This is a genomic window from Brevundimonas sp. TWP2-3-4b1 (assembly GCF_049897665.1).
Lineage (GTDB): Bacteria > Pseudomonadota > Alphaproteobacteria > Caulobacterales > Caulobacteraceae > Brevundimonas > Brevundimonas subvibrioides_B.
Map to the genome: position 1 here is coordinate 1 of NZ_JAFCWQ010000021.1, position 54,236 is coordinate 54,236.

57 protein-coding genes and 1 tRNA gene (1 of these 58 running past the window's edge) are annotated in these 54,236 nt (G+C 67.3%); 29 read left to right on the forward strand and 29 right to left on the reverse strand.

Annotated elements, in window-relative coordinates; genetic code table 11:
* Positions 1–331 precede the first annotated feature (331 nt).
* Together ACP7A5_RS14265 and ACP7A5_RS14270 are read left to right on the forward strand one after the other, a co-directional pair.
* Complete coding sequence (locus tag ACP7A5_RS14265) at positions 332–676, forward strand: glycine zipper 2TM domain-containing protein (protein ID WP_426042536.1); 345 nt, start codon at positions 332–334, stop codon at positions 674–676.
* A 14-nt stretch (positions 677–690) separates the two neighbouring features.
* On the forward strand, positions 691–2,346 hold the full coding sequence (locus tag ACP7A5_RS14270) for a carboxylesterase/lipase family protein (protein ID WP_426042537.1): 1,656 nt from the start codon (positions 691–693) through the stop codon (positions 2,344–2,346).
* Here ACP7A5_RS14270 and ACP7A5_RS14275 read toward each other — a convergent pair.
* Positions 2,339–3,430, reverse strand: coding sequence for a L,D-transpeptidase family protein (locus ACP7A5_RS14275; protein WP_426042538.1), 1,092 nt, complete (start codon positions 3,428–3,430; stop codon positions 2,339–2,341). The two genes, ACP7A5_RS14270 and ACP7A5_RS14275, sit on opposite strands and share 8 nt — an antisense overlap.
* Positions 3,431–3,571: 141 nt before the next feature.
* On the opposite strand from ACP7A5_RS14275, the gene ACP7A5_RS14280 reads away from it, so the two are divergent.
* The 10 genes from ACP7A5_RS14280 (at position 3,572) to ACP7A5_RS14325 (ending at position 10,017) form a co-directional block, all read left to right on the forward strand.
* Complete coding sequence (locus ACP7A5_RS14280; protein WP_271083693.1) at positions 3,572–3,694, forward strand: hypothetical protein; 123 nt, start codon at positions 3,572–3,574, stop codon at positions 3,692–3,694.
* Positions 3,695–3,793: 99 nt separating this feature from the next.
* Positions 3,794–5,128, forward strand: a complete 1,335-nt coding sequence (locus tag ACP7A5_RS14285; protein ID WP_426042539.1) for a hemolysin family protein — start codon at positions 3,794–3,796, stop codon at positions 5,126–5,128.
* Positions 5,129–5,356: 228 nt separating this feature from the next.
* A tRNA-Trp gene (locus ACP7A5_RS14290) sits at positions 5,357–5,432 on the forward strand.
* A 79-nt stretch (positions 5,433–5,511) separates the two neighbouring features.
* Entirely contained in the window at positions 5,512–5,829 is a 318-nt protein-coding gene (secE, locus tag ACP7A5_RS14295) for a preprotein translocase subunit SecE (protein WP_426042540.1), read from the forward strand.
* A 22-nt stretch (positions 5,830–5,851) separates the two neighbouring features.
* On the forward strand, positions 5,852–6,433 hold the full coding sequence (gene nusG, locus ACP7A5_RS14300) for a transcription termination/antitermination protein NusG (RefSeq protein WP_425989468.1): 582 nt from the start codon (positions 5,852–5,854) through the stop codon (positions 6,431–6,433).
* A 315-nt stretch (positions 6,434–6,748) separates the two neighbouring features.
* Positions 6,749–7,180 carry a 50S ribosomal protein L11 gene (rplK, locus tag ACP7A5_RS14305; RefSeq protein WP_298163331.1) on the forward strand — a complete coding sequence of 144 codons (432 nt, stop codon included), beginning with the start codon at positions 6,749–6,751 and terminating at the stop codon, positions 7,178–7,180.
* Between the two features lie 2 nt (positions 7,181–7,182).
* Positions 7,183–7,872 (forward strand): 50S ribosomal protein L1, encoded by a 690-nt coding sequence (gene rplA, locus ACP7A5_RS14310; RefSeq protein WP_426042541.1) that lies wholly within the window; start codon positions 7,183–7,185, stop codon positions 7,870–7,872.
* A 352-nt stretch (positions 7,873–8,224) separates the two neighbouring features.
* A complete protein-coding gene (gene rplJ, locus ACP7A5_RS14315) occupies positions 8,225–8,740 on the forward strand; it encodes a 50S ribosomal protein L10 (RefSeq protein WP_426042542.1) in 516 nt (171 codons plus the stop codon).
* 77 nt (positions 8,741–8,817) lie between these two features.
* Positions 8,818–9,201 carry a 50S ribosomal protein L7/L12 gene (gene rplL / locus ACP7A5_RS14320; protein ID WP_426042543.1) on the forward strand — a complete coding sequence of 128 codons (384 nt, stop codon included), beginning with the start codon at positions 8,818–8,820 and terminating at the stop codon, positions 9,199–9,201.
* A 132-nt stretch (positions 9,202–9,333) separates the two neighbouring features.
* Positions 9,334–10,017 carry a type 1 glutamine amidotransferase domain-containing protein gene (locus tag ACP7A5_RS14325; RefSeq protein WP_426042544.1) on the forward strand — a complete coding sequence of 228 codons (684 nt, stop codon included), beginning with the start codon at positions 9,334–9,336 and terminating at the stop codon, positions 10,015–10,017.
* A gap of 48 nt (positions 10,018–10,065) precedes the next feature.
* On the opposite strand, the gene ACP7A5_RS14330 is transcribed toward ACP7A5_RS14325, so the two are convergent.
* Together ACP7A5_RS14330 and queA are read right to left on the reverse strand one after the other, a co-directional pair.
* A complete protein-coding gene (locus tag ACP7A5_RS14330) occupies positions 10,066–12,027 on the reverse strand; it encodes a M61 family metallopeptidase (protein ID WP_426042545.1) in 1,962 nt (653 codons plus the stop codon).
* 75 nt (positions 12,028–12,102) lie between these two features.
* The gene (gene queA, locus ACP7A5_RS14335) at positions 12,103–13,206 is read right to left on the reverse strand and encodes a tRNA preQ1(34) S-adenosylmethionine ribosyltransferase-isomerase QueA (protein ID WP_426042546.1); all 1,104 of its coding nucleotides are present in this window, start codon (positions 13,204–13,206) and stop codon (positions 12,103–12,105) included.
* Between the two features lie 97 nt (positions 13,207–13,303).
* On the opposite strand from queA, the gene ACP7A5_RS14340 reads away from it, so the two are divergent.
* From ACP7A5_RS14340 to ACP7A5_RS14365, 6 genes are all read left to right on the forward strand, one after another.
* Complete coding sequence (locus tag ACP7A5_RS14340; protein ID WP_426042547.1) at positions 13,304–13,717, forward strand: hypothetical protein; 414 nt, start codon at positions 13,304–13,306, stop codon at positions 13,715–13,717.
* Positions 13,718–13,904: 187 nt separating this feature from the next.
* Complete coding sequence (locus ACP7A5_RS14345) at positions 13,905–15,035, forward strand: amidoligase family protein (RefSeq protein ID WP_426042587.1); 1,131 nt, start codon at positions 13,905–13,907, stop codon at positions 15,033–15,035.
* 18 nt (positions 15,036–15,053) lie between these two features.
* Positions 15,054–15,488 (forward strand): hypothetical protein, encoded by a 435-nt coding sequence (locus ACP7A5_RS14350; RefSeq protein WP_426042548.1) that lies wholly within the window; start codon positions 15,054–15,056, stop codon positions 15,486–15,488.
* 111 nt (positions 15,489–15,599) lie between these two features.
* Complete coding sequence (locus tag ACP7A5_RS14355) at positions 15,600–16,688, forward strand: sensor histidine kinase (protein WP_426042549.1); 1,089 nt, start codon at positions 15,600–15,602, stop codon at positions 16,686–16,688.
* Positions 16,689–16,759: 71 nt separating this feature from the next.
* Positions 16,760–18,430 carry a lysine--tRNA ligase gene (locus tag ACP7A5_RS14360; RefSeq protein WP_426042550.1) on the forward strand — a complete coding sequence of 557 codons (1,671 nt, stop codon included), beginning with the start codon at positions 16,760–16,762 and terminating at the stop codon, positions 18,428–18,430.
* A 116-nt stretch (positions 18,431–18,546) separates the two neighbouring features.
* Positions 18,547–19,026 (forward strand): SH3 domain-containing protein, encoded by a 480-nt coding sequence (locus ACP7A5_RS14365; RefSeq protein ID WP_426042551.1) that lies wholly within the window; start codon positions 18,547–18,549, stop codon positions 19,024–19,026.
* Between the two features lie 205 nt (positions 19,027–19,231).
* Here the strand turns inward: ACP7A5_RS14365 and ACP7A5_RS14370 are convergent, their stop codons facing one another.
* The 5 genes from ACP7A5_RS14370 to ACP7A5_RS14390 form a co-directional block, all read right to left on the reverse strand.
* A complete protein-coding gene (locus ACP7A5_RS14370; protein ID WP_426042552.1) occupies positions 19,232–19,867 on the reverse strand; it encodes a S24 family peptidase in 636 nt (211 codons plus the stop codon).
* A gap of 60 nt (positions 19,868–19,927) precedes the next feature.
* Positions 19,928–20,359: a hypothetical protein gene (locus tag ACP7A5_RS14375; RefSeq protein WP_426042553.1), complete on the reverse strand. Its 432-nt coding sequence runs from the start codon at positions 20,357–20,359 to the stop codon at positions 19,928–19,930.
* Between the two features lie 88 nt (positions 20,360–20,447).
* Entirely contained in the window at positions 20,448–20,828 is a 381-nt protein-coding gene (locus ACP7A5_RS14380; protein ID WP_426042554.1) for a hypothetical protein, read from the reverse strand.
* A 163-nt stretch (positions 20,829–20,991) separates the two neighbouring features.
* Positions 20,992–21,390 carry a PaaI family thioesterase gene (locus ACP7A5_RS14385; protein ID WP_426042555.1) on the reverse strand — a complete coding sequence of 133 codons (399 nt, stop codon included), beginning with the start codon at positions 21,388–21,390 and terminating at the stop codon, positions 20,992–20,994.
* Entirely contained in the window at positions 21,387–21,860 is a 474-nt protein-coding gene (locus tag ACP7A5_RS14390) for a PaaI family thioesterase (protein ID WP_426042556.1), read from the reverse strand. Before ACP7A5_RS14390 ends, ACP7A5_RS14385 begins: the two co-directional genes overlap by 4 nt.
* Before the next feature lie 62 nt (positions 21,861–21,922).
* Here ACP7A5_RS14390 and ACP7A5_RS14395 point away from each other — a divergent pair, with 62 nt between their 5' ends.
* Both ACP7A5_RS14395 and ACP7A5_RS14400 read left to right on the forward strand, forming a co-directional pair.
* Positions 21,923–22,948, forward strand: a complete 1,026-nt coding sequence (locus ACP7A5_RS14395; protein ID WP_426042557.1) for a ligase-associated DNA damage response exonuclease — start codon at positions 21,923–21,925, stop codon at positions 22,946–22,948.
* Between the two features lie 135 nt (positions 22,949–23,083).
* A complete protein-coding gene (locus tag ACP7A5_RS14400; protein WP_426042558.1) occupies positions 23,084–23,752 on the forward strand; it encodes a hypothetical protein in 669 nt (222 codons plus the stop codon).
* 1 nt (position 23,753) lies between these two features.
* On the opposite strand, the gene ACP7A5_RS14405 is transcribed toward ACP7A5_RS14400, so the two are convergent.
* Positions 23,754–25,379: a response regulator gene (locus tag ACP7A5_RS14405; protein WP_426042559.1), complete on the reverse strand. Its 1,626-nt coding sequence runs from the start codon at positions 25,377–25,379 to the stop codon at positions 23,754–23,756.
* A gap of 198 nt (positions 25,380–25,577) precedes the next feature.
* Between ACP7A5_RS14405 and queC the strand changes: the two genes are divergently transcribed.
* Positions 25,578–26,312, forward strand: a complete 735-nt coding sequence (queC, locus tag ACP7A5_RS14410; protein ID WP_426042560.1) for a 7-cyano-7-deazaguanine synthase QueC — start codon at positions 25,578–25,580, stop codon at positions 26,310–26,312.
* On the forward strand, positions 26,309–26,944 hold the full coding sequence (queE, locus tag ACP7A5_RS14415) for a 7-carboxy-7-deazaguanine synthase (RefSeq protein ID WP_426042588.1): 636 nt from the start codon (positions 26,309–26,311) through the stop codon (positions 26,942–26,944). The genes queC and queE overlap by 4 nt, the downstream gene beginning before the upstream one ends.
* On the opposite strand, the gene ACP7A5_RS14420 is transcribed toward queE, so the two are convergent.
* The 3 genes from ACP7A5_RS14420 to ACP7A5_RS14430 all read right to left on the reverse strand — a co-directional run bounded on the left by ACP7A5_RS14420 (position 26,945) and on the right by ACP7A5_RS14430 (position 29,230).
* Entirely contained in the window at positions 26,945–27,217 is a 273-nt protein-coding gene (locus tag ACP7A5_RS14420) for a hypothetical protein (protein ID WP_426039619.1), read from the reverse strand.
* 195 nt (positions 27,218–27,412) lie between these two features.
* Positions 27,413–28,498 (reverse strand): chorismate synthase, encoded by a 1,086-nt coding sequence (aroC, locus tag ACP7A5_RS14425; protein ID WP_426042561.1) that lies wholly within the window; start codon positions 28,496–28,498, stop codon positions 27,413–27,415.
* Positions 28,499–28,510: 12 nt separating this feature from the next.
* On the reverse strand, positions 28,511–29,230 hold the full coding sequence (locus tag ACP7A5_RS14430; RefSeq protein WP_426042562.1) for a DnaJ C-terminal domain-containing protein: 720 nt from the start codon (positions 29,228–29,230) through the stop codon (positions 28,511–28,513).
* A gap of 76 nt (positions 29,231–29,306) precedes the next feature.
* Between ACP7A5_RS14430 and pdxH the strand changes: the two genes are divergently transcribed.
* Positions 29,307–29,981 carry a pyridoxamine 5'-phosphate oxidase gene (gene pdxH, locus ACP7A5_RS14435; protein ID WP_426042563.1) on the forward strand — a complete coding sequence of 225 codons (675 nt, stop codon included), beginning with the start codon at positions 29,307–29,309 and terminating at the stop codon, positions 29,979–29,981.
* A gap of 3 nt (positions 29,982–29,984) precedes the next feature.
* On the opposite strand, the gene ACP7A5_RS14440 is transcribed toward pdxH, so the two are convergent.
* The 3 genes from ACP7A5_RS14440 to ACP7A5_RS14450 are packed head-to-tail and all read right to left on the reverse strand — an operon-like array spanning position 29,985 to position 31,959.
* Entirely contained in the window at positions 29,985–30,659 is a 675-nt protein-coding gene (locus ACP7A5_RS14440; RefSeq protein WP_426042564.1) for a TetR/AcrR family transcriptional regulator, read from the reverse strand.
* A 25-nt stretch (positions 30,660–30,684) separates the two neighbouring features.
* Positions 30,685–31,338 (reverse strand): uridine kinase, encoded by a 654-nt coding sequence (udk, locus tag ACP7A5_RS14445; RefSeq protein ID WP_426042565.1) that lies wholly within the window; start codon positions 31,336–31,338, stop codon positions 30,685–30,687.
* 27 nt (positions 31,339–31,365) lie between these two features.
* Positions 31,366–31,959, reverse strand: a complete 594-nt coding sequence (locus ACP7A5_RS14450; protein ID WP_426042566.1) for a hypothetical protein — start codon at positions 31,957–31,959, stop codon at positions 31,366–31,368.
* A 190-nt stretch (positions 31,960–32,149) separates the two neighbouring features.
* Here ACP7A5_RS14450 and ACP7A5_RS14455 point away from each other — a divergent pair, with 190 nt between their 5' ends.
* Positions 32,150–33,796, forward strand: coding sequence for a long-chain-fatty-acid--CoA ligase (locus ACP7A5_RS14455; RefSeq protein ID WP_426042567.1), 1,647 nt, complete (start codon positions 32,150–32,152; stop codon positions 33,794–33,796).
* Between the two features lie 3 nt (positions 33,797–33,799).
* Positions 33,800–34,471: a hypothetical protein gene (locus ACP7A5_RS14460; protein ID WP_426042568.1), complete on the forward strand. Its 672-nt coding sequence runs from the start codon at positions 33,800–33,802 to the stop codon at positions 34,469–34,471.
* On the opposite strand, the gene ACP7A5_RS14465 is transcribed toward ACP7A5_RS14460, so the two are convergent.
* Positions 34,456–35,358 carry an MBL fold metallo-hydrolase gene (locus ACP7A5_RS14465; protein WP_426042569.1) on the reverse strand — a complete coding sequence of 301 codons (903 nt, stop codon included), beginning with the start codon at positions 35,356–35,358 and terminating at the stop codon, positions 34,456–34,458. The genes ACP7A5_RS14460 and ACP7A5_RS14465 overlap by 16 nt on opposite strands.
* 69 nt (positions 35,359–35,427) lie before the next feature.
* Here ACP7A5_RS14465 and ACP7A5_RS14470 point away from each other — a divergent pair, with 69 nt between their 5' ends.
* Positions 35,428–35,577: a hypothetical protein gene (locus tag ACP7A5_RS14470; protein ID WP_303696988.1), complete on the forward strand. Its 150-nt coding sequence runs from the start codon at positions 35,428–35,430 to the stop codon at positions 35,575–35,577.
* Positions 35,578–35,604: 27 nt separating this feature from the next.
* Here the strand turns inward: ACP7A5_RS14470 and ACP7A5_RS14475 are convergent, their stop codons facing one another.
* Positions 35,605–36,009, reverse strand: coding sequence for a TIGR01244 family sulfur transferase (locus tag ACP7A5_RS14475; protein WP_426042570.1), 405 nt, complete (start codon positions 36,007–36,009; stop codon positions 35,605–35,607).
* Between the two features lie 220 nt (positions 36,010–36,229).
* On the opposite strand from ACP7A5_RS14475, the gene ACP7A5_RS14480 reads away from it, so the two are divergent.
* Both ACP7A5_RS14480 and ACP7A5_RS14485 read left to right on the forward strand, forming a co-directional pair.
* Positions 36,230–39,286, forward strand: a complete 3,057-nt coding sequence (locus ACP7A5_RS14480; RefSeq protein WP_426042571.1) for a TonB-dependent receptor — start codon at positions 36,230–36,232, stop codon at positions 39,284–39,286.
* Between the two features lie 200 nt (positions 39,287–39,486).
* Positions 39,487–40,077: a hypothetical protein gene (locus tag ACP7A5_RS14485; protein ID WP_426042572.1), complete on the forward strand. Its 591-nt coding sequence runs from the start codon at positions 39,487–39,489 to the stop codon at positions 40,075–40,077.
* 30 nt (positions 40,078–40,107) lie between these two features.
* Here the strand turns inward: ACP7A5_RS14485 and metH are convergent, their stop codons facing one another.
* The 6 genes from metH to ACP7A5_RS14515 form a co-directional block, all read right to left on the reverse strand.
* Positions 40,108–42,774, reverse strand: a complete 2,667-nt coding sequence (gene metH / locus ACP7A5_RS14490; protein ID WP_426042573.1) for a methionine synthase — start codon at positions 42,772–42,774, stop codon at positions 40,108–40,110.
* Complete coding sequence (locus ACP7A5_RS14495; RefSeq protein ID WP_426042574.1) at positions 42,774–43,856, reverse strand: homocysteine S-methyltransferase family protein; 1,083 nt, start codon at positions 43,854–43,856, stop codon at positions 42,774–42,776. The genes metH and ACP7A5_RS14495 overlap by 1 nt, the downstream gene beginning before the upstream one ends.
* Positions 43,853–44,821 (reverse strand): methylenetetrahydrofolate reductase [NAD(P)H], encoded by a 969-nt coding sequence (metF, locus tag ACP7A5_RS14500; RefSeq protein WP_426042575.1) that lies wholly within the window; start codon positions 44,819–44,821, stop codon positions 43,853–43,855. Before metF ends, ACP7A5_RS14495 begins: the two co-directional genes overlap by 4 nt.
* Positions 44,821–45,798 (reverse strand): ArsR/SmtB family transcription factor, encoded by a 978-nt coding sequence (locus ACP7A5_RS14505; RefSeq protein ID WP_426042576.1) that lies wholly within the window; start codon positions 45,796–45,798, stop codon positions 44,821–44,823. The genes metF and ACP7A5_RS14505 overlap by 1 nt, the downstream gene beginning before the upstream one ends.
* 52 nt (positions 45,799–45,850) lie before the next feature.
* Positions 45,851–46,663 carry a DUF6065 family protein gene (locus ACP7A5_RS14510; protein WP_426042589.1) on the reverse strand — a complete coding sequence of 271 codons (813 nt, stop codon included), beginning with the start codon at positions 46,661–46,663 and terminating at the stop codon, positions 45,851–45,853.
* A 223-nt stretch (positions 46,664–46,886) separates the two neighbouring features.
* Positions 46,887–47,819 carry a 2-hydroxyacid dehydrogenase gene (locus ACP7A5_RS14515; protein WP_426042577.1) on the reverse strand — a complete coding sequence of 311 codons (933 nt, stop codon included), beginning with the start codon at positions 47,817–47,819 and terminating at the stop codon, positions 46,887–46,889.
* 111 nt (positions 47,820–47,930) lie between these two features.
* Here ACP7A5_RS14515 and ACP7A5_RS14520 point away from each other — a divergent pair, with 111 nt between their 5' ends.
* A complete protein-coding gene (locus tag ACP7A5_RS14520; RefSeq protein ID WP_426042578.1) occupies positions 47,931–48,350 on the forward strand; it encodes a protease inhibitor I42 family protein in 420 nt (139 codons plus the stop codon).
* Between the two features lie 127 nt (positions 48,351–48,477).
* On the opposite strand, the gene ettA is transcribed toward ACP7A5_RS14520, so the two are convergent.
* The 6 genes from ettA to ACP7A5_RS14550 all read right to left on the reverse strand — a co-directional run.
* Complete coding sequence (gene ettA, locus ACP7A5_RS14525) at positions 48,478–50,145, reverse strand: energy-dependent translational throttle protein EttA (protein ID WP_426042579.1); 1,668 nt, start codon at positions 50,143–50,145, stop codon at positions 48,478–48,480.
* Between the two features lie 122 nt (positions 50,146–50,267).
* Complete coding sequence (locus ACP7A5_RS14530; RefSeq protein WP_426042580.1) at positions 50,268–50,912, reverse strand: NrsF family protein; 645 nt, start codon at positions 50,910–50,912, stop codon at positions 50,268–50,270.
* Positions 50,899–51,477: a sigma-70 family RNA polymerase sigma factor gene (locus tag ACP7A5_RS14535; protein WP_426042581.1), complete on the reverse strand. Its 579-nt coding sequence runs from the start codon at positions 51,475–51,477 to the stop codon at positions 50,899–50,901. The genes ACP7A5_RS14530 and ACP7A5_RS14535 overlap by 14 nt, the downstream gene beginning before the upstream one ends.
* Before the next feature lie 40 nt (positions 51,478–51,517).
* Positions 51,518–52,129 (reverse strand): TIGR02466 family protein, encoded by a 612-nt coding sequence (locus ACP7A5_RS14540; protein ID WP_426042582.1) that lies wholly within the window; start codon positions 52,127–52,129, stop codon positions 51,518–51,520.
* Positions 52,130–52,140: 11 nt separating this feature from the next.
* Positions 52,141–53,406 carry an amidohydrolase family protein gene (locus ACP7A5_RS14545; RefSeq protein ID WP_426042583.1) on the reverse strand — a complete coding sequence of 422 codons (1,266 nt, stop codon included), beginning with the start codon at positions 53,404–53,406 and terminating at the stop codon, positions 52,141–52,143.
* A 369-nt stretch (positions 53,407–53,775) separates the two neighbouring features.
* Positions 53,776–54,236: the 3' portion of a tRNA1(Val) (adenine(37)-N6)-methyltransferase gene (locus ACP7A5_RS14550; protein ID WP_426042590.1), read on the reverse strand. The gene runs 199 nt beyond the window's last position; only the last 461 of its 660 coding nucleotides appear in the window; its start codon lies off the right edge, out of view — the gene reads right to left on this strand; it ends in the stop codon at positions 53,776–53,778.

The following is a 54,236-nucleotide window of genomic DNA, read 5'->3' on the forward strand; positions in this document are numbered from 1 at the left end:
CGTCGTCGCCAAGATCGTCGAGTAGTCAACACGACGGCCCGAATGGGCTGACTGAACGAGGCCCCGGAGCAATCCGGGGCCTTTTTCTTTGCCCTTCTCCCCCTGCGGGAGAAGGTGGCAGCCCTCCGACTTGATCGGGGGGCTGACGGATGAGGGGTCACACCGGCGGCTGGAGTGGGCTGATCTAGCATTGAGCTCGAACGTCAGCGTGACCCCTCATCCGACCTCACTTCGCTCGGCCACCTTCTCCCGCAAGGGGAGAAGGAAGCAGCGACGGAACGCGCCTTCCTGCCCGGCGTTGGCGAACGAGTGTTTCCTCAAGGAGCCCTCGATGAAAACGATTTGGACCCTGGCCGCCGTGTCGGCCGTGACGATGTTGACCGGCGCCTGCGCCACAACCGACAACTACGCCTCACAGTGCGAACGCGACTATGCGGAGAACCAGAGGTATGCGACCGCCAGCGGCGCGGCTCTGGGCGCTCTGGCCGGGGCGGCCATCGCGGGCGAGCGGGACCGGGAGCGGGGCGCGGCGATCGGGGCGCTGGCGGGCGGTCTGCTCGCCAACCAGTTGTCGGAGCGGGACGATCCCTGCGGCTATGGCTTCGGCGGCTATAATCGCGACGGTCGCTATGGCTATGATCGCGTGCCGAGGCGCGGGAGCTACGGCTACTACTGAGGCCGCCTGGCTGAATGACGAGATTCGGGTTCTGGCAGGCGGCGATCGCCGTGATGGCGCTCGCCCTGGGCGGCTGTGTGGTCACACACCCGGGAGGGGTCGATCAGGTGCGGTTCGCGTCGGACAGGTCGTTCGTCGAGGCGCGGACGGAGGCGGGCGTGGTGCGCGGCGTCGAGGGGGCGGGGGTCCGGGCCTTCCTTGGCGTGCCCTATGCCAAGGCGCCGGTCGGCAATCTGCGCTGGCGAGCACCGCGACCGCTGGAGCCGTGGCACCGCGTCAGGGATGCGACGCGGCTGGGGTCCGACTGCGTTCAGGCCCTGGGGAGGAAGGCCATCCTCGGCGGCGGCGGCGGGCTGGTCGTCGGGTCCGAGGACTGTCTGTTCGTGAATGTGTACGGGCCCGTCCCGGATCAGGTTCGGGATGACAATCCTTCAAGGCCGCTGCCGGTGATGGTCTGGCTGCACGGCGGGGCCTTCACGATCGGATCGGGGGCCAACTACGATCCGTCACGGCTGGCGGCCGAACAGGAGCGGATTGTGGTCACGGTCAACTTCCGGCTGGGCGCGCTCGGCTGGCTGGCCCATCCCGGCTTCGATGCCGAGGGCGAAGGCGGCGCCCGGAATCTGGGGGGCAACTGGGGTCTGATGGATCAGCAGGCGGCGCTGCGCTGGGTGCATGAGAACATCGGGGCCTTCAGCGGCGATCCGGGCGACGTGACCCTGTTCGCCGAGAGCTCGGGGGCATGGAGCGCCTGTTATCTGATGGCCTCGCCCGGGTCGGAGGGGCTGTTCCATCGGGTCATCCTGCAGAGCGGACCGTGCCTGGAGCCACAGTCGCTGAACGCCGCCAAGGATCAGGCCCCGGGCGGGCCGCCGTTCGCGGATGCCCTTGGCTGTCCGGAGCAGGAACAGGTGGCCTGCCTGAGAGCGCTGCCCGCCTGGCGGCTCGCGCGGGCGCCCTCGTTGCGAGCCGGGATCAACGGGCCGGGCTCGTGGGGTCCGGTGCATACGGACGCGACCGTGCCGATCAGTCCGCCTGACGCCTTCGCCAGTGGCCGGTTCACCCAGGTCCCGGTGATCGTGGGCACGAACACGGACGAAGGCCGGCTGTTCGCCGTCGAGGTCAAGGACATGGACCGCTATCAGAAGGAGACGGTCTGGCTGTACGGCGCCGACGGGGAGCGGGCGCTGGAGCGGTACCCGGTGGGTGCGGACGGTCCCGCGATCGCCATCGCTCAAAGCTTCACCGACAGCCGGTTCTCGTGCCCGGCGGAGGCCTTGAGGCGGCTGCTGGCCCGGCATGTCCCGGTGCATGGCTATGAGTTCGCCGATGCCGAGGCGCCGTTCCTGCTGCCCGACTGGATCAGCGGCCTCGACATGGGAGCCTATCACGCCTCGGAACTGGCCTATGTGTTCGGGACGAGCTGGCTGTTCGCCGACACGGGCCGGTGGACATCGGAGCAGCGGGCCTTGTCGGACAGGATGATGCGGCTGTGGGCCGGGTTCGGGCACGATCCGGCCTTCGAGCAGGACTGGCCGCGCGTCAACGACGGCGGTGGACCGATCGTGGTCTTCCATCCCGAAGGCGATCGCGTCGACGCCAGCTTCCACGACCGGCATCACTGCGGCTTCTGGGGCGGGACGGCGCTGGGCGCGGTCGAGCCTAGCTGAAGATCACCTCGACGCCTGGCTTGATCGCGGCGGCCAGTTGTTCGGCGCTCCAGTTGGTCAGGCGGACGCAGCCGCTGGAGGCGGTCTTGGCGATCTGCGACGGCTCGGGCGTGCCGTGGATGCCATAGGTGTCGCGCGACAGTTCGATCCAGACCGAGCCGACCGGATTGTTGGGACCGGCCGGGACCACCAGCTTGCGGTCGCCCCGGTCATAGCTGACCCGCTCCGGGTCGTAGGTGTAGTCCGGCTCGTTGGCGACGCCGACGACAGTGAGCCGCCCGGACGGAGCGGGCCTGGCGCCGGAGCCGATGGTGGCGGGGTAGAAGGCCAGCAGGGTTCCGTCGGCGCCATAGGCCCGCAGAGCGCTGTCGTCCTTGTCGACCACGATGCGGGTGACGGCGGCCAGGGGTTGGTCCGGGACGGCGGGGACCACGAGGATCGCGCCCACCTGCTCGAAATTGGCGTCCGGGTTGAGGGCCGACAGCAGGGCCTCTGTGACGTGGAACTTCTCGGCGAGACCCTCGAAGGCGCTGGCGTAGTTCAGGGCGGGCAAGGCCGCCTGGTCCTCCAGAGACGTGGGCACGGGACGGAACGGCCCGGCGACGTCGGCGGCAGTGATGGCGTAGCGCGTCATGACGGGCGCGGAGTCCTGCGTCAGTCTGGCGAAGACCTGGGCGTCCAGCTCGCCGTCGGAGGGCAGGCCGTTGGCCTGCTCGAAGGCGGCGATGGCCTGGCGCGTGTTCTCGCCGCCGAGGCCGTCAATGGCGCCGGGCGAGAAGTGGGCGCGGTCTAGGAGGATCTGGGCGCGGATGACCTCAGGGCGAGGCGGGGTGGACGTAGCGGGGCCGGACGGGTCGGCGCCGGGCGCGGTGGCTTGCGGAGACGGCGTCGCGGGGGCGGCGGGAACCGAAGACGACGCCTGCCAGACGGCCGTTTCGATGGTCTGGGCGGAAAGGGGACCGGTCGTGCCGCCAGCCGTAGGCGCGGTCGGCGCTGCTGGGGCCTGGCTCTCCGGCTCGGGCGCACCGCAGGCGGCCAGGGACACGGAGGCGAGGAGGGCGACGGCGAAGGAGTGGCGGATCATGAATCAACTCTCGGGCGGACTGGAGTTAGCCAACCCGCAGGCCTGTTTACCGTTCCGCACAACCGGCGGGGGCGGGGGCTTGCGTGCAACCTCGAACCAAGGCCTACGTTCGGTTCGGGACGTTAGGATTTTGGTAACTATATGCGACGCGCACTTCGGATCGGCCTGTTCATCGGCACCCTGATCGGTGTCTCCGCGTGCGCGACCGTCGAGGGCGGCCAGTCGGGCGCCTATGGGTCGATCGAGGCCGGCCGAACCCGCTGATCTCTCCGCTCAAGGAAATCGTGGCGAAACCGGTCCAATTCGGCTAGGCTGGAACAGCGGACGCCGACTGTCGCGCCGCGCCGGTTCTCCCCCCCCTAGATGTTACTTATCGCCATTGTCGTCGTTCTGCTCCTTGTGGTGCTCAACGGCCTGTTCGCCATGACCGAGCTGGCGGTCGTCTCATCCCGCCGATCCAAGCTGCAAAGCCGCGCCGAACGCGGGGACCGGGGCGCCCGGGCCGCGCTGAAGCTGTCCGAAAATCCAACCCATTTCCTGTCGGCGGTCCAGGTCGGCATCACCCTGATCGGCATTCTGGCCGGCGCCTTCGGTCAGGCGGCGATCGCGGGCGAGCTGAACCTGATTCTGGAAACGAGCTTTCCGGCGCTGGCGGCCTATACCGAGATCTTCTCCACCCTGCTGGTGGTCATCTGCATCACCTATGTCTCGCTGATCGTCGGCGAGCTGGTGCCCAAGCGGCTGGCGCTGATCTTCCCCGAGACGATCGCGGCCAAGATGGCCGCGCCGATCTCGACCGTGGCCATCGTCTTGCATCCGTTCGTGGTGCTGCTGACCGCCTCGACCTCGGGCATTCTCAAGATCATGGGGGTCAAGGATCGAGACGGCTCCGACGTCACCCAGGAAGAGGTTGAGACCATGATCGCCGAGGGCACCTCGGCCGGTCTGATCGAGCCTGAAGAACAGACGATGATCGAGGAGATCCTGACGCTGGGCGATCGCCCGATCCGCGTGGCCATGACGCCGCGTCATGAGGTGTTCTGGGTCGCCCTTGACGACACCGAAAAGGAGCTGCGCGAGGAGGTTCGCAAATGCCCCTATTCCCGCATCGTCGTGGCGCGCGAGAACGACGTCGATAATCCGTTGGGCGTTGTCCACAAGAAGGACCTGCTGGACAGCCTTCTGACCAACGGCGAGTTCAACATCGAGAAGCACGTCCAGACCCCGGCCTTCATCCCGCAATCGACCTCGGTGCTGAAGGCGCTGGAGATCATGAAGTCGTCCAAGGTCCACATGGCCTTCCTGGTCGACGAGTACGGCGCCTTCGAGGGCGTGGTGACGGCGACGGACCTGCTGGAGATGATCGCAGGCGACTTCGACGAAGGTCACGATGACCAGGAGGCCTGGATCCGCCAGCGCGAGGACGGAACCTGGCTGGTGGACGGCCAGACCGACCTGGAGGAGCTGGCCGACGTGCTGGGCGAGGATTTCGGCGACCAGGACGGCTTCCACACCGTGGCCGGCCTTGTGCTGCATCATCTCTCGCGCGTGCCGGACGAGGGCGAGACGCTTCAACTCGGCCGGTTCGAGGTCGAGGTCATCGACATGGACGACCGCCGCATCGACAAGCTGATGTTCAAACAGCTCGTGAAGCGGGAAGACGAGGCCGACGCGGTCGCCGCCCACCTGGATCACTGAAGAATCAATCTTCCCCCATCGGGGGAGGGGAACCACGGAGTGGTGGAGGGGGCAGACCTCACACAGCGAGTTCGCGGCTGGCCCGCCCCGTCTCTTTGCTCCGCTTCGAGCCACCGCCCCCAATGGGGGCGGATTAGCCTTGAAATGCCCCGCCGCGTCAGGCATAGCCCCCGGTCTGGCGAGCAGACGCGCCGTTGGGTTCTCCCACGGCGCGCTTCTGTATTGTCTAGGAGCTTAGCTCAGCTGGTAGAGCACCGGTCTCCAAAACCGGGGGTCGTGGGTTCGAATCCCCCAGCTCCTGCCACTTCCCCCTGTTCCCGCAGACTGGGCATCCCCATCTGCGGGGACAGGATCAAGCGTTTACGAAGAGACTCCGAGAGCCCATGGCCAAGTCCAAGTTTCCCGGCGGACGCCGCACCGGCAACCCTGCCGCCGGCGCCAAGCCGCAGATGGCCGGCGCTTCGGCCTCCGCCTCGACGGTCACCGTCGATGCGCCCGTGGCCAAGCCGCGCACCTCGCCGGCCCAGTTCGCCAGCCAGGTCCGCGCCGAAGCCCGAAAGATCGTGTGGCCGAGCCGTAAGGAGACCTGGATCACCTCGGTGATGGTCTTCATCATGGTGATCATCGCGGCGGCATTCTTCTGGATCGTGGACACGGGCCTCGGCTTCGCCTCGCGCTACATCCTCGCCCTCGGCCAATAAAGAAAAAGAAGGAGACGCGCCCATGACGGATGCAGCGCCCGAAACCAAGCCGGCCTCGAACCCGCGCCACAAGTGGTACATCGTCCACGCCTATTCGAACTTCGAGAAGAAGGTCGCCCAGCACATCCGCGACCAGGCCAAGCAGCGCGGCCTGGTGGAGTGTTTCTCCGAAATTCTGGTGCCGACCGAGGATGTCGTCGAGATCCGCCGGGGCCGCAAGGTCAACTCCGAGCGCAAATTCTTCCCCGGCTATGTGCTGGTGAAGATGGAATTGACCGACGACGCCTATCACCTGGTCAAGGACACGCCGAAGGTCACGGGCTTCCTGGGCGCCGCGGGCGGCACCAAGCCCCTGCCGGTCTCGGAACGTGAGGTCCAGGCCATCATCGGCCAGGTGGAGGAGGGCGTCGAACGTCCCAAGCCCACGATCCGTTTCGATATCGGCGAGACCGTCAAGGTCATCGACGGCCCGTTTGCCAGCTTCGACGGCCAGGTGGAGAGCGTCGACGAGGACGCCGCCCGCCTGCGCGTCGCCGTGTCTATCTTCGGCCGCCCGACGCCGGTGGATCTGGAATACAGCCAGGTCGAGAAGAACGCGGCTTAAGCCGTCACCTCCCTATCCGCGAAGGCGGATGGGGAGGACAGATCGCGAAGCGATCAGGAGGGGGCGACTCGGTAATGCCGAGTGGCCCCTTTTTCAATTCTCTGCTTCGAGACCCGGTCGCCCCCTCCTGGTCGACGAAGACGTCGACCTGTCCTCCCCATCGCCTCGGCGATAGGGAGGTGACTCCTGCCACCGCCTCTGCTACACGCGCGCTTCCTTCGCCCAAGGGCAATGGATAAATCCGTGGGAGGCAGCCATGCCCGACCACGGCTCACCGGCCCCGATTAGCTTCGGGGTCATTCACAGGAGAGACCAATGGCCAAGAAGATTCTGGGCTATATCAAGCTGCAGGTGCCGGCCGGTTCGGCCACGCCTTCCCCCCCGATCGGGCCCGCTCTGGGTCAACGCGGCGTAAACATCATGGGCTTCGTCAAGGAGTTCAACGCGCGCACCGAGAAGGAAGTCAAAGGCACCCCCCTGCCGACCGTGATCACGGTCTATCAGGACAAGTCGTTCACCTTCGTCACCAAGACCCCGCCGGCCACCCACTACATCAAGCAGGCCGTGGGCATCACCTCGGGCTCCAAGCTGACGGGCCGCGAGACGGTCGGTTCGATCACCCGCACCCAGCTGCGCGAGATCGCCGAGAAGAAGATGAAGGACCTCAACGCCAACGATCTGGATGCCGCCGCGCGCATCATCGAAGGTTCCGCCAAGGCCATCGGCCTCAACATCGTGGAGCGCTGAACATGAGCAACCAAGCCAAGCGCATCAAGGCGTGGACCGTCGACCGTGAAGCCCTGATGCCGTTCTCGGACGCCATCAAGACCGTCAAGGAACACGCCACCGCCAAGTTCGACGAGTCGATCGAGATCGCCGTCAACCTGGGCGTCGATCCCCGTCACGCCGACCAGCAGGTCCGTGGCGTCGTGAACCTGCCGTCCGGCACGGGCCGCGACGTTCGCGTGGCCGTCTTCGCCAAGGACGCCAAGGCCGATGAGGCCCGCGCCGCTGGAGCCGAACACGTCGGCGCCGAGGATCTGTACGAGAAGATCAACGGCGGCTTCATGGACTTCGACCGCGTCATCGCGTCGCCGGACATGATGGCCCTGGTCGGCCGTCTGGGTAAGGTGCTGGGCCCCCGCGGCCTGATGCCCAACCCCAAGGTCGGCACCGTGACCCCGAACGTCGCCCAGGCCGTCAAGGACGCCAAGGGCGGCGCGGTCGAGTTCCGCGTCGAGAAGGCCGGTATCGCCCACGGCGGCATCGGCAAGGCCTCCTTCACCCAGGAAGCCCTCGAAGCCAACGTGAAGGCCTATGTGGACGCGCTGAACCGCGCCAAGCCGGCCGGCGCCAAGGGCACCTACGTCAAGCGGATCACCCTGTCCTCGACCATGGGTCCGGGCGTGAAGATCGATCCGGCCTCGCTGACGGCCTGATCAGAGACTATCGGAACACGGGCGACGATCTTCGGATCGTCGCCCGTTGCCTTTTCGAGCGGGGTTCGCTAAGAGCGCCGCTTCCCGGGATGGGTTCTGCCTTTCCCGGTCCTGTCCGAGAACTTCGGGGTCTGGGGGTCACCCAAGCCATAAATGTCAGAGAGCCCTCTGACGCCGTGGGGAGATAGCGACGCAGACGACGAACGGTCGGCCCGGTTTCCGGGACGAAACCCCGTCAGAGCATCCTTTCGGACATCGCTACCGGCCTGAACGCAATGCGGCGACGCATTGGGCTTTGGCCTCTCGCCGTCGGGAATAAGCCCGGCGTCGAACCTCAAGACTGGAGACCGCAATGGACCGCGCACAAAAGGCCGAGTCGATCGAAACGCTGAAGGGCGTTTTCACCGACGCCGGCGCCGTGGTCGTGACCCACAACCTGGGTCTGACCGTTGCGGAAATGGAAGACCTGCGGGGCCGTCTGCGCACCGCGGGCGGAGCGTTCAAGGTGGTCAAGAATCGCCTGGCGCTGAAGGCTCTCGACGCCGCTGAAGGTTCCGAACACCATGCCCTGTTCAAGGGTCCGGTGGGCATCGCCTTCGCACCCGACGCCGTGACCGCCGCCAAGGTCACCGCCGAATACGCCAAGGGCAACGACAAGTTCGTCGTCCTGGGCGGCTTCATGGGTGACAAGATTCTGGACGCGAAGGGCGTGGAGATCCTCTCCAAACTGCCGTCGCTGGATCAGATCCGCGCATCGTTCCTCGGCCTGCTCAACACGCCTGCGACCCGTATCGCCGGCGTCGTTCAGGCGCCGGCCGCCCAGCTGGCCCGCGTGTTCAACGCGTACGCCACCAAGGACGCCGCGTAAGCCCCAGGCTTACGGAACAAGCCGCTTCCATCTCTGCAAATCTCTACTGAACCCAATCCTCCGAAGGAAAATTGACCATGACCGACCTGTCCAAGATCGTCGAAGACCTGTCCAAGCTGACCGTCCTCGAAGCCGCCGAACTGTCCAAGCTGCTGGAAGAAAAGTGGGGCGTTTCCGCCGCTGCTCCGGTCGCCATGGCCGCCGCTGGTGGCGCCGCCGCTGCTCCGGCTGAAGCCGCCGAAGAGCAGACCGAATTCACCGTCATGCTGCTGGACGGCGGCGACAAGAAGATCAACGTGATCAAGGAAGTCCGTGGCGTGCGTTCGGACCTGGGTCTGAAGGAAGCCAAGGACCTGGTCGAAGGCGCTCCGCTGCCCGTCGTCGAGAACGTCTCCAAGCAAGTCGCCGACGAAGTCGCCAAGAAGCTGACGGAAGCCGGCGCCAAGGTGCAGATCAAGTAAGAAGACCGTCGCGACCTTCGGGTCGAGAGGATCTTTGGAAGGCCCGGCGGGAAACCGCCGGGCCTTTTCTGCGTTCCGGCACTACCAGCGTCAGACCTGGTTCATTCTCATTGATCCACGGAGCCGACCGCCATGAACATTCTGATGGTGCTGACCTCGCACGACCAGCTCGGCGACACCGGCAAGAAGACCGGCTTCTGGCTCGAGGAGTTCGCGGCGCCCTACTATGCGCTGAAGGACGCCGGAGCAGAGATCGTGCTGGCCTCGCCCAAGGGCGGTCAGCCGCCGCTGGATCCCAAGAGCGACGAACCCGACGCCCAGAGCGAGGACACTCACCGGTTTAAGGCTGATCCGGCCGCGCAGGCGGCGTTGGCGAGCACGGTTGAACTGTCGTCGGTGAAGGCCGAGGATTTCGATGCCGTCTTCTATCCGGGCGGGCACGGGCCGCTGTGGGATCTGGCCAATGACAGGGACTCCATCGCCCTGATCGAGTCCTTCGCCAAGGCTGACAAGCCGACCGGATTCGTCTGCCACGCGCCGGGCGCGCTGAAGTCCGTTAACGGGCCGGACGGCAAGCCGCTGGTCGATGGGCGCCGGGTGACCGGCTTTACCAACACCGAGGAAGAGGCTGTGGGCCTGACCGGGATTGTTCCGTTCCTCGTCGAAAACGTCCTGATCGCCAACGGCGGCGACTACTCCAAAGGGCCGGACTGGGGCTCCTATGTGGTGGTCGACGGCAAGCTGGTGACCGGACAGAACCCCGGCTCGTCGCGGGAAGCCGCCGAGGCCATGCTGGGCCTGCTGAAGGCATCGTAGACCCGATCCCTCCCCATCGGCTCCTGCGGATGGGGAGGGAAAGTCAGGTCAGCGCCCCCGCGCCGTCATGATCTCGCCGATGCGGTCGCGCGTGCCCTCGATCCGCTCCAGACGCGGGTAGCGCAGGCCGCCCGTGTAGGCGAGGTCGAGGGTGCGGATGCGCTGGCCGTTCTTCAGGATCAGGCGAATGGGGGCCTCGCTGGTCTTGGCGGCGGTGACGGCCTCGCGCAGGACCTCGGGCGTGGCGACGCGGTCGCCGACGGCGATCAGGTCCCAGCCGGCGCCGATGCCGGCCTCGAACGCCGGCCCGCCCCACTGGATGGCGGAGATACGCTGGGTCGGGCCCGCCAGGCTGAAGCCCAGAGAATAGCGGAAGTCCGAGCCCCAGCTGGAGGACATGGCCTTCTCGTCGGCGTTGGGCTCCTCGACATAGGTCAGGCGATAGCCGCCCCGCTCCTGACCCTCCAGCGGCGCGCGGGCATCGGGGCCGGCGGCGTCCAGACGGGTGCGCAGGAAGGTCGCCCAGTCATGGGGCTGGACCGCGTTCAGGGCGGCGACCACGTCGGCGAAGGTGTAGCCGCGCGGGGTCCACGACCCATCCGTGCCCTCGGGCGAGAAGAAGGTGCGGGCGAAGTCGTCGAGCGACTTGCGGTCTCGGCTGAGCTCGCGGATCAGGGTGTCGGCGTCCAGCCAGATCAGGGCGGCTTCGTCATAGTAGTCGCCGGTGCCGCGCATCCATGACGGCCACTGGCCGGGGATGCGATAGCCCAGCAGGTTGTGGTTGTTGGTGTCCTGCAGGTTCCGCCATTCGCGGCCCGGCTGGTTCTCGTAGAAGGCGGCGCGGTCGGCCAGGCCGATCAGGGCCTGGGCCCTTGTATGCAGGCCGGAGCGGGCCGACAGGACGTCGCCCCAGTATTCGGTCTGGCCCTCATAGACCCACAACAGGCTGTTCTCGGTCGGGACGTTGTAGTTGGCGGTCAGCTCGTCGGCGGGCCGCATGAACTTGCCGTTCCAGGAGTGGGTGTATTCGTGCGGCAGCAGGGCGCGGTTGCCTGCCGACTTGCCCCAGCTGGTGAAATAGTCGGGCGAGGCTGTGTTCTCGGACGAGCGATGATGCTCCAGGCCGATACCGCCCAGCTGATCGGTCAGGGCCAGCAGGAACTCATAGCGATCATAGTGGCGCGAGCCGTAGAGGCGGTCGGCCTGGGTCACCATGTCGGTATAGATCTGGATCTGTTCGTCGGTGGGGGCGAGGTTGGCGGCGGTGTCGGCGACGATGTTCAGGTGGACGTCCTCGCCGTCGGCGTCGATGTCGATGCGGCGATAGTGCTGACCCGCGAACATCGGGCTGTCGACCAGGGTGTAGAGATCGACGGGGGCGAAGGTGGCGACGCCATTCTCGAACGAGGTGGTTTCCAGGGCCACGCCATAGTTCCAGCCCTCGGGCAGCTTGATACTGGGGGCGAAGGTGATGCCGGTCGAGCGGTAGCCGGCCGGGTAGAGCAGGGCCTTCTCCCACTCCATGTTGACGATCGACGGGGTCATGACCACGCGCCAGTTGGCGTTGTCGGCCTGGGTCAGCCACTGGAACTCGGTGACGATCTCGGTCGCGCCCTCGGGCACGTCGATGTGGAAGGCGTAGGGATCGACGGCGTCGCGGCGCCATTCGACGCGCTGGCCATTGGCGGTGATGGTCAGGCCGGCGAACAGCTGGATCGGACCGGAGTCGGCATGGTTGCCCGGCAGGTATTTCGGATAGAGCAGGGTCAGGCTGCGGCTGGCGACCGGGATCGTCTGACGCACGGAGATGACGCGGTGGTCCAGGTCGGTGGCGTCGACCTCGTAGCGGATGACGCCGGGATAGGTTTCCTGCGTGGGGGCCGGGATCTGGGGGCTGTCGGGGAAGCCGCCGATGTCGGGGGTGGTCGGACCCGCCGTCTGGGCCGCTCCGGGCGAGGCGCTCGCGATCAGAAGGGCGGCGAGGCAGGCGGAGACGGCGAGACGCGACATGGGCTGATCCGGGACTGACGGCGGGGAAGCCGCAGATCACGCCGGGGGCGATCTCAGGTCAAGGGTTGCCCGTCCTTATGCTTCTCTGTGAAGCAGAGAGCCGTCGCCGTAGGAATAGAAGCGATAGCCGTCGGCCACGGCGTGGGCGTAGGCGGCCTTCATGGTCTCGAGGCCCGCAAAGGCGCTCACCAGCATGAACAGGGTCGACTTCGGCAGGTGGAAATTGGTCATCAGGACGTCGGCGGCGCGGAAGCGGTAGCCGGGGGTGATGAAGATGGCCGTGTCGCCGTGGAAGGGCCGGATCACGCCCTCCGGCGTCGTCGCGGATTCGAGCAGACGCAGCGAGGTGGTGCCGACGCAGACGATGCGGCCGCCGGCGGCATGGACGGCGTTGAGGGCGTCGGCGGTCTCCGCCGGGACCGTGCCCCATTCGGAGTGCATTTTGTGGTCGGCGGTGTCGTCCGCCTTCACGGGCAAGAAGGTGCCGGCCCCGACGTGCAGGGTGACGGCGTGGGTCGTGACGCCCTTCGCGCGGATGGCGTCGAGCAGGGCGGGGGTGAAATGCAGGCCCGCCGTGGGGGCAGCGACGGAGCCGTCGTGCGCGGCAAAGACGGTCTGGTAGTCCGAACGGTCGCGGTCGTCCTCGGGCCGTTTGGCGGCGATATAGGGCGGCAGGGGCATGACGCCGACGTCGCGGATGGCGTCGTCCAGAGCGGGGCCGGAGAGGTCGAATTTGAGGGCGACGAGGCCGTCTTCCTGCTTGCCGGTGACCGTGGCGTCGAGACGACCGAGGGCGCAGGCGGCGTCGCCGTGAGCCCCGAACCGCACCCGGTCGCCGGGCTTGATCCGCTTGCCCGGCTTCATGAAGGCGGACCAGGCGTCGGGGGCGTCGCGGTGGTGCAGGTTGGCCTCGACCTCGACGGTCAGGGTCTCGCCTTCCGGGCCCCCGATCACAGGGTTGGGGCGCTGGCGCACGCCGGAGAGGCGGGCGGAAATGACGCGGGTGTCGTTGAAGACCAGGGCGTCGCCGGGACGCAGGAAGTCGGGCAGGTCGGAGACGAGGTGGTCGGCGAGGGCGCCGTCCTTCACCACCAGCAGGCGGGCGGAATCGCGCGGTTCGGCGGGCCGCAGGGCGATGCGGTCCTCGGGCAGGTCGAAGTCGAAGTCGGCGGTTTTCATGGTCGGCGCGAATGGCCACGGGGGCGAGGCGGGGTCAAGTGCGGGGGCGACCTTGTGTCCGGGCGACCCGAGCCGTTGGCCCGGTCATACTGTGACGATGAAAATCCGGATTCTGCTCGCCGCCTCCGTCCTGGCCCTGTCCGTCGCCGCCTGCGACACGTCCGCCCTGCAGGACCTTCAGGACACGGCCGCCAAGGCCGAGGCGACACTCGAGACCGTCAACACCCGCACCGCCCAGGTGCAACAGGCCATCGACAATCCCGGCGGCGCCCTGCTGGCGGCCGTCGGGGCGACCTTCTCGAAGACGGCGACCGATCAGCCGGGCGTCTATGTGCTGACGGACCTGCAGACCGGGTGTCAGTTCCTGGGCACCTATGGGCCCGACGGGACCACGGTCAGCTCCATCGCGCCGCGTGTGGAAGCCGCGCCGGGCGGCGGCACGCAGCAGCGCTGCGTCGCCATTCCGGGCGTCGCACGGCCGGATGCCGCCGAGGCTGAAGCCGAGGGCTGACAGACGGGCGCTTGCTGCCAGAGCCTGATCGTTTGAGACGGAAGCGCTTCGCGCTTCTGTCGAAAGCGTTAATCAGGCTCTCGCTGATATCTGGAGCAGGAGGCACGGCATCAGCGGAATCGCGAAGCGATTCCTCCTCAGCCGATCCTGCTCTAGGCTGGATCCGATTGGGGACCTCGCCTTGGCCGTGACTCTGGACTGGAAGACCGGCTTCGAGATCGAGCTCTTGGCGCCGCCCGGCCTGTCGCGGCGCGATCTGGCGCAGGCCGTGGCCACACGGGTCGGCGGAACGGTCGAGCGCTTCTTCCATCCGCAGTCGGAGCCCAGCGCCGTCGAGGGACGTCCGGTGTTCGAGAACCTGACGCCGGGGTTCCGGGTGCGGGACGGACGGGGCGTCTGGGTCGCGTCCTTCGTCGACGACCTGACCCTGCAGCGCGATCTAGACCGGGAACGGGCGCCGCTGGCCGGGTGGCGGCGGATCGTGGCGGACGACGGGCGGCTGTTGCGGCTGGTCGAGCGGCACTGCGATCCGGAGGCGCAGGGCGACGAGACACTGAAACCGCTGGCCGCCCTGTTCGGCACAGAGGCCCAGCGGCATGAGGCCGGGATGGTGCGGGTGGTCGACGAGCGCGGCCGGTCGGTCGCCATCGACGCGCCCCTGCCCGGCGAGCGGGAGCGTCCCTGCGAGATCGTGACCGCGCCGATCGAGAGGGATCATGAGTCGACGCTGGAGGGATTTCTGGCCGATGCGCGCCGGTTGGGGTTCACCGTTCCGGCCGAGGGCGCGACCCATGTCCATTTCGACGGCGGGCCGCTGTGTTCGGCGTCGGCGATGGCCGGGCTGGTCGAGGTCTGGACCCGTCACGGCGAGGCGCTCAAGCGGCTGGTCGGAGTCAATCCAAGCTGCGTGCGGCTGGGCGACTGGCCGGCGGCGCTGGCCCGGTTGACCGGGAGCGAGGCGTTCCGGGCCATGGACTGGGCGCAGGCGAAGGCGGCTTTGGGCGGGGTGGGGTTGAGCAAATACTGCGACCTGAACCTGACCAACCTTCTGACCGGGCGGCCGGAGAAACACACGGTCGAGGTGCGGGTGCTGCCCGCGCAGCTGGAGACCGCATCGCTGATGGCGGCCGCGGGACTGTTCGAGGGCGTGCTGGGCTGGTGTCGGGACCGCGACCCGGGCGAGGCGACGCCGGAAACCCTGGTCGATTTGCTGATCCGGTCGCTGATCGACGAACACGCCAGAGTGCATTGGCTGGGCAGGCTTCGTCAGGAAGCGACACCTATCGGCGTGATGCGAAACCCGTATAGTCAGGGCTGATATTTTCGGGGACCGACCATGACCAATACCCATCGCGCCCGCTGCCTGTCCGCTGCTCTCCTGATGTCGAGCGCCGTCGCCCTGGTGGTGTTCGGACAACCGGCGCAGGCCATGCCCCAGCAGCGCGAGTACGACGCCTTCTTCTCGTCGCGCTACAACTATTGTGACGCCAGGCTGGTGGGCGCCCTCTACGGCCAGGACGCTGTCGGCGGCAAGGTCATCATCGGCCAGAAGATTCTCAACGGCATCGGCACGAACGTGCCGGTCGTGCTGCGGGAAAGCCGCAACGACGGCAATATCTGCGAATGGGAAGACACGGGCCTGTCCTATTCGGACGCCCAGGTGCTGGCGCGCACCTGGGGCTTCTCGGATCCCTATGAGGCCAAGCTGAAGGCCGCCGACCTGTTCACCAACGGCCGCGAGCAACAGGTCCGGAACGGGTTGGGATACTGATCGCTTCGACGGCCGGGTTCGACCCGTCATCCATTGTTGATCAGGATTCTACCAGTTTGCGGATTTGTACCCGGTGCGCGATAGGTGGCCCTCGGCGATCCGAGTGGTTGAATGTCTGTCCCCATCGATGCGACCGAAGAAAACCGCGAGGCGCTGCGCCTCGACGCCGTAAAGCGCTACGACATTCTCGATACACCGCCGGACGGCTCGTTCGATCGTCTGGCCGCCATCGCAGCCCGCAGGTTCAAGACGCCGATCGCAATTATCAGCATCGTCGACACCGACCGCATCTGGTTCAAATCGCACCACGGGCTGGACGTCACCGAGATCGATCGCCTGCCCGGCCTTTGTTCGTCTGCAATCATGTCCACTGCGACCTATGCGTTGACCGACGCCTCGCTGGATCCCCGGTCACTCGCCAATCCATTGGTCGCGGGTGACTTCGGACTGCGCTTCTATGCCGCCGCGCCGCTGACCACCCATGACGGCTTCAATCTCGGGACCCTGTGCGTGCTCGATTTCGAGCCTCGAGAACTCGACGAGGCGGCCATGGCCGACCTGACCGACCTGGCCTCGGTCGTCATGGATCAGATGGAGCTCAGACGCGCGTCGCGGCATGCGGCCGCGCATGCTGATCTGATGTCGCGCGAGATTGACCATCGCGTGGCCAACAGCCTGCAGTTCGTCTCGTCGCTTCTGACAATGCAAAGCCGGGGCGCAGGATTGATGGACGGCTCGGCTCAGTTACTGATCGCCGCCAACCGGGTCGCGACCGTGGCCCAGATTCATCGCAATTTCTATGCCGGGGCAGGCCCGGACATTGACGCTCTGGCCTTCCTGCGCCGACTCTGCGCCGATCTGTCAAACGCTCTGGACCGCCCTATCAACGTCGAGGGCGCAGAAGCGCCCTTGCCCTCGGCGGCGGTGCAATCGCTCGGACTGATCGCCAATGAACTGATTACGAACGCGGCCAAATATGGCGAGGGCGACATCGCAATCGAGTATCGCTGCGTCGATGGCGTGTACGACCTCTGCGTATCGAACGACGGGCCGCCGTTGCCGGAAACATTTGATCCGCGCACCAGCACAGGCCTCGGGATGAAGGTGGTCGTCAGTCTGACGTCGCAACTCGGCGGCACGCTTGCCTGCGGGCAGAAGGACGCGGGCAATGGCGCCCGTTTCAAGCTGACCTTCCCGTGACCCTGACGGGGCTCGCGCATGGGGGAAGCAGGACGTTGACCCCAGGCCTCTGACCCTGCAAACCCCGCCCCATGCTGCAGAACCTTGAAAACCTCGCCCGCGAAGCCAGGTCCTGGCCCTTCGAACAGGCCCGCGCCCTGCTGGACCACGTGCTGAAGAAGCGGCTGTCGGCTGCGGATCGTGTCGCGGCGAAACTGCTGATCGACGCCGGCAAGGCGGACGAGGCCGTGGCCACATTCGAGGCGCTGCAACGGCCCGTGGTGCTGGAAACCGGGTATGGTCCGTCGGGCCTTCCCCACATGGGGACGTTCGGCGAGGTGGCGCGCACGACGATGGTGCGCAACGCCTTTCGGGCGCTGACCGGGGATCACTGGGCGACGCGGCTGATCGCGTTTTCGGACGACATGGATGGGCTTCGGAAAGTCCCCGAGGGGGTGCCGAATCCGGAGATGCTGCGCGAGGACCTGCATCTGTCGCTGACGCGGGCGCGAGATCCGTTCGGGACGCACGACAGTTTCGGCGCCCACAACAATGCGCGGCTGCGGGCGTTCCTCGACGGGTTCGGCTTCGACTACGAGTTCATGTCCTCGACCGAGACCTACAGGTCGGGGCGGTTCGACGAGACCCTGCTCAGGCTGCTGGAGCGGTTCGACGCGGTTCAGGCCATCATGCTGCCGACACTGGGCCCGGAGAGAGCTGCGACCTATTCGCCCTTCCTCCCGGTCAGCCCGATCACCGGCCATGTGTTGCAGGTGCCGACGCTGGAGCGGAACGTCGAAAAAGGGACCATCGTCTTCGACGACCCGGCGGGCGGGCGCACCGAGCTGCCGGTCACCGGCGGCCATGTGAAGCTGCAGTGGAAGCCGGACTGGGCCATGCGCTGGACCGCGCTGGACGTCGACTACGAGATGTCGGGCAAGGACCTGATCGAGAGCGTGCGCGAGTCGTCCAAGGTCTGTCGGGCGCTGGGCGGGGTTCCGCCGGAGGGGTTCAACTACGAGCTCTTCCTCGACGTCGAGGGCAAGAAGATTTCCAAGTCCAAGGGCAACGGCCTGACCATGGACCAGTGGCTGCGCTACGGCACGCCCGAGAGCCTGTCGTGGTACATGTTCCAGTCGCCGAAATCAGCCAAGTCGTTGCATTTCAACGTGATTCCCCGCGCGATCGACGACTATCTGGGCGCCATCGACCTCTATGGGACGCAGGAGCCGGCCAAGCAGATCGACAACGCCGTGTGGGCGATCCATGCGGGCGCGCCGCCGAAGGTCGCCTCGCCGGTGTCGTTCGCCCTGCTGCTGAACCTGGTGGGCGTGGCCAATGCGTCGTCCAAGGCGCAGCTGTGGGCCTATTTCGCCAAATATCTGCCCGCCGCGACGCCCGAGAATGAGCCGGTGCTGGACGGGCTGATGGACCGGGCGCTCAACTACTACGAGGACTTCGTGAAGCCGACGAAGTGGTACCGGCTGCCCGACGACAGGGAAAAGGCGGCGCTGCTGGACCTGGCCGGGCGGCTGAAGGGCCTGCCCGCCGACACGACCGACGGCGAGCTGATCCAGGGCGAGGTCTATGCCGTGGGCAAGGCGCACGCGTTCGAACCCCTGCGCGGCTGGTTCGGTGCGCTGTATGAGGTGCTTCTGGGCGCATCGCAGGGGCCGCGCTTCGGCTCGTTCGCGGCGATCTACGGCCTACCGCAGACGGTCCGGCTGATCGAGGCCGGGGCCAACGGGGAACTGGCGGGATAGGTCCTCCCCCTTGGGGAGGATTGGATGAACCGAAAATAACGGTGAAGCTCCGGGAGCCTTCATGTGGGGTCAGGCATTCTGCTTCCATCGACCAACCTCGATAAATGGAGAGAGCCATGTCGAAGATCCTCAATACCGGCCTGATGGCCGCCGCTGCCCTGGCCGCGCTCGTTTCGGCTGCCCCCATGGCCGCCCAGGCCCAGCAGTCCAACGGCGTGACCAGCTGTGACGCCCCCGGCGGTCGCCAACAGGTCGGCGCCGTGATCGGCGGCGTCCTCGGGGCCCTGGCCGGCAGCCGTATTTCCAGCAACGAGCGGACCCTCGGGGCCGTGGCCGGCGCCGGCGCCGGCGCCGCGGCCGGTTCCTACATCGGCTGCAACCAGCAACGCGCCCGCGCCAACAGCCAGGGCAGCTCCAGCGGCGCACAGTACCGCGCCTCGTCCAACCTGCGCATCCGCTCGGGTCCGGGCACCAGCTATCGCCAGGCCGGCTCCCTGTCGGCGGGCCAGCCCTTCACGGCCGTCGGGTCGCAGGGTGAGTGGGTGCAGATCGCCGGTGGCGGCTGGGTGAACGCGAACTACGTCCAGCCTTACTGAGGGCTGACGCGCCAACAGCGTGAATGAAGTCAGGGCCGTCCCGAAAGGGGCGGCCCTTTCTTTCGTCATCCTCCGGCAAGGCGCGCAGCGCCGCAGGCGATCTGCCCAGGGCAAACCGTGCCCGCGACGGGGTCACGCTCGCGCACGCGTCCGGGTCCGGGTCCGCCGGTCGCCCGGCGGCGGAGGATGACGAAAGAGGCGTAGCCTACTGGCTGACCCAGAGGATGCGGGCGATCCAGTCGATCTCCTTGCGTGGGATGACGCGGGGTTCGTAGGCAGGGTTGATGGAGGCCAGGGTGACCGACCTGGCCGTCAGCGAGGTGACCTCCTTGGCCATCGTCTCGCCTGTCGCGGTGCGCACCACGACCCGGTCGCCCTTGCGGACATCGGTTCGATCCCGGTCGACCAGAACCCGGTCGCCCTGGCGATAAAGCGGGGCCATGGAGTCGCCGGAGATCTGCAGGCTGAACACGGACGGGCGGGGCAGGGGCAGGTCGGTCTGGTCCCACCCTTCGCCGGTCGGCAGGCCCGCATCGTCGAAGAAGCCGTCCGCCCCTGCCTGGGCCAGGCCGAGCAGGGGAATGGTCGGCGCGCGCCGATCATCGCCCTCGGCGAGTTCGGCGAACTCCGCCAGCGACATCCCGACGACGTCCAGAACCTTGGTCAGGCTCTCGGTCGAAGGCCAGCGAGGGCGGCTCGGCTGGCCCGGTCCGAAGCGTTTGGAGGGGTTGAAGGAGGTCGCGTCCAGGCCCGCGCGCCGGGCGAGGGCGGAGACGGAGATGCCCGCGCGTTGCGCGAGCATGTCGAGCGTGGCCCAGAGCCGGGCATGGGAAAGGGGCATGGGGTCCGCCGTATGATTCGGCGGACAGGATAGCTAGGAATATCGACCTATTCCAGCCCTCTATTCCAGCCCCGCCGCGCGGCGCTCCTGCCAGGCCCAGAAGGTGCCCAGCCCGATGGCGATGAGGATGCCGTAACCGGCCAGATTCACGATCGTGTAGAAGGACATGATCCCTGTGCGCATGTCGAACAGGATCACCAGGTGGCTCATGACGATGATGAGTTGCAGCGAGGCCGCCCAGATCGGCCAGTTGCGATGGAACTTCCATGCGAGCCCTCCAAGAACGAGCAGCATGACGACATCCAAGGCGAACATTCCCGGCTGCCAGTCGGATTGCAAGCCCTGGTTGTCCTGGAGAAGCAGCCCGGCCATCCAGCCCAGCAGATAGGCGCCCATGGCCAGTCGTTCAGGCTCGTCGCCCTTGGTGAAGGCGAAGATGCCGACCAGCACCATCGGCAGCAGGCCGATCTGCGAATACAGGGTGTCTAACATTGAATCGCCCCCGCGTCGAAGGACGCGGGGGCGATCATGCTTCAAGTCTGGCTAGGCGAAAACCGGAGTCCTCGACATTAACCCGAATTCACGCGACGCGGACGGGCCGGATGGTGCGCAGCTGTTGCTCGACCAGCGGCGGAGGCGGCGGTACGCCTTGGCCCCAGTCGTCGCTGTCCGGCTTGTCCATCGGGCCGACCGCATAGACGCCATAGCCCATGCGACGGTGATCCTTGGCGAGTTCGGCGTGGCAGGCCACGACGGCGTCGCGAGCAGCGGACAGGGCGGCGATGGCCTCGATGGCCTTGGCTTGCGACACGGCACCGGCGACCGGCGACGCCTTGAGCAGGGTCCGGGCGCCGATCATGGACTGAACGAGCGTGGTGGCCGAGGTGATCGCGGCGTCAACCGCGCATTCCGTAGCGTAGAGATCTCCAGCAATGCTGGCGACGACTTCAGTCCGATCCATGTTAGCCCCTTCCAAAAAGTTACAATATTAAAGGTAGCGTTAACACGCTTGGGGCGAGATTGGTAGGAGTTCCTTAACCATCTGTGAGGGTGGTTGCGATCAGGCGCCTCAAGCCGAAGATCATGCCGGGACCTGTGCGCGTCGGATCGGCAGGGCTTCTCAATTATGAGTCGTGTTCGTCCACCGAGAAGTGCGCTGTCAGGCTGGCGATCGGCTGGGCCGGGTCTTCCTGCCAGGCCTCGGCCAGAACATGGGCCACGCGGCGGCCGGCGCGGGAGATGCGGGCGCGGGCATGGACATCCCTGGGTTTTCCCGACCGGAGATAGGCGGTCGTCACCGTGATCGGCCGGGGCAGGCGCAGTCGCGGCCAGACCAGGGCGACCTGGGCCACTGCGGTCAGTTCCAGCAGGGCCGCTGTAGACCCCCCGTGCAGGGCGGGAAGCATCGGATTGCCGACCAGATGATCCGCGAACGGCATGGTCACGGTCAGGACGTCGCCGTCCTGCGCGCTGCGCAGGCCCAGGAACCGGGCGTAGGGGATGGTGTCGAGCAGCAGGGTCATGCGCGCTCCTCCCGGGGCTTGAGATTGGCGCCGGCGCCGCGTCCCCCGTCGGAGGAGATGACATAGGTGGCCTGGGCCGCCGCCACCGGGTCGGCGGGATCATCCTCGAACGCCCAGGCCCGGACGAAGCCGATGGTGCGGGTGGCGCGATAGCAGCGCGCCTCGGACAGCAGGTCGACGCGGGGCCGGGCGGGCCGCATGTAGTCGATGCGCAAGTCCAGGGTCGCAATGGGCTCGTAGCGCCCCAGTTTGGTCCAGACGGCGAGGCCGCCGACGTGGTCGAGCATGGCGGTGACCAGGCCGCCGGCGAACACATCGGTCTGCGGATCCCCGACAAGATCGGGCCGCCACGGCGTCCGCAGCCGCACCCGGTCTCCGTTCACGCCCTCGTAGACGAAGCCCAGGGCGTGGGTGTGGGCGGCGCCCGAGGCCAGCTGCGGCATCAGGGTGGTCAGGAACGTATCGCTCATGAGATCGTCCTTATCGGGCGGGCGCCTATTCGCAAGTCCCGACGCAGCCCCATATCCCGAGCATGATCCGTCCCGAAGACCTGTTGAGGCCCACACTGGCCGGCCTGTATTGCCCGCCGGGGGATTTCTACATCGATCCGGTCCGTCCGGTGGACAGGGCGGTGGTGACTCATGGCCACTCCGACCACGCACGGTCGGGGCACGGCGCGGTGCTGGCGACGGACCAGACCCTCGCCATCATGGCGGAACGCTACGGCGAGGATTTCACCGGTCGACGTCAGGCCGTGGCCTATGGCGAGACGGCCTCGCACAGCGGCGTCGAGTTGAAGCTGGTCCCGGCGGGCCATGTGCTGGGCTCGGCCCAGGCGGTGGTGACGTATCAGGGTCTGACCATGGTGGTGTCGGGCGACTACAAGCGCCGTCGCGATCCGACCTGCGCGCCGTTCGAGCCGGTCCCGTGCCATGTCTTCATCTCCGAGGCGACCTTCGGCCTGCCGGTCTTCACCCATCCGCCCGATGCCGAGGAGGTCGGGCGGCTGGTGCAGTCGCTGGGCCAGTTTCCGGACCGGGCGCATCTGGTCGGGGCCTACGCGCTGGGCAAGGCGCAGCGGGTCATCAGACTACTGCGTGAGGCGGGGTGGGAGCGGCCCATCTATGTCCACGGCGCGCTGGAGCGGCTGAACCGGCTGTACGAACGCGAAGGCGTCGACCTGGGGCCGATCCTGCCGGCGACCGGGCTCAAGGCGGGGGCGCTGGGCGGGGAGGTGGCCATCGCCCCGCCGTCGGCCATCCAGGATCGCTGGTCGCGCCGGTTCGCCGATCCGGTGACGGCCTTCGCCTCGGGCTGGATGCTGGTCAAGGCGCGGGCGCGGCAGCGGGGCGTGGAACTGCCGCTGGTCATCAGTGACCACGCCGACTGGCCCGAACTGATCCAGACCTTCGAGGAGGTGAAACCCGAGGAACTCTGGATCACCCACGGCCGCGAGGAAGGCCTGCTGCGCTGGGCCGAGATCAACGGGATGAAGGCGCGGGCGCTGCGGCTGGTGGGCTATGACGAGGAAGACGAGGAGGCGGCGCCGACCAACTGACGGATTGGGTTCTCAGCGTCGCGAGGTCGCGATAGGGTCACCGCATGGCCAGGCTGGACTCCGAACAGGTCGTGCAGACGCTGGAGCGGTTGAAGGCGCGCATCGGCGCGCGTTTTCCGGGCTCGGGCCTGGAGGGTGTGGCCGCCGGGCTGGTGGTCGAGGCGCGGCGGACGGCGGACGGCGGATCAGGCCGAGGCCATCGCCCGTCCCTTCCATGTGACGCGGATCTTCACCGGCCTTGTGATTCTGGCGATCGCCGCGACGGCGCTGGAGTTGTGGTGGCTGGGCGGCGGACCGGGGCTGGACTGGCTGGCGGGAGTGGCGCCGCGGGGACTGCAGCGTGTGGCCTTCGATCCGCTGGGTCTGGCGGCGGGCCTGGAGGCTCTGGTCAACCTAGCCATCCTGGGGTCGCTGGCCCTGTGGTTCCTGATCAACTCCGAGGCGCGGGCCAAGCGCAAGCGGACGCTTCAAGCGCTGCACGGGTTGCGCTCGCTGGCTCATGTCATCGACATGCACCAACTGACCAAGGATCCGACCATCATCCTGTCGGCAGGGACAACCACGGCGGCCTCGCCGACCCGGTCGATGGACGAGTTCCAGCTGACCCGGTACCTCGACTATTGCGCCGAGATGCTGGCCGCCCTGATCGGCAAGCTGGCGGCGCTTTACGCCGCGCGGACGCAGGACCCGCAAGTCGTCGCGGCGGTCAACGACGTCGAGGGCCTATGCACCGACCTGGGCCGCAAGATCTGGCAAAAAATCACCATCCTCAGCGCGCTCGACGAGCGTGCGGTGGGGCGGTGATCTAGGCCGCGCGACCCTTGCGCCTCTCAGGCGCGGCGACCTCGACCTCTGCGGGTTCCGACAGGGCGGCGTTCATGGCCATCCGCAGGCGTTCCGGCTTGATCGGCTTCTCGACTACGGCGGCCATGCCGATCGAGAGATAGTGTCTGGCGTCGTCCGGGTCGGCGTTGGCGGTCAGGGCGACGATCGGGATGTCGCGCTCCGGGCCAGTCAGGGCGCGGATGGCCCGGGTCGCCTGGACGCCGTCCATGCGCGGCATCTTGATGTCCATCAGGATCAGGTCGAACGGTCGGGCCTGGACGGCCTCGAGCGCCTCGACGCCGTCCTCGGCGGTTTCGGACGAGCAGCCGAACATCTCGCACAGGGCCTGGGCAACCACGCGGTTGGTGGCGTTGTCGTCGACGATCAGGATGTGCGGATTGGACTGCAGTTCCAGGTCCGCGAGAGCCGAGACGTTGGTGGCTTCATTCTCCACCGGGGCCGACAGTGGCGCGCAGATGTCGAAGGCGAAGGTGGCGCCGCGACCGGCGTTGTTCTCGGCCCAGATGCGGCCGTCCATGCGGTCGACGATCTGGCGGCAGATCGACAGGCCCAGGCCTGCGCCGTCGGGGCCGGAGCCGTGCACGAAGGGTTCGAAGATGGCGTCGACACGGTCGGCGTCCACGCCGGGGCCGTCGTCGCGGACGCGGGCCTCCATGCGGACCTGGCCGTTCTCGGACCAGGCCTTGAGGCTGGCCTCGACCACCCCGTTGCGGGCGAACTTCAGGGCGTTGCCGATGAGGTTGTTGAACACCTGTTTCAGGCGCACGCCGTCGATGTCGGCACACAGTTCTGTGTCGCCCTCATAGCCGACCATAAGGCGGACGGCATCCTGGGACGCGCGCGGAGCCCACATCTGTTCGATGTCGTCCACGAGGGCGCGCAGTGGGGTCGAAACAGGGTTTATCTCCAGCTCGCCGGCCTCGGCGCGCGAGAGGTCCAGCGCGTCCTGAAGGATGCGCAGAAGGGTCTCGGAGGAATCGACGATCGTCTGGACGTGGGCCTGGGCCGCCATATTGAGCGGCTGGCGACGCAACAGTTCGGCGACCGCGAGGACGCCGTTCATGGGCGTGCGCAGCTCGTGGCTCATGATGGCCAGGAACTGGCTCTTGGCGCGGGCCGAGGCGAGAGCCTGGGTACGGCTGTCGCTCAGGGCGCGGGCCTGTTCGGCCAGCTCGGCGTTCTGGCTGCGCTGCTGTTCGTTGACGGCCTGGAGCAGGGAGACGGCGGTGCCGATACCCCGATAGCGTCCGCCGCGTGTGACGATAAACCCGCGCATCAGCGAGCCGGGGCCGCTCTTGATCAGGATGTCGCAGAAGGCGTCGATGCGGACACCGGCGTCGACGACGGCCGGCTCCGGATCCATCACATGGGAGACGGGGCGATTTGCGTAGAGGGCGTGGCCATAGGGACCGGCGATCTTGAGCAGGAAGGCGTTGCGTTCGATCAGACCGACCGGGCGGTCGTTCTCGACGACCGGGATGACGAGCGTGTCCGGCTCGCGCTGGAAGCGTGCGAAGACCTCGGCCGCCGAGGTCGTCGGCAGCACGGGCTCGGCGCGTTCCGTCAGAACTTCGATCGTCGGCATACTGGCCGAAACTCCCTGATACCGGTGGACAATGCGGGATAACCGTTTGCAAAAGCGTTAAGTCGCAAAAAAGTCTGCTTTCGCCACCTGGGTGGTCTCTTTTGCGGTGACGACTGGTCTGGTGTAGAGACCTGAAACCCTATTCATCCTTGTACTGAATCCGATGCGCGCGGCCGAAAGGCCGACCGCAGGCCCGTCATGACCGATACTCAAATGCCGTCCCCGGCCGCCGACACCGCCCACGACGCCCTGGTCCTGTTCTCGGGCGGGCAGGACAGCGCCACCTGCCTGGCCTGGGCGCTGGAACGCTACGAGCGGGTTGAGACGGTCGGCTTCGACTATGGCCAGCGGCACGCGGTCGAGATGGCTGCGCGGCTGAAGGTGCGCGAGGGCATGATGGATGTCCTGCCCAGGTTCGCGGACCGGCTGGGGCCGGACCATGTGATCGACCTGACCGGCTTCGGGGCCATCGGTGAGACCGCGATGACCACGGATCGCGCCATCGAGATCGGCGCGCGGGGCCTGCCAAACACCTTCGTGCCGGGGCGCAATCTGGTGTTCCTGACCTGCGCCGCTGCGCTGGCGGACCGGCGCGGGCTGGCGGTTCTGGTGGGCGGCATGTGCGAGACGGACTTCTCAGGCTATCCCGACTGTCGACGCGAGACGATCAACGCCATGGAGCGGGCGCTGACCCTGGGCCTCGACAAGCCGTCGCCGATCGAGACGCCGCTGATGGACCTGACCAAGGCCCAAACCTGGGAACTGGCGCACGGCATCGGCGGCGACGCCCTGATCGATCTGATCGTGGATGAGTCCCACACCTGCTATCGCGGCGACCGCACCCACCGGCACGACTGGGGCTACGGCTGCGCCGACTGCCCGGCCTGCGCGCTGCGCGCCGCCGGCTGGCGCGAGTGGCTGGCCTCGCGATGACCTATTCGGTCAAGGAGACCTTCCTGACGGTGCAGGGGGAGGGCGGTCAGGCGGGACGTCCGGCGGTCTTCCTGCGCTTCGCGGGCTGCAATCTGTGGAGTGGACGCGAGCAGGACCGTGCCACAGCCGTCTGCACCTTCTGCGACACCGAGTTCGTCGGCACGGACGGCGACGGGGGCGGCAAGTTCAGAACGGCGCTGGCGCTGGCGGATCATGTCGCGTCGATGTGGATCGGCCGCGAGGGTGATCCGAAACTGGTCGTCTGCACGGGCGGGGAGCCGCTGCTGCAACTGGACTCGCCCCTGATCGCCGCCCTGCACGCGGGCGGCTTCGATATCGCGGTGGAGACCAACGGCACCCTGCCTGCGCCCGACGGCATCGACTGGATCTGCGTCAGTCCCAAAGCCGCAGCGCCCGTGGTCCAGACCTCGGGCCAGGAGCTGAAACTGGTCTATCCGCAGGCGCTCGCCATGCCTGGGCAGTTTGACGAGCTGGATTTCGAACGCTTCTGGCTTCAGCCCATGGACGGACCGGATCAGGCGGCCAATACGGCGGCGGCCATGGACTATTGCCTGCGCCACCCGAAATGGCGGCTCAGTGTCCAGACGCACAAATACATCGGGGTGCGCTGATTAGCAGCGCTGGCCGTTGGCGCGGCGCTGTTCGCAGCGGCGCTGCTCACGCTCGTAGTCGCGCTGTTCGCGCTCGCGGCGGGCGCGGGTTTCCTCGTCCGAGGTGGTGACAGCGTCGACGCCCGCGCCGACGACCGCGCCCGTGGCCCGGGCCGTTCCGCCGACGATGGCGCCGGCCGTGCCGACCACGGCGCCGACCAGACAGCCCTGCAGCATCAGCGAACCCGCCAGGACGGCGGCGAGGGCGGCAGTGCGGGACAGCATCTGGATCATGGCGCGCATCTAGCCCGAACAGGGTGAACGGAAGATGACCCATTTGTATGGGGCGTCATCGCTATCGGAAACAGATGGTCGAGCTTGTAGATCGCGGCGGTGATCACCCTGGTGCTGGCGATCAAGGTCGGCATCACGCTCGTCGTCATGGGCGAACGGTTCCTGCCCGCGATCTATCTTTAGCTGGAGGGAGATTCAGCCGACCTGGGCGCGGTGCCTGAGCATGGCGTCGGCCAGAACGCAGGCGGCCATGGCCTCGACCACCGGAACGCCGCGCAGGGCGACGCAGGGGTCGTGGCGGCCTTTGGTGCGGACATCGGTCTCAAGCCCGTCACGGGTCACCGTCTGGCGCGGCGTGAGGATGGAGGAGGTCGGCTTGAAGGCCACGCGGGCGGTCAGGGGCTGTCCCGTCGAGATGCCGCCCAGCACGCCGCCCGCGTTGTTCGAACCGAATACGATCTGGCCGTTCTCGCCCAGTCGCATCTGGTCGGCGTTGTCCTCGCCCGACAGCTCGGCTGAACCGAAGCCCGCGCCGATCTCGACACCCTTGACCGCATTGATCGACATCATGGCGGCGGCCAGTTCGGCGTCGAGCTTGCCATAGAGGGGCGCGCCCCAACCGGCGGGAACGCCCGTGACATCGAGCGCCACGACGGCGCCGATGGAGGAGCCCGCCTTGCGCACCCCGTCGAGGTAGGCTTCCCACTCCGGCACGATCTCGGTCGAGGCGGCGAACAGGGGATTGTCGTAAACGGCCGAGAAGTCGACCGCCTCGGGCGCGATCCTGTGCGGGCCCAACTGAACGACCCCGGCGCGGACAATGATGCCGTCGCCCAGCACCCGACGCGCCACGGCCCCGGCGGCGACGCGGCTGGCGGTTTCGCGCGCTGAGGAACGACCGCCACCGCGATGGTCGCGGACGCCGTATTTGGTCTGGTAGGTCAGGTCGGCATGGCCGGGGCGATAGGCGCGGGCGATCTCGCCGTAGTCCCTGGAGCGGGCGTCGACGTTGTCGATGTGGATGGCGATGGGCGCGCCGGTGGTCACCTGACCCGCGCCGTCATCGAAGACGCCGGACAGGATGCGGGCGACGTCGGTTTCCTGGCGTTGGGTAACGAAGCGGCTGCCGCCCGGCTTGCGCCGGTCCAGCCAGGGTTGGAGGTCCGTCTCTGTGAGCGAAATCAACGGCGGACATCCGTCCACGACGCAGCCGATCGCCGGCCCGTGGCTCTCGCCCCAGGTCGTCACGCGGAAGAGGTGGCCGAAGGTGTTGTGAGACATCGCGGCTCCCGCTTAGGCCGCCAGGCGGTCCGGCGTCCAGACGCGGGTGAAGCGGGCCAACAGGTCCTCGGCGGCCGAGGGGGCGTCCCCGGACGGCTTGAGCGACACGAACAGATGCCCCTCCGGCCGAGCGCCGCGCGCCGGCAGGCCGAGACCGCGCAGCCGCAGACGGACCGGATCGGTCAGGCCGGGCGCGACCCAGGCGCCGCGAAGCCCGGCATGGGTCTCGATCTCGACACGGCCGCCGTCGGCCAGCAGCCGCTCGGGCACGGGCCAGCTCATGTAGAGGTCGTCGCCCATGGCGGCGAGACCGTCGGCTGCGCGGATCAGCACCGGCAGATAGAGGTCGGACCCGTCCGTCGCCGCAGCCCTCAGGCGCAGATATTCGCCGGTCCGCATTCCGGCGGGGGCATGAACGCGCAGCTGTCTGTCGCCGAGGCGCAGCATCGTCCGGGCGCCTGCGAGGGCCTGCAGCGGGGTCAGGCCCACGACCGGAAGCGCGACTGGGCGCTGGACGGGCGCAGCTAGGGCGGGGCGGGCGGGGCCCACGGACTGGATCAGGCGATAGGCGGCGATGACCCTGCGGAAGCGGTCGGCGTCGCCGCCGGGCTGTTCGGGTCGGGCGCTCTTGACCGCGAGGCGGAAGGCGCGCGTCACGGCGGCCTGCTCGGCCGGACCGTGCAGGCCCAGGACGGCGAAGGCTTCGTTCAGACTGGGGGCGGGCGCGATCATCCGCTCTATAGGCCGTCGCCATGGTCAATGCCGGGTTAACCGTGCAGGCCGGCCCGGGCCTTGCTATAGGCGCGGCATGAACAACCACGCCATACCGCCCAGCCCGACACGCGAAGAGTACGCCCGCGACTATGCCGCCGCCCTGGCCGCCAACGGGGACGAGACGATCTTCGAGCGCGAGGAGCCGATCGGCCTGTTCATAGAATGGCTGACCGCCGCCAGGGGGCATGAGCCGAATGACGCCAACGCCATGGCCCTGTCGACGGTCGATGCCGACGGCGCGCCGGACAGCCGGATGGTATTGCTGAAGGACGTCGATGGGCGCGGCTTCACCTTCTATTCGAACCGGCAAAGCGCCAAGGGTGTCGAGTTGGACGCCAAGCCACGCGCGGCCCTGTTGTTCCATTGGAAGTCGCTGCGCCGTCAGGTGCGGGTGCGAGGGAGGGTGGAGCCGGTCAGCACCGAAGAGGCTGACGCCTATTTTGCCAGTCGGGCGCGGGAGAGCCGCATCGGGGCCTGGGCCTCGGATCAGTCCCGGCCGCTGGCGAGTCGCGCCGACCTAGAGGCGGCGGTGGCGCGCGAGACGGAGCGGTTCGAGGGTCAGGACGTGCCTCGCCCCGAACGCTGGACCGGCTGGCGGGTGCTCCCGGAGACGGCGGAGTTCTGGCGCGACAGGCCGTTCCGCCTGCATGACCGGCTGCTGTTCACGCGTGACGGCGACGGCTGGGCGCGGACGCGACTGCAGCCCTGACGTCTAGACGCCGTAGCGGGCGAGGAAGGTTTCGACCGCGTCCTCGGCGATCGATTCCGGCGTGCGCGCCGCCTGGACTTCGTCGCCTGTGACCAGGGGCATGAAGAAGACCGGGTGTTCGATCATCCCCATGAGCTGACCGGCGGCCCAGGAGGCCTTTTCGAAGCGCAGGTCTCCGCTCGCGGCCAGGGCGGTCAGCGCCTCCATCAGCGGCAGCCCGAAGTCGTGACGGCCGCGCTCGAAGAAGCCCATGGCCACGTCGCGGAAGCGCGGGCGCTCGGCCATCACCAGCCGGAACACCGACCGCACGAACGGATCGCCCATGAAGCCGGCATAGGCGAGGGCGAACCGGGTCAGCCGGGTGCGCGCGTCGCCCTCCTCCCAGCGAACGCTCTTCATCTGTTCAGAGAAGTCTCCTGACGCATTGGCGATCACCGCCGCGAACAGATCGGCCTTGGACGGGAAGTAGCCATAGAGGGTCGCGGTCGAGACGGAGGTCGCACGGGCGATCGGCTCGATCCGCGTCGCCGCATAGCCCTCCGACATGAAATGGCGTCTGGCCTCGCGTACGATGTTGTCGCGGCGGGGATCGGTGGCCGGGGTCGCGGAGTGAGCTCCGCCTCGTGGCGTAGTGGCGTTCGCTTGCATCAGGCCGTAATCGATAGCCGATATGCTCAAGCTGGCGATGTCATGTCAGAAATCGTCAGGTTTCGACAGGTTTCAGACGCGCCAGCAGCGGATGGGCCAGAACCGGCGCCGCCAGCCGGATTACGGCCTGCGGATCGTCCAGGCGAACGGCCGCCGTCGCGTCGGCGATGATGAAGTGCGCGCGGGTCCGCGAGGGCTCGGTCAGCCGCTCGTGCCCGGGTCGCACTGTCTTCAGGTACTGGTCGATCACCGACTGCGCCGTGCGCCCGCGTTCGGCCTGGTCGCGCAGCAGGCGACGGATGAAACGGATGTCGGCGGGCGTGTCGACGAAGACCCGGATGTCGAACAGGTCCGCCAGCGCCGGGGTGCAGAGAACATGCGTCCCTTCCACGATCACGACGGGCGCGGCCGGGATCGCCTCGCCGTCGGGCTCGCGGCCGTGGTGGATGAAGGAATAGACCGGGGCCGTGACCGGCTTGCCCGCCTTCAGCCGGGCGAGGTCGTCGATCAGCAGGTCGTGATCGCGCGCAGCGACGTCGTCGAAGTCGAAGGTCGCGGCGTCGAAGCCGGGCAGGGAGGCGGCGTCGCGATAGTAGGAGTCCTCGCGCATAAGTGCGGCGACGCCCGGCGGCAGCGACGTAAGCAGCGCCTCGGCCAGAGTGGACTTGCCCGAGCCGGAGCCGCCGGTGATCGCGATCAGAATGGTCATGGCGGGCCTTCTAGAGACCCGCGAGACCTAGCGGAAGAAGCAGGTCAGTCCGGCGTACAGGCTGATGACCGGGCTGTCCGCGGCGGTCGAGGCGAAGAAGCCGCTGATGTCTCCCGCCGAGAACTCGGCTCCGAGCGTCGAATCCTCTTGCATCTCCACGGTGCGGTTGGCGCTGAGGGCCGCGCGGCTCATGCCGACCTCGACGCCGTCGACCGTGCTGAGACCCTCCTGGTCCAGGGTCCAGCCGGCGAACTTGCTGTCCTGGAAGGCCAGCTGCAGGCCGTTGCCGAACTGGGCGAACTGGACCGGGCCGGCGCCGCATTCGCTGTTGGTGGTGACCTCCGGCGCCGCACCGCCGACCGATGCGGCGACAGCGGCGATCACCGTGGCCTGGGGCGTCTCGAAGGGCAGGGCGCGCGCGCCGCCCGCGGCGTCGAAGATGCGCAGGCCTTCGCCCTCGATGGCCAGTCCGCCGATCGACTGGGCCGGAAGCGCCGGGCCTTCCGCCCGCACAGGGTCGGCCGGGGTCGGGGTCGCGGCGGCCGGGGGCTGGGACCGGTCGCACGCGGCGACGGCCACCAGGGCGGCGAGAGCGAGGGCGGTGCGAGGGGCGATACGCATGTCCGGGCGTCCTTACGATGTCTCAGGGGCGGGAACAGACGGCAAAAGTCGGGCGGGTGCAACGGCAAAGCCCTGAACGGCGTTCGGAGCCCCGGGGTCGGAGTGACCTAGCGTCACGTTGCTTATCAGCGGTCACCTCGGCTAGCGTGATGGCAAGCTCCGCATCCAGCCGGAGCAAAGAGGGAATGCGATGCTCGGTTTGATGCAGGACTGGCCGCTGACGGTCGACCGTATCCTGGACCATGCCAAAAATTGGCACGGCCACCGCGAGGTTGTGACACGCTCGGTCGAGGGGCCGATCGTCCGCACGACCTATGCCGAGATCCACAGCCGGGCCCGCAAGGTCTCCAACGTGCTCAAGGACTGGGGCGTGAAGCCGGGCGACCGGATCGCCACCCTGGCCTGGAACACCGGCAAGCATATGGAGGTCTGGTACGGCATCATGGGCATGGGCGCCGTGTGCCACACCCTGAACCCGCGCCTGTTCCCCGAACAGCTGATCTACATCATCAACCACGCCGAAGACCGGATCATCTTCGTCGACCTGACCTTCGTGCCCCTGCTGGAAGCGGTGCTGCCGCACTGCCCGAGCGTCGAGCGGGTCGTCGTCATGACCGACGAATGGCACATGCCGGCGACCAAACTGCCGAAGGCCGAGTGCTACGAGCAACTGCTGTCGGGCGTGTCCGATGAGTGCGTCTGGGGCGGGTTCGACGAACTGACAGCCTGCGGTCTCTGCTACACCTCGGGCACCACGGGGAATCCCAAGGGCGTCCTGTATTCGCACCGGTCCAACTTCATCCACACCCTGATGGGGATGCAGACCACGGTCCTCGGCGCGACGCCGAAGGAAGTGATCCTGCCGGTCGTGCCGATGTTCCACGCCAACGCCTGGGGCATTGCCTTCGCCGGTCCTGCCTCGGGCGCGCGCCTGATCATGCCGGGCGCGCGGATGGACGGCGCGGCCATCTATGAGTTGATCGAGAGCGAACAGGTTACCTTCTCGGCCGCCGTGCCGACCGTCTGGCAAGGCCTGTTGACCCACCTGCGCGAGAACAATCTGAAGATCCCATCAGTCAAGAAGGTGCTGATCGGCGGCTCGGCCGTGCCGGAGAGCCTGATCCGGGCCTTCCACGACGAGTTCGACGTCGATGTGGTCCAGGGCTGGGGCATGACCGAGACCTCTCCCATCGGCACCCTGTCGAACCTGACGCCCGAGCTTGAGGCCCTGCCTTACGATGAGAGCATGAAGTGGCGCGTCAAACAGGGCATTCCGCCCCTGGGCGTCGAGTTGAAGCTGAAGAACTACGCCGGTCAGGAGATGCCGCACGACGGTACAACCTTCGGCCGCCTGATGATCAAGGGCCCGACCATCGCCAAGGGCTATTTCAAGGACGAGGGCGGCGACATCCTCGACCACGAGGGCTTCTTCGACACCGGCGACGTTTCGACCGTCGACGAGCACGGCTTCATGCAGATCACCGACCGGGCCAAGGACGTGATCAAGTCGGGCGGCGAGTGGATCTCCTCGATCGAGATCGAGAACATCGCCGTGGGTCACCCCAAGGTGGAACTGGCCGCCGTCATCGGCGCGGCCCACCCCAAGTGGGACGAACGGCCCGTTCTGGTCATCAAGCTGAAGCCCGGCGAGACCCAGCACAAGCAGGAGCATCTCGACTTCCTGGTCGGCAAGATCGCCAAATGGTGGATGCCGGACGACGTGGTCTTCGTGGACGACATCCCGCTGGGCGCGACGGGCAAGATCGACAAGAAGACCCTGCGAGAGCAGCTGAAAGACTATCGGCTGCCCACCGCCGTCGCACCCGAGCGAGTCTGAGCCATGGCCAGAGGCCCGCGACCGCGATTGAAGGGCGGCATGGTCAAGGTGCGGGTCGCCATGGGGCTGGCCGTGCTGGCTCCGCTGATCACGTTCATCGCGCTTCTGCTGACGCGCAATGGCATCGTCTCGCTGGAGTTCGGTCTCGACCTGCTGGCGATGCAGGTCGCCCAGATCGTGTCATGGGCGGCGCTGGCCTTCACCATCCTGTCGCTGGGGCTGTCCTTGCCGCAGTTCCGCAGGCTGGGTCTGATCAGCGTCGCCATCGTGATCGTCTGCGCCGTCGTCTCGGCCGCCTTCTTCGTCCAGTCCCGAGCCATCGCGCTTGCGGGGCCGCTTGACGTCTCCACCGACCTGACCGAGCCCCCGGCGGTGGCGGGCGTGACCGGATCGCCCCAGGCCTGTCCGGGAACAACGGCGGTCATGACCCAGGTCGCCCCGGCACAGGCCACCGCTGCGCTTCAGACCGCAGGCTTCTCGGTCACCGAATCCCAGCTGTTCCGCTCACGCGGGGTTCGCGACGGCTTCTGGTTCGGCATGGGGCACGAGGCGGTCATCCGCATCCGTCCGGATCGCACCGACGTCCGGGTCGTGGCGCGCTATGCCCACACCGACGGCGGCGCAACCTGCCGGATCGCCTCTAAGCTGATCGCCGCGCTTCAGGCCGCGCCGTAGGTCAAACCGAGCCCCGGGGCCTCGTCGACGGTCAGCCGGCCTTCGTCGACCAGTTTAATCAGGTGGGCCAGCACGGACAGGCTCGCCGCCGGCCATAGCCGCTGGTCCACGGCGGCGTAGAGAGCCGGGACAATCTCAGCGATCGTGCGGTCTCCCGCGCGCACCCGCGTCAGGATCTGGGCCTCGCGCTCCAGCCGGTGCGCTCTATAGGCGGCGAGGAAGGGCGCGACGTCGGTGACGGGCGCCCCATGCGTCGGCCACAGGGCCGAGAACCCCGCCGCGATCACCGCGTCCAGGCTGCGCATATAGGCCGACATGTTGCCGTCCGGCGGCGCGATCACGGTCGTCGACCAGCCCATGACGTGATCGCCGCAGAACAGGGCGTTCTCCTCCTCCAGCACGAAGGCCATGTGGTTGGAGGTGTGCCCCGGCGTCGCCAGGGCCGCCATCGTCCAGCCGTCGCCCGCGATCCTTTCGCCGCCTGACAGGATCGTGTCGGGCGCGAACACCTCGTCCTCTTCCTCGTCGAGCGTCCCTGAGGCATGGGTCTGACGGGCCGGTGGGCGCATGGCCAGCACCGGCGCCCCGACCCGATCGGCGAACGGCCGGGCGAGGGGAGAGTGGTCGCGGTGGGTGTGGGTCACCAGCACATGGCTGACGGTCCGGCCCTCGACCGCGGCCAGCAAGGCCTCCCGGTGCGAGTCGTCGATCGGTCCCGGGTCGATCACAGCGACCGACGCGCCGTCCTCCGGCGGCCCGACGATGTAGGTTCCCGTGCCGGTAAACGTGAAAGGTCCCGGGTTGTCGCAGATCACGCGCTGGATCAGGGGCGAGACCTGATCGCGCCGCCCGTAGGCGAAGTCGAACGCGCGCACGAACGGGATCACGACGCTGTCTCCGAAAACCGGCGCGGACCTTGCCTTAACGAGAGGTAAACCCCTCCCGGAGCGTCCCCAGTGACCCGCAGCATCGTCTTCACTGTCTCAAATCGGCTCCAGCCCATCGCGGCGGCGATCCTGTGTCTCATGACGGCGCAACTTGTACTCGCGTCCTGCGGCGATCCTGAACCGATTCCCTACGCGACCCGGGTGGCGATCCAGCGCTAAGGAGGGCCAGCGCTCAGGGGCCCGACCCTAGAGCGGCAGCCGGCTGAGGTCGTAGCCGGCGTTGGCGGCGGCCTCCCGCAACGCGTCCGGCCCGGCCCGATCCAGCGCCCGCATCGCCAGCGCCCAGGTCACCGTCGAGCGCGTGCCCGATCGGCAATACATCAACACGGGTTCGCCGGCCTCAAGCGCCGCGGCTACGGCGCGGACCGCGTCCGGTCCCGGCATGCCCGCCACGGGCGCGTGGACATAGTCGAGACCCGCCGCCAGGACCGCGCCTTCCATCTCGGCGGAGGACGGCTGACCCGCCTCCTCGCCGTCCGGACGGTTGTTGACGATCAGCCGCACCCCCATCGCCTGGACCTCGGCCAAATCCTCAAAGGCGATCTGCGGTGCGGCCCAGATGCCCGGGGCCAGAGGGCGGGGTGAGAACATGATGGGCGCCTTTCGGTTCGGTGACCTGAAGGTGAAGTCGGGACGGCGTCAACGTGTCCTGAATGCGACACTGATGGGGCTGAAACATTACACAGGAGTAATAGCGGTAGCGCGGCAAAGTTCATCGGGCCTAACGTTGCATCAGTCCTGCGACAATGTGAGTCGCGCGATGACCAGTCGGTGCGGCGGAGGGCTGCGCCATCGTTTCAGGAGAACGATTTTGAGAATCCAATCCATTCGGCAGCGCATGCTCGCCACCACGATGATGGGAGGCGTAGCCCTCGCGGCGCTCGCAGCCCTGCCCGTGGTCGCACTGGTCGCGCCGACCACCGCTCTGGCCCAGTCCCAGACCGGCTCGCTGCGTATCGCCGTGACCGGCGACAACGGCCCCCTGTCGGGCGCGACCGTGATGGTCAGCTCGCCTGACAGCCTGGTGAGCCGCTCCGGCGTGACCGACGCCGACGGCCGCGTCCGTATCGCCAACCTGGACCCCGCCACCAACTACACCGTCGCCGTCTCGGCTGCGGGCTATTCGGACTTCAGCGCCCAGAACGTCGCCGTCGTCACCGGCCGTGACCTGTCGCTCGGCTACGTGCTGATCGGCGGCACGGGCCCGTCGAACGCCAGCAACGTCGACGACATCATCGTGACCGGCACCTCGCTGGCCGCCATCGACGTGACCTCGGCCACCGTCGGCACCACCCTGACGCTGGACGTCGTGGAATCGCTGCCTACCGGCCGTAGCTACCAGTCGTACCTGCAGCTGATCCCGGGCGTGAAGCCGGGCGGCGGCAACCCCTCGTCGCGCTCGGGCGTCAACTATTCGGACGTCGGCGGCACCATCGGCACCTCGACCGACAACGTCTACTACCTGGACGGCGTGGACGTGACCGACCCGGCCACGGGCACCTTCGGTTCGAACTTCAACTCTGAAATCATTCAGGAACAACAGGTCATCGTGGGCGGCGTTCCCGCTCAGTACGCCGGTGGTTCCGGCCTGATCTCGACCGTCGTCACCAAGTCGGGTTCGAACGACTGGCACGGCTCGCTGAACTACTACCTCCAGAACGATGGTCTGGTCGCCAACGACCAGCACAGAACCTCGGGCGGCTTCAGCACCTACGACTCAGCTGTCACCCTGGGCGGCCCGCTCCTGCGCGATCGCCTGTGGTTCTTCGGTTCGTACCAGAAGAAGCATCGTGAAGACGAAGTCCTGGATCCGACGACCGGCGCCGTTCGCCGTTCCGTCGCCAACGACTCCGAGCTCTATTTCGGCAAACTCACCTGGCAGGTCACCGACGATGATCGTCTGAGCGCCAGCTTCTTCAGCGACCCGACGGAAATCTCGGGTTCCTCGAACCCGACGGTGCTGAACAATCGAGACCGCACCCAAATCCAGGGCGGCGACAACTACCGGTTCGACTACACCCGCACCTGGAACGACCTGCTGGTCAACGCCTACTACTTCAAGCACGAAGGCGAAGTCAGCCAGTTGGCGGCCGATCAATCGGTCCGGGACAACGTGACATTCCGTGGGGCCGGCTCGACCCTGGCCCAGCGCTCGCTGGGCGGCTTCGGCTCGAACAGCGAAACCCATCGCGATCGTGCAGAGTTCGGCGTGAACCTGGAATACTTCCTGGACACGTCCTGGGGCACGCACACCTTCAAGGCGGGCTACACCAACTCGGAAAACACCTTCTCCAGCAACTCGACGGTTCCGGGCGGCGCGACCTACACCTCGATCGCTCTCGCCAACGCCGGCGCGACCTTCCTGGACTACACCACTGCCGCCTCGGGCTGGACGGCTCGTCCGTTCGCCTCGACCGATGTGCCGCGGATCATCGCCGCTGCCGCAACCAATGCCGGCGCGCGCGCCGCGCTGGACACCGACAACAACGGCACGATCACGACGGCGGAAGTGAACGCCTATCGGTTCACCAACACCGCAGGCAACCCGTACGGCAACGTCAACGCCTACCGCGCCGTGCGCTCGGTCAATGCGCCTTACTCGGTGCAGAGCAAGGGCCAGACCGCCTACTTCCAGGACACCTGGACGTTGAACCAGTTGACCGTGAACGCCGGCGTTCGCGCCGAGGAGTGGTCGCATTACAGCTCGGGCGGCGACAAGCTGTTCACGTTCGAGTGGGAACTGGCCCCGCGCCTCAGCGTGGTCTACGACCTGTTCGGCGACGGTCGCTCGAAGATCTTCGGCTTCGCCGGTCGCTACTATGACCCGATCCGCAACGACATGACCAACTTCGCGGGCAACCTGTCGGGCCCGATCACGGACGAGCAGATCAACGTCGCCGGCAACTGGGTCACGTTCCGGACCCGCGGCGGCGCCGTTGTGCCGGACTCGGTCTTCGGTCCGTCGACCAAGACGCCCTATACCGACGAGTTCCTGATCGGTTACTCGACGACCTTCGGCTCCGACATCGGCCTGACCGTCTCGGCCACCCGTCGTCAGACGCGTGACATCTTCGAGGACTACGATCTGGCGATCTTCTCGGATCCGAACGCCCGTGCGATCGACGGCGACCCTGTCGATCCGACCGCCTCGGGCGTCGCCTTCCCAGGCTCGCCCTTCTACCTGCCGTACTCGTACTTCGGCTTCACCAGTGTTCCCAATGCCAACTACATCCTGGGCACTCTGGCCGGCGGCGAGCGCAACTACACCGGCTTCGAAGTCACTCTGACGAAGTTCAAGACCGACAACTGGAACGGTCAGCTGTCGTACACCTACAATGACGCTGAGGGTAACACGAACTCGGACGGTAACGCCGACTTCCAGGGCGACGTGATCTTCCTCGATCCGCGCGCGCCGAATACATACGGACCGCAACCGGGCAACATTGAACACCTGTTTAAGGCCTATGGTTCGTACGACTTCGACTTCGGTCTGCAGATGTCTGGTGTGTTCAACTGGAACAGCGGCGCGATCTACACGCCAGCTCAGTCGGTCAGCGGCCGTTACTTTGCCCCGCAAGCCTCGACCACCTCGGTGTTCGGCGGCGTGCAGGAATACTATCTGTTGCCAGGTGGTATCGGTTCGGAAACCGGACCGTCCTACGCCACCTTCGACATGCGCCTTAAGTATGTGAAGGATCTGCCGATCGGTGAAGCCGAGTTCTTCCTCGACGTCTTCAACGTGCTGGACCAACAGTCCGCCACGGACGAGATGAAGCTGATCAGCGGCGACGGCGTCTATCGGTTCCAGGAGGCAAACGCGTGGGTTGCCCCCCGCCGCGCCTACCTGGGCGTCCGCTACTCCTTCTAAGCGAAACTGCAGGGATGCCGGCCTCGGGCTGGCATCCCACGGGCTCCGGCCCGACGACTTGGCTGCATGAGCATGACTGGGCGGCGGATCTTCAGGTCCGCCGCCCTTTTTTTTCGGACAACGGGCGCCGCAGAAAAACCATTGCGACGCTTCACGCGTTGGGTGGGGCGATACCCCTGAACAGAGATCACGGACCGTCCATGCGCCTTCGTCTTGCCGCCTCGCTCCTCGTCCTGACCCTCGCCGTTCAGTCCGGGGCCGCGGCGCCCGCCTTCGCCCAACAGGATGACGGCCCGGTCGTCACCGCCCGCGATGCCGGAGAGAGCGTCGATGCGCTGCGGGCGCGCGAGGCCATCGCCTATGAGACGCCCCTGCCGCGCGGCGCGCCGGAACAGGACTATCCTCTGGTGGCCTGGTGCGCGGCCCTGGTGGAGGGGCATATCGCGCTCGGCCGCAGCCTGACGAGCGCCGACGATCTCGATCGCGACATTATCCGTCTGGGCGGGCTGGAGGCGGCGGACTTCCGGGACGCTCTCCGCGCCGGCCAGAGCCGCCAGACCCCCGCGACCCTCGCGGCCGCCCGCGCGGCCGAGGCCGACGCCGCCGCCAAATGGGTTCCCTTGCAGGCGCAGGAGGACGAACGCGCCCGGAGCGAAGCCTTCGGCCTGTTCTTCGGCCTGCCGGGCCGCTGCGAACACGCCGCCCGCCGGGTGCGCGAGAACATCACGACGCCGCCGGTGACCCTGGATCAGGCCGGTCTGGATGAGGTGGGCGTGCCGAAGGCGGAGTAACGCCCTTCTCCCGCAAGGGGAGAAGGATCCTCAGGCCGCCGCCACCCTCGGCGCGGCGCCCGGTTCGTAGTTCAGGATCGGCGACAGCCAGCGTTCGGCGGTCGCGACGTCCCAGCCCTTGCGGGCCGCATAGTCCTCGATCTGATCCAGATCGATCTTGCCGACGCCGAAATAGTGGCTGCCGGGGTGGCCGAAATAGAGGCCCGAGACCGAAGCCGGCGGCGTCATGGCGAAGCTTTCGGTCAGGGCCATGCCGGCGTTCTGTTCGGCCTGAAGCAGGCGGAACAGGGTGGCCTTCTCGGTGTGATCGGGCTGGGCCGGATAGCCGGGCGCCGGGCGGATGCCCTGGTACTGCTCGGCGATCAGCTCATCGACCGAGGCCGCCTCGTCTGCGGCGTAGCCCCACAGCTGGGTGCGGACCTCCTTGTGCAGTCGTTCGGCGAAGGCCTCGGCCAGACGGTCCGCCAGGGCCGAGGCCATGATGGCGGAATAGTCGTCGCCCGCGTCCTTGAACCGCTTCGAGGCCTCCAGTTCGCCGTGGCCCGTGGTGACCGCGAAGGCGCCGATGTAATCCTGGCCCTCTTCGGCCACGAAATCGGACAGGGCCAGGTTCGGCTTGCCGTTCGATTTCCTGATCTGCTGACGCAGGGTGTGGAAGCGGGCGATTTCCTCGGTCCGGCTCTCGTCGGCGTAGACGGCCACGTCGTCGCCCACGGCGTTGGCCGGCCAGAAGCCGACCACGCCCCTGGCGGTGAACCACTTCTCGTCGATGATCCGCTTCAGCATCTCCTGCGCGTCGGCGAACAGGTCCTTGGCCGCCTCGCCCACGATCTCGTCCTCGAGGATCAGCGGATAGCGGCCGATCAGCTCCCAGCTGGCGAAAAAGGGCGTCCAGTCGATATGGTCGGCGAGGTCCTGAAGGTCCCAGCTGTCGAAGGCCCTCACGCCGATGAAGGACGGCCTGCCGGGCATGGTCTGGGTCGGGTCGATGTTGAACCGGTTCTCGCGGGCCTGGGGCAGGGTCGCGCGGGCCTTGACCTCCTGGCCCCGCGCGTACTGTTCGCGGATGCGGATGTATTCGTCGCGGGTGACGGCCTCGTTCTTCGCCCGCTCGGTCTTCGACAACAGGCCCGAGACCACGCCCACGGCGCGCGAGGCGTCAATGACATAGGTGGTCGAACCGCTTTGATAGCCGGGCTCGATCTTGACGGCCGTATGGGTCCGGCTGGTCGTCGCTCCGCCGATCAACAGGGGGATGTCGAAGCCGCGCCGCTGCATCTCTCGCGCCACGAACACCATTTCGTCCAGAGACGGGGTGATCAGGCCGGACAGGCCGACGATGTCCACCTTGTGCTCGATCGCGGCGTCCAGGATTCGGTCGGCCGGGACCATGACGCCCAGGTCGATGACCTCGTAATTGTTACACTGCAGGACCACGCCGACGATGTTCTTGCCGATGTCGTGGACGTCGCCCTTGACCGTGGCCATCAGGATGCGGCCGGCCTGCTCGCGCGGCTTGCCGGCCTTTTCAGCCTCCATGAAGGGCTCCAGCCAGGCCACGGCCTGTTTCATGACGCGGGCCGACTTCACCACCTGCGGGAGGAACATCTTGCCTGAGCCGAACAGGTCGCCGACGACGTTCATCCCGTCCATCAGCGGGCCTTCGATGACGTGCAGGGGGCGGTCGAACGACAGGCGAGCCTCCTCGGTGTCGGCGTCGATGAAGGTCGTGATGCCGTTGACCAGGGCGTGTTCGATCCGTTTGCCGACGGGCTGGTCGCGCCACTTCAGATCGACGACGCGCGCCACGCCCTTGTCGCCCTTATAGTTGGGGGCGAGGTCGACCAGCCGTTCGGTGTTGGAGACATTGGTCCGCTGCGGGCGATTGAGGATCACATCCTCGACGGCCTCGCACAGGGTCGGCTCGATGTCGGTATAGACCGGCAGGTCGCCGGCATTGACGATGCCCATGTCCATGCCCGCCGCGATGGCGTGGTACAGGAAGACCGAGTGTATCGCCCGGCGCACGGGTTCGTTGCCGCGGAAGCTGAACGAGACGTTCGACACCCCGCCCGAGATCCGGGCGTAGGGCAGGGTGGCCTTGATGACCTTGACCGCCTCGATGAAGTCGACGGCGTAGTTGTCGTGCTCCTCGATCCCCGTCGCCACGGCGAAGATATTGGGGTCGAAGATGATGTCCTCGGGCGGGAAGCCGACCTCGTCCACCAAAATGCGATAGGCGCGGGTGCAGATCTCGATCTTGCGCGCGGCAGTGTCGGCCTGGCCCACCTCGTCGAAGGCCATGACCACCACGGCGGCGCCGTAGCGCAGGCAACTGACGGCCTGTTTCCGGAAGGCGTCCTCGCCCTCCTTCATCGAGATCGAGTTGACGATCGGCTTGCCCTGGACGCACTTCAGGCCCGCCTCGATCACCTCCCATTTGGACGAGTCGATCATCACCGGCACGCGGGCGATGTCGGGCTCGGCCGCGATAAGGTTCAGGAAGGTGATCATCGCCTGCTTCGAATCGAGCAGGCCTTCGTCCATGTTGATGTCGATGACCTGGGCGCCGGCCTCGACCTGCTGGCGCGCGACGGTGAGGGCGGCGGAGTAGTCGCCGTCGATGACCAGCTTCTTGAATTTGGCCGAACCGGTGACGTTGGTCCGCTCGCCGACGTTGATGAAGACAGGGCGCATCAGGCTACCAGTTCGAAAGGCTCGAGACCCGACAGGCGCATCGCCACCGGCCGCTCGGGGATTTCCCGCGTCGGCAGTTTCGCGACCGCATCTGCGGTGTGTTTGATGTGGTCGGGCGTCGTGCCGCAGCAGCCGCCGACGATGTTGACCAGACCGGACGCAGCCCATTCCTCAATCGAGTGGGCGGTCTCGTGCGGCTCCTCGTCGTACTGGCCCATCGCATTGGGCAGGCCGGCATTGGGATAGGCGGCGACCAGGGTGTCGGCGACGCGGCTCAGTTCGGCGATGAACGGTCGCATCAGGTCGGCCCCCAGCGCGCAGTTGAAGCCGACGGCGAAAGGCTTGGCGTGGCGCACGCTGTTCCAGAAGGCCTCGGCCGTCTGGCCCGACAGGGTCCGGCCCGAGCGGTCGGTGATGGTGCCCGAGATCCAGATCGGCAGGGCCTCCATGCCCTCGTCCTCGAGGTCCTTGATCGCCTTGATGCAGGCCTTGCAGTTCAGCGTGTCGGTGATGGTTTCGATCAGATACAGGTCGACGCCGCCCGCGTTCAGGGCGCGGATCTGATGGCGATAGGCGTCATAGACCTGGTCGAAGGTGACCAGGCGCGCGCCGGGGTCGTTCACGTCCGACGACATCGACAGCATCTTGTTCAGCGGCCCGATCGAACCGGCGGCGAAGCGCGGCTTGTGCGGCTGCTTTTCGGTCCAGCGGTCAGCGGCGGCGCGGGCCAGTTTCGCACCCTCCAGATTGATGTCCCACACCGCCTGTTCATCCAGCTTGTAGTCGTCCTGGGCGATGATGGTGCCGGAGAAGGTATTGGTCTCCGAGATGTCTGCGCCGGCGGCGAAATACTGGTCGTGAAGGTCGGCGATGACATCCGGGCGGGTGATGCACAGGATGTCGTTGTTGCCCTTCATCTGGTCCTTTTCGTTATAGCCATTGGCCTCGACGAAGCGGTCGCCGCGGAAGTCGGCTTCGTCGAGCCCGACGCGCTGGATCATCACGCCCCACGATCCGTCGAGGACGAGGATGCGTTCCCTGGCCGCCTTGTGCAGGGCGGCGATGCGTTCGGCGCGGGTCATGCCAGGCCTCCCCCGACGGGGGAGGATTGTTCGCGGACACCGAGGACGCGGCAGATCGCATAGACCAGGTCGGCGCGGTTCAATGTGTAGAAGTGGAAGTCAGAGAAGCCCTCTTCCTGCAGACGGGCGCAGGTCTCGGCGGCGACGGAGGCGGCCAGCAGCTTGCGGGTCTCGGGGTCGTCGTCGAGGCCTTCGAAGTGGGCGGCCAACCAGCCGGGCACAGAGGCGCCGCACGATCCGCACATCCGCACCAGGCCGGCGAAGTTCGACACCGGCATGATCCCGGGGATCAGGGGGATGGTCACGCCCGCCGCCCGCACCCGGTCGTGGAAGCGCAGGAAGGCGTCGATGTCGAAGAAGAACTGGCTGACCGCGCGGGTCGCCCCGGCGTCGATCTTGGCCTTCAGCACGTCGATGTCGTGGTCGATGGACGGGCTTTCCGGATGCCGTTCCGGATAGACGCCGACCGTGACGTCGAAGCCGCCGACGCGGCTGATCGCCTTGGTCAGTTCGGTCGCGTTGGCATAGCCGTCCGCGCGCGGCTGATAGGCGCCGCCGATGCCGTCCGCGCCCGGCGGATCGCCGCGCAGGGCCACGATATGGTTCACGCCGATGGACTTGTAGTCGCGGATCACCTCATCGACCTCCTCACGGCTGGCATCGACGCAGGTCAGGTGGGCGGCGGGCTTCAGCGTCGTCTCGTTCAGCATCCGCTGAACGGTCCGGTGGGTCCGCTCGCGGGTCGAGCCGCCGGCGCCGTAGGTCACCGAGACGAACGCGGGGTTCAACGGCTCCAGCCGGCGCACCGCCTGCCACAGGGTCTCCTCGGCCTTGTCGGTCTTGGGTGGGAAGAACTCGAACGAGACGCGCACCGGATTGGCGTTCTGGCCCGCGCGGGCGACCGGTCCCAGCGGCGACAGCAGCAAGGCGCGGGCCTCGGCGAGCGGAGAAACTGTAGCGGCCATCAGGCGAGGTTCCTTAGAGCGTGGGCCCTTGATGCGACGGCAGGTCGTGTCGCGGTCCAGATGGTGACGGTCAGCCCGGCCGTGTCGGGGGGCAGGGCGATGGAGGCGGAGGCGTCCAGGCCGGCCTCGGCCAGCCAGCGCCCGATCTCGTCGTCGGCGAAGCCCAGCCTGCGATGCTGGTGCTCCTCGCGCAGCCGCTCGAGGTCATGCGGCGCGAAATCGACGATCAGCAGCTTGCCGCCGGGTGACACCAGCCGCGCCGCCTCGGCCACCGCAGCACCCGGATCGGCGAGGTAGTGCAACACCTGGTGCACCAGCACCAGATCCGCCGAACCGGCGGGCAGTCGCGTCGCGAAGATGTCGCCATGGCGCAGCTCGACCTTCTCCAGGCCCGCCTTGACGACATTGGCCCGGGCGATGTTGAGCATATTCTGCGACAGGTCGAGGCCGATCGACATCTTCGCCTTCTTGCCCAGGAGCGTCAGCATCCGGCCCGAACCGGTACCCAGGTCGACGACCCGTTCGAACGGTCCCGGCCCGGCGGCGCGCTCGATCGCGCTCTCCACCGCCGTCTCGGACACATAGAGGGAGCGGATGTGATCCCAGCTCGGCGCGACCTGCTCGAAATAGGCGGCGGCGGCGGTGGCCCGCTCGTCGCGCACGGCCTCCAGCCGCCCGTGATCCGCCTCGCCTTCGCCGTCGTCCAGCAGGTCCAGCACCGTGTCGATCAGCCGCCGGGCCAGCAGCTCGTGCGAGACGCGGTAGAAGACGCGGGCACCGTCCGGGAATCGCTCGATCAGGCCGGCGTCGGCCATCAGCTTGAGGTGACGCGACACGCGCGGCTGGCTCTGCTCCAGGACCCGGCTCAGCTCCATCACCGACAGTTCCTCGCCGGCCAGCAGCGACAGGATGCGCAGACGCGTCGGCTCGCCGGCGGCGCGCAGGGCTTCGACAGTCTGATCAGCGGTCAGCGACATTGGGTAATCATATAAGGATATCCTTATATGATGGGAAGACGGAAACCGTCGGTCAGGCCTTCCTCGTCGCGGTCCAAGTCCTGAACCGGACGTGCGCCTTCGACGGCGGTGCGGGTTCCGGCGACGGGGCGTCGGGCAGGGGGGCGAGGCGGCGCTTGTTGACATGTTCGACCGGCGCCTCGGCGATCCTGTCGGGGAACTCGCCGCGGAAATAGAACCGCTGCCACGCCTGTTTGATCGCCTCCGGGTCTCCGGCGGCCATACGGGTATTAAAGTCGGTCCGCACCTGCGACCATTTCCGGTACTGCAGCGCCAGATCGCCCTCGGGGTCCATGCTGGCCCGGACGGGGATGAAGTCTTCGACCCGCCGATGCTGGATCGGCTGCAGGAAACAGAACGGCTCGTCCTTCTCGAACCGGATCACGCCGGGCGCGGTGAAACGCCAGTTCATCGTGAACGGATAGGGCAGCCAGTCCGTCTCGGTCAGACCCTCCAGCGCCTGGATCCCGTGCTTGAACCGGTTCGGCACGCCTGAGGCCCGCATCGCCCAGCCCGGCGGCGTCCGGAACAGCCAGCCGGTGTGAAACGTCAGCACCCCTTCGGTGAAGTGCGAGGCCGCGAAATGATCGAAATAAAGCGCGTCTGCATCGGGCCGGAAGGTGATCGAATCCGCCCCCATCCGACCGTCCCACTCGGCCTCGAACCCGAACGGGCACAGCAGCTCCCACCCCGTGGTGTTGGCCATGGTCAGCGGCAGGCAGCGATACGGATGCCGCCCGGCGAACTCGTCCATCCAGTCGCGCTCGGGCCGGCCGGGAACCATGCGCGGCGGGTCGTCCCGCATCGGATAGCATTCCAGCGTCAGGGCTGTGGTCTGAGCGTCGGCGGCTGCGGCTGCGTCGGTCAATGCAAATAATCTCTGAGAGAGGATGGCTGCACCTTACCCATCCCGTGCATCCCCGCGAAGGCGGGGACCCAGTTCTTTTATGAGGCAGGACGTTTGGGGGCAGCGCTGCGCATGGCCGGGGAAGAGGCCAAAACCTGGGTCCCCGCCTTCGCGGGGATGCACGGGAAAAGAGCGATGCTGACTAGCTGCGAACCACCGGCGTCACCAACGGCTCCCCGGCCACGGCGGCGGCGAGGTTCCGCATCAGCAGCACCAGCATTCCCTGAACCGCCTCCGACGTCGCGCCCCCCGTATGCGGCGTCAGCAGGAGATTGGGCACGTCAGCCCAGCGCGCCGCCGGCGTCGGCTCGGTCTCGAACACGTCCAGCGCCGCCTGGCCCAGCCGGCCGGCCTTCAGCGCGTCGATCAGGGCGTCCTCGTCCACCAGCGAGCCGCGCGCCACATTGACCAGCACCCCGTTCGGCCCCAGCGCCTCGATCACTCCGGCCGAGATCAGCCCCCGGTTGGTCTCATCCGCCCGACAGGCCACCACCAGCACATCGCTGTCCCGCGCTAGCTCCAGCAGCGACTCCGCGCGCGGCCATGGCGAGTCCTTCGCCCTCGGGCCCCACCAGGCGACCGGACATCCCATGACCTCGACCCGTCTCGCCACCGCCTCGCCGATCAGACCCAGGCCGACGATGCCGACCCGCCGCCCCTTCATCGACGGCGTGATCAGCCGCTCGTCCATCGTCCATCCGCCCGCCCTCAGCGTCCGGTCGCCGTCCGCGATCCGCCGCACCGAGCCGAGGATCAGCCCCAGCGCATGGTCGGCCACATCCTCGTGGTTCACCGCCGGGGCATGGGTCACGGGCAGGCCCCGCGCCGCGCACCAGTCCAGGTCGATGCCGTCATAGCCCGAGGTGAAACAGGCGATCAGCTTCAGATTCGGCAGCCGCTCGATTACTGCCGTGTCCAGCGGCGCCTCGCCGAGCACAACCGCCGCCTCGATCAGCCCCTGCGCCTCCACCGGCGGATGCTCCCATAGCCGGTGGACGTCGTAGGCGCTCTCCAGCACAGGCGTGAGCAGCCCGAGCGGCGAGTGCATGATCAGGATGTGCGGGCGATGGGGCATCCGTCCAACCTAGCCACCGAGCCGCCGCATGCAAATGCCGCCTGCTTCCCGACTGGTCCGTCGACAGGTTTAGACATTTGACTTTGTCCGGCAGGAGACGAGGATCGCGCCATGACCAGTATGCCCGGCCTGATGATCGCCTCCTTTCTCGCCCTCGCCGCCTGCAACGCCGGCCCCGGCGAATCCTCGCCCGCGCCCGCCGCCGCGACCGGCGATGTGCTGGGGGTGCGCGACGGGCGCACGACGCTGGTGGTCGGCCAGACCCTGCTGATCGAACTGCCGAGCAACAGCACCACGGGTTATCGGTGGCAGGTCGCGGGGACCCATGACGACCTGCTGCTCCCGGGCGCGCCCTTCGGAGACGAGGTCACCGATCCCCATCCGACGGGCATGGTCGGGGTCGGCGGCGCCACGTCGTGGCGTTTCCGCACCGGACGACCGGGCACGACCACCCTGACCTTCACCTACCGCCGTTCATGGGAAACGAACGCGCCCGCCGAGACAGCGACCTACACGATCACGGTCCGCTGACACCGGCAGGGACAGGGTGCCGCTGGCTGGCCCGGTCCTGCTGCCGATCCTGCTCCAGATATAAGCGAGAGCCTGAGTCACGCTTTCGACAGAAGCGCGAAGCGCTTCCGTCTCAAACGATCAGGCTCTAGCGCCCGAACTTCTGGAACTTGATCCGGTGCGGGATCAGAGCGTCGGTGCCGAGGCGGCGCTTCTTGTCTTCCTCGTAGGCTTCGAAATTACCCTCGAACCATTCGACGTGGCTGTCGCCCTCGAAGGCCAGGATGTGGGTCGCCAGCCGGTCCAGGAACCAGCGGTCGTGGGAGATGACCACGGCGCAGCCCGCGAACTCCTCCAGGGCCTCCTCGAGGTTCTGCAGCGTCTCGATGTCCAGGTCGTTGGTCGGTTCGTCGAGCAGGATCAGGTTGCCGCCGGTGGCCAGGGTCTTGGCCAGGTGGACGCGGTTGCGCTCACCGCCCGACAGCTGACCGACCTTCTTCTGCTGGTCGCCGCCCTTGAAGTTGAAGGAACCGACATAGGCGCGGGTGTTGATCTCGCGCTTGCCGACCATCATCACGTCGGTGCCGCCCGAGATCTCTTCCCAGATGGTCTTGTTGGGATCGAGCGAGTCGCGCGACTGGTCGACATAGGCCAGCTTGACCGTATCGCCGACCTTGATCGTGCCGCCGTCAGGCTGTTCCTGGCCGGTGATCATGCGGAACATGGTCGACTTGCCGGCGCCGTTCGGGCCGATGACGCCGACGATACCGTTGGGCGGAAGCTTGAAGGTCAGGTTGTCGAACAGGAGCTTGTCGCCATACGACTTCTGCAGGCCCTCGACCTCCAGCACGACATTGCCGAGGCGCGGACCAGGCGGGATCTGGATGACGGCGTGGGTCTGGGCGCCGCGCAGGTTTTCCTGCTCGGTGACCATCCGCTCATAGGCGGCCAGACGGGCCTTGGACTTGGCCTGACGGGCCTTGGCGCCGGACCGCACCCATTCCAGTTCGCGGGTCAGGGCGCGCTGGCGAGCCTCGGATTCCGAGTTCTCCTGCACGACGCGCTTCTGCTTCTGTTCCAGCCAGCTGGAGTAGTTGCCCTCGTAGGGAATGCCCTTTCCGCGGTCGAGCTCGAGCGTCCATTTCGTAACGAGATCAAGGAAGTAGCGGTCGTGGGTGACCAGGATTACACAGCCCGGGAAGGCTTCCAGGTGGTGCTGCAGCCAGGCGACGCTTTCGGCGTCGAGGTGGTTGGTCGGTTCGTCGAGCAGCAGCATGTCGGGCTTGGACAGCAGCAGGCGGGCCAGGGCCACGCGGCGCTTCTCACCACCGGACAGGTTGGTCGTCTCCCAGTCGTCGGGCGGGCAGCGCAGGGCGTCCATGGCCATCTCGATGCGGCTGTCGATGTCCCAGACATCACCGGCGTCGATCTTTTCCTGCAGGGCCGTCATCTCGGCCATCAGCTCGTCGGTGTATTCCTCGGCCATCTCGCCGGCGATGGCGTTGAAGCGGTTGACCCACTGCTTCTCTTCGCACCAGGCCTCGACGTTCTCGCGGACGTTCAGGCTGTCGTCGAGGTGAGGTTCCTGCTCCAGATAGCCGCGCTTGATCCCGTCGGCGGCCTTGGCCTCGCCGGTGAACTCCGGGTCGATGCCGGCCATGATCTTGAGCAGGGTGGACTTGCCGGAGCCGTTGACGCCGACGACGCCGATCTTGGCGTCGTTGTAGAAGCTCAGCCAGATGTTCTCGAAGATCTTCTTGCCGCCGGGAAAGGCCTTGGTCAGGCCCTGCATCTGGAAAATATATTGCTGCGCCATGAGGTGCGGTTTCGCCCTGTCGTGATGTCGTGGGGAGGTTGGCGCGGGATGTAGCGACCCCGACGCGTGCTGGCAAACGACATAGGCGCAGGGGAGGGCGGTTTGAAGGCGGCGACGCCCTCCTACCAGCGGAACAGGAACCGCCCCACCACGGCCCCGATCGCGGCCGCGCAGGTGATGCCCATGGAATACCACACCGCCACGAAGGGTGCCGTGTGTTCAGGGCAGTGCAGGCCGTAGAGGGTCGTGGCCAACCCGGCAGTCAGCAGACCGGCGGCCGCCCCGGCCAGCGTCGGCCGCGTCGGCGCGAAGGCCCGCGCGGCCCAGAATACGAACGGCGCGGCGAGGGCGCTCAGCATCAGGATGTTGGGTGCGCAGGCACGGGCCGAGTCGCCCATCAGGGCGGGCATCCGCTCCGGCATCGGCATGGAAACGATGTCGTAGATGGCCAGTCCAGCGACACCCGCCAGCAGGCCGCCGAGCAACAACAGAGGCGCTTTGGCGCTGGCCCCCGGACGTCCCAGCCGCGCCAGCAGCCAGAACGCGATCACCGAAAGCGCGGAGGTGTAGGCGGCCTTGGCCCAGAACGTCGGGCCGATCATCGCCGTCGCCAGGTCGCTGCGGAAGCCGAGCCACAGACCGACTCCTGCAACGACCATCAGGGCGGCGGGAATCATCCAGAGCAGGATGCGGCGTTCGATCTGGCGGCTGCCGGACGGCGGCAGGTCCACGGCCAGGGCCTTGATCAGGTCTTCAGTCTTCATCATACGCGGTCCCGGCCGTCTCGGCCGTGGCAGGTTGGGGGGCGTAGCGGGCGTTCAGCGACTTCAGCGAGCGGTGGATGCTGACCTTAGCGGCGGTCAGGGTGTATCCGTGGTTGGCGGCCGCCTCGGCGACGCTGAGGCCCTTCAGGCGGACATCCTCGATCAGTCGGCGCTGGCGCGTCGGCAGCAGGGACAGGCAACGCGACAGGTCGGCCTGGGTCGCGCCGTCCTCGACCGTGTGATCGGCGAACAGCTCCGATGCCTCGTCGAGGGGATGGGTCGGGCGACGACCCTGACGACGCAGGTGGTCGATCAGCTTGTGCCGCGCGATTGCGAAGGCCCATCCGGTGAAGGCCTGGTTCCGGTCCCACGTGGTCCGCTTGGCATGGATGGCGATCAGGGTTTCCTGCACCAGATCCTCGGCGTCGGCCCCCCCACCGAACAACCGGCGTGCGAAGAAGGGTCGAAAATGAGCGCCCAGATCGGTCAGCAGCACGCGCCACGCGCCTGCATCGCCATCGAGGCCACGCAGCATCAGGGCGCGAAGGTGAGCTTCTCGATCGGACACGGTCGTCCTCTGTTCGCCGGGCTCACGGTCAAAGTTACATTCAGGCGTAGTTGAAGCTGATCGAGATGCGGTCGGCCTTGGCCGCGTTCATCGGCACTTCGTGGCGCAACCAGCTTTCCCACATCAGCACCGTGCCGGCCTGGGGTGCGAGGTAGACGAAGGGCTGCTCCGCCTCGGACGCGTCCGGATCGACCGAGGGGCGCGCCATCATCATCGGCAGGCGCGGGTCCTCCAGCTTCAGGGCCGAGGCGCCGTCAGGGACCTCGACATAGACGGTGCCGCTGAGGAAGGCGTGCGGGTGGATGTGGCCGGAATGGGCGCCGCCGGGCTTGAGGATATTGACCCACATCGTGTCCAGCCGGGGCTTCCGGGCCAGGTCGAAGTTCAGCCCCCGTGCATAGGCCAGGGCGTGTCGGTCCAGATGTTTCTTGAGTTCCGCGAACTCCGGCAGTCGGTGGGGCAGATCGTTTAGCGAACCGTAGGAGGTGTAGCCGCGATAGCCATGCGCCTTGCACCAGGCGCGACCGGCGCCGTCCTCGACCGCCAGCATGCGGCAGGCCTCGGCCAGTTCGACGTTGAAATCGTCGAAGCCGGGGACGGCGGCGAGCGAGGCTTCATAGACCTGGGTGACGAAGAGGGGGCGCAGGGACATGGGGCAGGCCTCTAGCGCGCTGCGGTCCTCTCGTCGCGCGCGATCTGGCCGTCCTTGATCACCAGTCGCACCGCGCGGACGGCGGAGATGTCGGCGGTCGGGTCGCCCTCGACGGCGACGAGGTCGGCCAGCAACCCCGTCCGGACGGCGCCCCGGTCGGTCAGGTCGAAGATGGCGGCGTTGCCCGATGTGGCGGCGATCAGGACCTCGGCAGCGGGCATGCCCTGGGCGGCCATCAGCTCCATCTCCAGCGCGTTGTTCCCGTGCTCATAGACGCCGACGTCGCCGCCCATGCAGATCTCGACCCCGGCTGCGCGGGCGGCGGCGAAGGCGGAACGCTTGGTCAGGACGTTCTGCGGCGCGGGCTCGGCGCCATTCCAGCCGCGATAGCGGGTGATCTGGTCGGTAGCTGCGAGGGTGGGGCACAGCGCCACCCCGTGTTCGGCCATCAGGCGGAAGATTTCCGGCGTTCCCGCGTCGCCGTGCTCCAGGGTGTCGGCGCCGGCGAGGATGGCGCGGCGCATGCCCTCGGCCGTACCGGCGTGAACGGCGACCTGGCGTCCGGCGGAGTGGGCGGCCTCGACCGCCTCGGTCAGTTCGGCCTGGGAGAAGGTCGGACGGCTCGGCTCGCCCGGGCCCCAGCGGTAGTCGGCATAGAGTTTCACCAGGTCGGCGCCCGCCCCGATCTGGCTGCGGACCACGCGGACCAGGTCTGCGCCATCGGCCTCCTCGGCGCCCAGCGGGACCTCGACGCCGGGTTCGAAGCCTTTCGGGCCGTAGGCGCCGGTGGCGACGATGGCGCGTGAGGCGATCAGCATGCGCGGGCCGGGCACGATCTCCTCGTTGATCGCCCGACGCAGACCGGCGTCGGCATAGCCCGCCCCCTCGGTGCCGAGGTCGCGCACCGTGGTGAACCCGGCCATCAGGGTGGCGCGGGCGTGGTTGACCGCCCGGGCGGTGCGCAGGGCCAGCGGCTCGTGCAGCACCTGATCGTCCCAGGACGTCTCGTTGTAGGGGTGCAGGAACAGGTGCGAATGCCCTTCGATCAGGCCCGGCATCAGGGTCTGGCCGGGCAGGTCGATGACGCGGGCGTCGGCGGGAGCTTGGAGGTCAGGTCCTGCGGCCTCGATCCGGTTTCCCCGCACCAGCACCGACCAGCCCGTGTGCGGCCGGGGATCGATCCCGTCGAACACCCGCTCCGGGCGGAGCAGCAAGGCGTCCTGCTCCTGTGCGGGCAGGGCGAACACGAGGGCAGTGAGGATCAGGATCAGGCGCATGGGCGAGACCTTCTGTCTTTCGTCATCCTCCGGCAAGCCGCGCCTTCTCGGCGCAGACCGGGGGGCGCAGCGGCGCGCGAGAGCGCGAACCTGCCGCACACGCAGGTGGGGGCTATCGTGCGTGAACAGATTGCCTTCGGCGCCGCTGGGTCCCCCGATCCCGCTGCGCTCGCCGGAGGATGACGAAAGAGGGGTGTGTGCCTGCGGTGCGTCCGGAACTGACGCTATCCCATGCCATCCAGGCCGCAGAGGTCTTCGCAGCCGGACAGAAAGGAGATCACATGCTGGACTCAGCTGGACAGGCTGGACTCCGGGTCCAATCAAATCCCTCAAACTCTCAAGCGATTAGACTCCCTGGACTCCCTGGACTCACCATCCCAGATCGGCCTCGCCCCTCAGGATCACCTCGGCCTGCGGCGCGTGCTTGGCCCCCGACCGGTCATGCAGGACCAGAGCCGGCAGCAGCCTCAGCGGGGCTTTGCCGGACCGTATCGCCTGCAAAAGCACGCGCTTCGCGGGTTGGTCCGCGTACGGCTGCACCGGCCGGATCGCGAACGAGCCGCATCGTTCGCCGAGCAGGGCCAGCAGGTCTGCGAGCCGGTCCGCTCGGTGAATGACGACGATCCGTCCCCCGTCCCGCACGCCGTCGCTCAGGAATCGCGTCCAGGCGGCCAGCCCGTCGTCGGCGATCCAGGCTCCGCGCTTGGCCGGCGCCGGCGTCCGCAAGGTCGCCTCGTCGTCGAAGAAGGGTGGATTGGAGATGGCCCAGTCGAAACGTGGTCGATCCAGTGCGGCGAATCCTGCGGCGATGTCGGCGTTGAGCACCGCCA

Excerpts from the sequence above, each read along its gene's own strand:
- ACP7A5_RS14430 (WP_426042562.1), bottom strand. The coding sequence starts at position 29,230 with ATGATCGCGCCCGCCCCCAGTCTGAACGAAGCCTTCGCCGTCCTGGGC.
- ACP7A5_RS14340 (WP_426042547.1), top strand. The coding sequence starts at position 13,304 with ATGAAAATCCGGATTCTGCTCGCCGCCTCCGTCCTGGCCCTGTCCGTC.
- metH (WP_426042573.1), bottom strand. The coding sequence starts at position 42,774 with ATGCGCCCTGTCTTCATCAACGTCGGCGAGCGGACCAACGTCACCGGT.
- rplJ (WP_426042542.1), top strand. The coding sequence starts at position 8,225 with ATGGACCGCGCACAAAAGGCCGAGTCGATCGAAACGCTGAAGGGCGTT.
- ACP7A5_RS14505 (WP_426042576.1), bottom strand. The coding sequence starts at position 45,798 with ATGTCGCTGACCGCTGATCAGACTGTCGAAGCCCTGCGCGCCGCCGGC.
- ACP7A5_RS14375 (WP_426042553.1), bottom strand. The coding sequence starts at position 20,359 with ATGTTAGACACCCTGTATTCGCAGATCGGCCTGCTGCCGATGGTGCTG.
- ACP7A5_RS14455 (WP_426042567.1), top strand. The coding sequence starts at position 32,150 with ATGCTCGGTTTGATGCAGGACTGGCCGCTGACGGTCGACCGTATCCTG.
- ACP7A5_RS14285 (WP_426042539.1), top strand. The coding sequence starts at position 3,794 with ATGTTACTTATCGCCATTGTCGTCGTTCTGCTCCTTGTGGTGCTCAAC.
- ACP7A5_RS14270 (WP_426042537.1), top strand. The coding sequence starts at position 691 with ATGACGAGATTCGGGTTCTGGCAGGCGGCGATCGCCGTGATGGCGCTC.
- ACP7A5_RS14280 (WP_271083693.1), top strand. The coding sequence starts at position 3,572 with ATGCGACGCGCACTTCGGATCGGCCTGTTCATCGGCACCCTGATCGGT.
- ACP7A5_RS14515 (WP_426042577.1), bottom strand. The coding sequence starts at position 47,819 with ATGCCCCATCGCCCGCACATCCTGATCATGCACTCGCCGCTCGGGCTG.
- ACP7A5_RS14330 (WP_426042545.1), bottom strand. The coding sequence starts at position 12,027 with ATGTCGCGTCTCGCCGTCTCCGCCTGCCTCGCCGCCCTTCTGATCGCG.
- rplL (WP_426042543.1), top strand. The coding sequence starts at position 8,818 with ATGACCGACCTGTCCAAGATCGTCGAAGACCTGTCCAAGCTGACCGTC.
- queA (WP_426042546.1), bottom strand. The coding sequence starts at position 13,206 with ATGAAAACCGCCGACTTCGACTTCGACCTGCCCGAGGACCGCATCGCC.
- ACP7A5_RS14390 (WP_426042556.1), bottom strand. The coding sequence starts at position 21,860 with ATGAGCGATACGTTCCTGACCACCCTGATGCCGCAGCTGGCCTCGGGC.
- ACP7A5_RS14485 (WP_426042572.1), top strand. The coding sequence starts at position 39,487 with ATGCGCCTTCGTCTTGCCGCCTCGCTCCTCGTCCTGACCCTCGCCGTT.
- ACP7A5_RS14520 (WP_426042578.1), top strand. The coding sequence starts at position 47,931 with ATGACCAGTATGCCCGGCCTGATGATCGCCTCCTTTCTCGCCCTCGCC.
- ACP7A5_RS14420 (WP_426039619.1), bottom strand. The coding sequence starts at position 27,217 with ATGATCCAGATGCTGTCCCGCACTGCCGCCCTCGCCGCCGTCCTGGCG.
- ACP7A5_RS14380 (WP_426042554.1), bottom strand. The coding sequence starts at position 20,828 with ATGGATCGGACTGAAGTCGTCGCCAGCATTGCTGGAGATCTCTACGCT.
- aroC (WP_426042561.1), bottom strand. The coding sequence starts at position 28,498 with ATGTCTCACAACACCTTCGGCCACCTCTTCCGCGTGACGACCTGGGGC.
- rplA (WP_426042541.1), top strand. The coding sequence starts at position 7,183 with ATGAGCAACCAAGCCAAGCGCATCAAGGCGTGGACCGTCGACCGTGAA.
- ACP7A5_RS14545 (WP_426042583.1), bottom strand. The coding sequence starts at position 53,406 with ATGCGCCTGATCCTGATCCTCACTGCCCTCGTGTTCGCCCTGCCCGCA.
- metF (WP_426042575.1), bottom strand. The coding sequence starts at position 44,821 with ATGGCCGCTACAGTTTCTCCGCTCGCCGAGGCCCGCGCCTTGCTGCTG.
- queE (WP_426042588.1), top strand. The coding sequence starts at position 26,309 with ATGACCTATTCGGTCAAGGAGACCTTCCTGACGGTGCAGGGGGAGGGC.
- ACP7A5_RS14325 (WP_426042544.1), top strand. The coding sequence starts at position 9,334 with ATGAACATTCTGATGGTGCTGACCTCGCACGACCAGCTCGGCGACACC.
- ettA (WP_426042579.1), bottom strand. The coding sequence starts at position 50,145 with ATGGCGCAGCAATATATTTTCCAGATGCAGGGCCTGACCAAGGCCTTT.
- ACP7A5_RS14395 (WP_426042557.1), top strand. The coding sequence starts at position 21,923 with ATGATCCGTCCCGAAGACCTGTTGAGGCCCACACTGGCCGGCCTGTAT.
- pdxH (WP_426042563.1), top strand. The coding sequence starts at position 29,307 with ATGAACAACCACGCCATACCGCCCAGCCCGACACGCGAAGAGTACGCC.
- rplK (WP_298163331.1), top strand. The coding sequence starts at position 6,749 with ATGGCCAAGAAGATTCTGGGCTATATCAAGCTGCAGGTGCCGGCCGGT.
- ACP7A5_RS14265 (WP_426042536.1), top strand. The coding sequence starts at position 332 with ATGAAAACGATTTGGACCCTGGCCGCCGTGTCGGCCGTGACGATGTTG.
- ACP7A5_RS14540 (WP_426042582.1), bottom strand. The coding sequence starts at position 52,129 with ATGTCCCTGCGCCCCCTCTTCGTCACCCAGGTCTATGAAGCCTCGCTC.
- ACP7A5_RS14495 (WP_426042574.1), bottom strand. The coding sequence starts at position 43,856 with ATGACCCGCGCCGAACGCATCGCCGCCCTGCACAAGGCGGCCAGGGAA.
- ACP7A5_RS14530 (WP_426042580.1), bottom strand. The coding sequence starts at position 50,912 with ATGATGAAGACTGAAGACCTGATCAAGGCCCTGGCCGTGGACCTGCCG.
- ACP7A5_RS14475 (WP_426042570.1), bottom strand. The coding sequence starts at position 36,009 with ATGTTCTCACCCCGCCCTCTGGCCCCGGGCATCTGGGCCGCACCGCAG.
- ACP7A5_RS14360 (WP_426042550.1), top strand. The coding sequence starts at position 16,760 with ATGCTGCAGAACCTTGAAAACCTCGCCCGCGAAGCCAGGTCCTGGCCC.
- nusG (WP_425989468.1), top strand. The coding sequence starts at position 5,852 with ATGACGGATGCAGCGCCCGAAACCAAGCCGGCCTCGAACCCGCGCCAC.
- ACP7A5_RS14370 (WP_426042552.1), bottom strand. The coding sequence starts at position 19,867 with ATGCCCCTTTCCCATGCCCGGCTCTGGGCCACGCTCGACATGCTCGCG.
- udk (WP_426042565.1), bottom strand. The coding sequence starts at position 31,338 with ATGACCATTCTGATCGCGATCACCGGCGGCTCCGGCTCGGGCAAGTCC.
- ACP7A5_RS14385 (WP_426042555.1), bottom strand. The coding sequence starts at position 21,390 with ATGACCCTGCTGCTCGACACCATCCCCTACGCCCGGTTCCTGGGCCTG.
- ACP7A5_RS14405 (WP_426042559.1), bottom strand. The coding sequence starts at position 25,379 with ATGCCGACGATCGAAGTTCTGACGGAACGCGCCGAGCCCGTGCTGCCG.
- ACP7A5_RS14460 (WP_426042568.1), top strand. The coding sequence starts at position 33,800 with ATGGCCAGAGGCCCGCGACCGCGATTGAAGGGCGGCATGGTCAAGGTG.
- ACP7A5_RS14275 (WP_426042538.1), bottom strand. The coding sequence starts at position 3,430 with ATGATCCGCCACTCCTTCGCCGTCGCCCTCCTCGCCTCCGTGTCCCTG.
- queC (WP_426042560.1), top strand. The coding sequence starts at position 25,578 with ATGACCGATACTCAAATGCCGTCCCCGGCCGCCGACACCGCCCACGAC.
- ACP7A5_RS14450 (WP_426042566.1), bottom strand. The coding sequence starts at position 31,959 with ATGCGTATCGCCCCTCGCACCGCCCTCGCTCTCGCCGCCCTGGTGGCC.
- ACP7A5_RS14350 (WP_426042548.1), top strand. The coding sequence starts at position 15,054 with ATGACCAATACCCATCGCGCCCGCTGCCTGTCCGCTGCTCTCCTGATG.
- ACP7A5_RS14355 (WP_426042549.1), top strand. The coding sequence starts at position 15,600 with ATGTCTGTCCCCATCGATGCGACCGAAGAAAACCGCGAGGCGCTGCGC.
- ACP7A5_RS14365 (WP_426042551.1), top strand. The coding sequence starts at position 18,547 with ATGTCGAAGATCCTCAATACCGGCCTGATGGCCGCCGCTGCCCTGGCC.
- secE (WP_426042540.1), top strand. The coding sequence starts at position 5,512 with ATGGCCAAGTCCAAGTTTCCCGGCGGACGCCGCACCGGCAACCCTGCC.